Origin of the sequence: Hydrogenophaga sp. IBVHS1, assembly GCF_002127265.1 — a bacterium.
Lineage (GTDB): Bacteria > Pseudomonadota > Gammaproteobacteria > Burkholderiales > Burkholderiaceae_C > Hydrogenophaga.
The window spans coordinates 335,596-384,740 of record NZ_NFUU01000003.1; the positions used below are offsets into that span (position 1 = coordinate 335,596).

Below are 49,145 nucleotides of genomic sequence, written 5' to 3' on the forward strand. Positions count from 1 at the left end.
TCGTTAATTTTCTGATAATCATTCGCATTTAAGATATTCTCCTCGGGCATACGGACACCCGTTCGTGCCATCCCGCAGGAGAACCTATGCACCTCAAGACCACCCTGGCCACCGCCATTCTTGGCCTGGCCCTGACCGCCAACGCACAGGCGCAGTCCCCCGCCACGTACGCCTCCGTGGCCACCAACTACGCCGCTCTGGTGCACGCCAACTACAGCGACACCCTCGCTGGCGCGCAGGAAATGCAGGCCGCCATTGCCGCCTTCGTGGCCGCGCCATCGGCCGACGGCTTGGCCGCCGCGCGCAAGGCGTGGCTGTCTGCGCGCGAGTCCTATGGCCAGACCGAGGCTTTCCGCTTCTACGGCGGTCCGATCGACGACGACAAAGGACCGGAGGGCCAGATCAACGCCTGGCCGCTGGACGAGGCCTATGTGGACTACGTGCAGGGCAAGCCCAAGGCGGGCCTGGTCAACGACGCCAAGTTCAAGATCACGAAGGCCAACCTCGTGAAATTCAATGAGCGCGGTGGTGAGGAAAACATCAGCTCTGGCTGGCACGCTGTTGAATTCCTGCTCTGGGGCCAGGACCTCAGCGAAACCGGCCCGGGCAACCGCTCGTTTGAAGACTATGTGGACGGCAAGACGCCCAACGCCGACCGCCGCCGCCAGTTCCTGACCGTGGCCACCTCGCTGCTGGTGGACGATCTGGCGTCCGTCACCGAGGCCTGGGCGCCCGGCCAGAAAAACTACCGCGCGCGCTTCGAGAAGGGCGGCAAGGAGTCGGTGCGCAAGATCATCGTCGGCCTGGGCTCCCTCTCGCGCGGTGAACTGGCCGGCGAGCGCATGGAAGTGGCGTTGAATTCACAAGATCAGGAAGACGAACACTCCTGCTTCTCCGACAACACACACCGCGACATCGTGACCAACGCCACCGGCATCCAGAACGTCTGGCTCGGCCAGTACAAGAAGCGCGACGGCAGCTTGGTGCAAGGGCCGGGCGTGCGCGATCTGGTGGCGGCGAAGAAGGCCGATCTGGCCGAAAAAACCTCCGCGCTACTCGCCGCTTCCGTGGCGGCGGCGGAGTCGATACCCGCACCGTTCGATCGCGCCATCGGCAAGGGCACGGCGGGCCGCCCGGCGGTGGAGAAAACCATTGCCAGCCTGGTGGCGCAGTCCAAGTTGCTGGTGGAATCTGCAAGCGCGGTGGGCATTGCCAAACTCACACTCGTGGAACCCTGAACCGGCCGCCATGAAGCCCCTCACCCACGTGCGGCGGCATGTCGCTCTTGCGATGCTGCTCACGGGGTGCGCCGCCGCGTGGTGGTTGCACGCCGACGAAGCACCCGACCCACTCGGTGAAAAGACCGGGGGCGCCACCACCGTGTACGCCACCGGCAAGAACGCGTTCTCGTTCCCGCTTGCCAACCTGGACGATCCCGGGCGCACGCGCTTCGTGATCGGCAACTCCTTCTTCAAGCGAAACTGGGTCGAAGCGCCGGCTTCGACCACGGCGCGCGATGGGCTCGGCCCTCACTTCATCGCGCGTTCGTGCGCGGGTTGCCACGTGCTCGACGGACGAGGAGCGCCACCCGAATGGAAGAACACATTGGGCGCCGAGCCCGAAGGCACGGTGGCCTTGCTCATGCGCCTGTCGGTCGCGGGCACGCCCGACCCAAAGGCTGGCGTGCGGCCCGACCCGGTATATGGCGACCAGTTCAACAACGCGGCCATTCAAGGCGTGAAGCCCGAAGGCCGCGTAGAGATGCAGCAGCAACCGCTTCGTGGGCGCTTCGCCGACGGCACACGCTATGTGTTGCAGAAGCCCGTTTACAAGCTGACCGATCTGGCCTACGGTCCCTTCGCGCCGGGCCTGATGGTGAGTCCGCGCATTGCGCCTCAGATCGCCGGCATCGGGCTCCTGGAGGCCATTCCCGAAGACGAGATTTTGCGGAACGCACGAGAGCAGGCGGCCGCACCGGGCCCCATCAAGGGCCAACCCAACCGCGTTTGGGACGTGTTCGCGAAGGAAGTGCGCATCGGTCGCTTTGGCTGGAAGGCTAACGTCGCCACCATCGCACACCAGACCGCCGGCGCCTTCCACGGCGACATCGGCATCACCTCGACCGTTTCCCCGCAAGAGACCTGCACCCCGACGCAGAAGGATTGCCTGGCCGCGCCGCATGGCGCCGGCAAGGCCAGCGGACGCGACGGCATCGTGCCCGCATCCAGGGCGGGCAGCAGCGCGCCCGAGATCGATGACGAGACGCTGGGCCATGTGATCTTCTACCAGGCCACGCTGGCACCTGCCGCCCGGCGCCAGGTGAAGGACGCCCAGGTGCTGCGGGGCCAGTCGTTGTTCTCGCAGGCGCAGTGCGCCACCTGCCACCGCCCGAGCTACGTCACCGCCGAGGGGCCGTTCCCGCACCTCACCAGCCCCGCCCTCAAGGGCCAGCGTATCTGGCCGTACACCGATTTGCTGCTGCACGACATGGGCCCCGATCTGGCCGATGACCGTCCCGATTTTCAGGCCACCGGCAGCCAATGGAAAACGCCGCCACTCTGGGGCATCGGGCTGATCCGCGACGTGAACGGTCACCAGCGCCTGCTGCACGACGGGCGCGCCAACGGCGTGCTCGAAGCCATCCTCTGGCACGGTGGCGAAGCACAAGCGTCGAAAGAACAGGTGCTCAAGATGAAGCCCGCCGAACGCCAGGCACTGGTGAAGTTTGTGGAGTCGCTATGACCCAGCTCTTTCGAGCACTGTCCGCCGCCGCGCTGGCCTGTGGCCTGTCGGTGGCCACCGCGCAAGTGCCCGCGCCGGTGGTGGCCGCGCCCTACTACTCGGCCGAGCAGGCCATGCAAGGCCTCTACACCCACCACCTGCCACCGCTGGCACGAGCGTTCCGGGCCGAAGCGGATCGGCTCGTGGCCACCACCAGCCAGCATTGCCAGGGCAAGATCCCGCTGGCGGAACTGCGCGCTCAATGGCAGCGCACGCTGGTGAGCTGGGCGGCTTTGTCCACGCCCGCTGTGGGGCCGGTGGTGACGCGGCGCTCGCAGCGCCAGATCGACTTCTGGCCCACGCGCCCCGACCTGCTGCGCCGCTCGCTGGAGAAAGCCCCCACCACGCTGGCCGATATGGACCGCGTGGGCACGCCGGCCAAAGGTTTTCCCGCGATCGAGGTGTTGATGAACCAGTGGGCCGCCAGCCGTCAGCCCGCACCGGCTGCGGCCTGTCGTTATGCCGAGCTGGTGTCGCAAGGCATCGCGGCAGAAGCGGGCGAACTTCAGAAGGAGTTCAGCATTTGGTCCAGCAAGGACTGGGACGACGAACCCGAAGACACCAAGGCCGCGCTGGTCGAGTGGGTCAACCAGTGGCTTGCGGGTCTGGAGCGGTTGCGTTGGGCGCACATTGAGAAGCCCATCACCAGCCACCAGACCACCGGCAATGCGGTGAAAGGCGCGCCGGTGCCGTTCGCCCGGCAGGAGCGCGAAAGTGGCCTGAACGACTGGCGCTCGCAATGGCAGAGCCTGCTCGCGCAGGGCCGCCTGCCGCCGGGTGCGCCGCCACCCGCAGCGGGCGGCGCGCTGGTGCCCATGGAGGCGCTGCTGATGGGGCGCGGCCAGTTGGCGTTGGCCCAGAAGTGGGGCCAGGCGCTGGACCAGGTGACAGCCGGCATGGAGAAGCTCAGCCCGCGTTCGAGCGAACGCGAGTTGCTGGCCGTCACGAAGTCGATGAAGTCGGTCACCGTGCTGTTTCAGAACGAGGTAGCCGCCGCGCTCGACGTCCCTCTGGGCTTCTCCGATGCGGATGGAGATTGAGGGCACCCCGCTGCTGTCGCGTCGCCAATGGATGGCGGCGGCAGCAGCGCTATGCCTCGCACCCGCCTGGGCCGCAACGCGCACAAGCACCACGCGCCTGCTCGCCGCCTGGCAGGCCTCCAGCGAACAACGCATTGGCGTGATCGGTGTGGACGGCGTGCGCTGGTCGGTACAACGCGAGCTCATCGTGCCCACCCGCGCGCACGGCCTGCTGGTGGAGGCCGGCGGCAGCGTGCTCGCCACCGCCCGGCGCCCCGGCGACTGGCTGTTGCGCTGGCACCCTGCCAGCGGGCAGACCCAATGGCACTGGATCGAGGACGACCGCCGATTCAATGGCCACGCGGCCGCCAGTCCCGACGGCCAGACGATCTGGACCACCGAGACCGATCTGGACAACGCGCAAGGCTGCCTTGCGGTGCGAGACGCGAAGACGCTGGAAAAGCGCGATGAGTGGGCCACGCGTGGCATGGATCCGCACGAGTTCCTGGTGCTTCCCCGGCCAGTGGGCGATGTTCCCGCGGGCAGCCTGATCGTGGCCAATGGTGGCATTCCCACGCTGCCCGAAACCGGCCGCAGCAAACGCGCGCTCGACCGCATGGACGCTTCCCTGGTCGCGCTGAACCCGCGCGACGGCGCGCTGCAGGGTCAGTGGCGTCTGGACGATTCTTTCCTCAGCGTCCGCCACCTCGCCTGGGACCCGGTCTCGCGCACCGTGGGCATTGCCCTGCAGGCCGAACATCCCGATGCCGAGGCCAGGCGCCGCGCGCCGGTGCTTGCGGTGTGGAACGGCGAGCGCCTGCAGGCCGCCCGGGAACAACCGGCCATGCAGGGCTACGGCGGCGACATCTGCGCCAGGCCCGGCGGAGGCTTTGTGGTGAGTTGCCCGCGTGCAGACGCGCTGGCCTTGTTCAACGCCGATGCACTCTGGGCCCAGAGCCAGCCCCATCGCGAAGCGTATGCACTGACGGCGGATGGAGCCCACTGGTGGGCCAGTGGGTCAGAAGGTGTGTGGTGCGCGCCCGAAGCCATCGAGGCCCGCGCCGCCACCCGGATTCAATTCGACAACCACTGGGTGGCTATGTGAGCACGGCGGGTCCTTAGCCGTCGCCCTCAACCTGGCTGTACGCGCCACCCGTGCAACGCGCACAATGCGGCCCTGTTCAAAAGCAAACAAAGGAGTGCCCATGAAAGGCGACGCGAAGGCCATTGGCCACCTGCAGGCCCAGCTCAAGAACGAACTGACGGCCATCAATCAGTATTTCGTTCACTACCGCATGCTCAAGCACTGGGGCCTGGACAAACTGGCGCACAAGGAATACGAGGAGTCCATTGGCGAAATGAAGCACGCCGACAAACTGATGGACCGCATCTTCACGCTCGATGGCCTGCCCAACCTGCAGGACCTGGGCAAGCTGCACATCGGTGAGGACGTGCCCGAAATCCTGAAAAGCGATCTGGCGCTGGAGCAAGGTGCGCAGCACACCATCAAAGACGGCATCGCGCACTGCGAAACCGTCCGCGACTACGTGTCACGCGACCTGCTGCAAGGCATCCTGGACGACACCGAGGAACACATCGATTTCCTCGAAACGCAGATCGAACTGCTCGCCAAGGTCGGCCTGCAGAACTACCTTCAAAGCCAGATGGGTTCGGCGAGCTGACGTCTCACACACCGCCGGTCCGACTAAACCCCGCCACAGTGCGGGGTTTCTTTCATTTATTGAATACGATCAATTATCATTTGCAGGCGTTTCCACCTTTGAACCCTGCCTGTCTCCCACCATGATCGTTTGCGTTTGCCATCGCGTCAGTGACCAGACCATCGCACGTTGTGCGCGCTCCGGCATGGCGTTTGACGACATCCAGCTCGAGCTCGGCGTGGCCACCCAGTGCGGGCAATGCGAGTCCGGTGCCCGGTCGCTCTGGTCGGAATGCACGCCCCATCAGGCTGTGGCCCACATCAAGCTACACCCTGCCGCCCTGCCGGCCCAGGCTGCAACGGCCTGAGGACCAGGCGCATACTGCGCTTGGCTCTATTGCGTGCCTCGCCGGGCACATTCCCTCCTGATTCGTCACAAGCGTTGCGACGCTTTGCGCAGTTTTACGTACTAGGGTTTTCCCGGTCACCGCTTTAGAATGCGCGATTCCGTTCCGCATCGCAAGATAACAATCGCTGGAGACAAGAGCATGAGCATGGACAACAGCCCTGAGAACAAGCGCGCCGAATTGCGCCGCGCCGCACTCGAGTACCACGAGTTTCCGATCCCGGGCAAAGTGGCCATTGCCGCCACCAAGCAGCTCACCAACCAGCGCGACCTTGCGCTGGCCTACTCGCCCGGCGTTGCCGCACCGTGCGAGGAGATCGTGGCCGATCCGGCCAACGCCTTCAAGTACACCAGCCGCGGCAACCTCGTGGCGGTCATCACCAACGGCACCGCCGTGCTCGGCCTGGGCGACATCGGCCCACTCGCCGCCAAGCCCGTGATGGAAGGCAAGGGCGTGCTGTTCAAGAAGTTCTCGGGCATCGATGTGTTCGACATCGAGATTAACGAGAAAGACCCGGACAAGCTGGTCGAGATCATTGCTTCGCTCGAGCCCACGTTCGGCGGCATCAACCTCGAAGACATCAAGGCGCCTGACTGCTTCTACGTCGAGCGCAAGCTGCGCGAACGCATGAAGATTCCGGTCTTCCACGACGATCAGCACGGCACCGCCATCGTGGTCGGTGCCGCCATCCTCAACGGCCTGAAGGTGGTCAAGAAGGATCCGAAAAAGATCAAGCTCGTTACCTCGGGCGCTGGCGCCGCGGCCCTGGCCTGTCTGGGCCTGCTGGTCAAGCTGGGCATACCGCGCGAGAACATCTGGGTGACCGATCTGGCCGGTGTGGTTTATGAAGGCCGCACCGAACTGATGGACGAGGACAAGATCCAGTTTGCGCAGGCGACCGACCACCGGACCCTGCGCGATGTGATTGCCGGTGCCGACATTTTCCTGGGCCTGTCCGCCGGAGGCGTGCTGAAGCAGGACATGGTCAAGAGCATGGCCGCCAACCCGCTCATCCTGGCATTGGCCAATCCGAATCCCGAGATCTCGCCCGAGGATGTGAAGGCGGTGCGCGACGACGCCATCATGGCGACAGGCCGCACCGACTACCCGAACCAGGTCAACAACGTCCTGTGCTTTCCCTACATCTTCCGTGGCGCGCTCGACGCGGGCGCCTCCACCATCACCGACGAGATGGAGATCGCGGCGGTGCACGCCATCGCCGAACTGGCGCAGGCCGAGCAGAGCGAGGTGGTGGCAGCCGCCTACGCCGGTGAGAAGCTGGCCTTTGGCCCCGAGTACCTGATCCCCAAACCGTTCGACCCGCGCCTCATGATGAAGATCGCGCCGGCCGTGGCACAGGCGGCCGCCGACAGCGGCGTGGCGCTGCGTCCGGTGACCGACATGGCCGCCTACCGCGAACGGCTGCAGAGCTTCGTGTTTGCCTCCGGCACGATCATGAAACCGATTTTTGCCGCCGCGAAACTGGCCGAGCGCAAGCGGGTGGCCTACGCCGAGGGCGAAGAGGAGCGCGTGCTGCGCGCCTGCCAGATCGTGGTCGACGAAGGGCTTGCCCGGCCCACGTTGATCGGGCGCCCGCAGATCATTGCGCAGCGCATCGAGAAATTCGGCCTGCGGCTGCGCGAAGAGCTCGACTACGACATCGTCAACGTCGAGCAGGACAGCCGCTACCGCGACTTCTGGCAGACCTACCACCGCATGACCGAGCGCAAGGGCGTGACCGCGCAACTGGCCAAGATCGAGATGCGCCGCCGTCTCACATTGATTGGCTCCATGCTGCTGCACAAGGGCGAGGTCGACGGCATGATCTGCGGCACCTGGGGCTCGACCCACACGCACCTGAAGTACATCGACGAGGTGATCGGCAAGCGCGCGGGTGGCAGCCCCAGCACTGCGCAGGACGTGCGCATTTACGCCTGCATGAACGGATTGATGTTGCCAGGGCGCCAGCTGTTTCTGGTCGACACCCACGTCAACTACGACCCGACACCTGAGGAGCTCTGCGAGATCACGGTGATGGCGGCAGAGGAGATGCTGCGTTTTGGCCTGGTGCCCAAAGCCGCCCTGCTTTCGCATTCCAACTTTGGCTCCAGCGACGAACCGAGCGCCATCAAGATGCGCCGCACGCTGGCGCTCTTGCGCGAGCAGGCGCCCTGGCTGGAAGCGGACGGCGAAATGCACGGAGATGTGGCATTGGACCCGGCGGCCCGCCAGGCACTCATGCCGAACTCGACCCTCAAAGGTGCGGCCAACCTGCTGGTGCTGCCCAACATCGACGCCGCGAACATCGCCTACAACCTCCTGAAGACGGCAGCTGGCGGAAACATCGCCATCGGCCCTGTGCTGCTGGGCGCCGACAAGCCGGTGCACATCCTCACGGCAAGCGCCACCGTGCGCCGCATTGTCAACATGACCGCCCTCACCGTGGCCGACGCAAACGTTTCCCGTTGAAGCTTCTTGTAAAAGCAAGCACTAACTTTTGCACACAGTTTTGATGCCCTGAGTTTGCCCTCTTTTTCAGCAGGCCCTTGCATTTTCGGGCCGGCTCAGGCACACTAGCGAGCTTGGATTTCAGGGTTAACCCGGCCCAAGTCGCTCTGCAAAAGAATGCTTTTTCGCTCATTTTGTCCAGTGCCGGAGGCGGGTTGATCGCATCAGAAGGCAGGGCAATCTCATGGATCTGAAGCAGATCCGGACTCGCATCGGGAGCGTCAGGGGAGTGGCCATCGGGGTCATTGCGGCCACCGTATTGGTCACGATGAGCACCTTGGTGGTGCAAGCCCGATCCCCCGAAGCTGTGGCTCCGGCACTTGCCTCAGCACCCATGTCGATCTCCGGCTTGCCGGTACAAGGCCAGGAAGTATTGGGCCTGATCCGGCAAGGTGGGCCCTTCCGTTACGAGAAAGACGGCACGGTGTTCGGCAATCGCGAGCGCCTGTTGCCAGGCCAGAAGCGTGGGTACTACCGGGAATACACGGTACCCACCCCGGGCCTGAGTCACCGGGGAGCCCGGCGGATCGTGTGCGGCGGCTTCAAACCCCGTTGGCCTGACGCGTGTTATTACACCGAAGACCACTACAACAGCTTCCGGCTGGTGGTGCAGTAAGTCTTGGGTGATGTGAGCGGATTTTTAACTTTGACCTTAGAAAGAGACGCGGAGATGGACACGCCACTTCGTAACGTACGACCCAATATCGTTCAGTCGATTCGCGCCCATGGCGTGAAAGACCTGCAGGCCGCGGCCGAGCACTTGGGACATCACTTCCTGTACGCCAACCTGGCCAAAGCCCAGAGCAAGCAGGACGTGCTGGAATTGATCGCTGCGCAATACACCTTGCCTTCGCACTTCGGCAAGAACTTCGATGCGCTCTACGACTGCATGACCGACATGGTTCACAAGTCAGGGCCGCAGACCGGGTTCATCGTGGTGCTGGAGCACATTCCTGCGCACGCCAAATTCGACAAGGAAGCGCGCGAGCAGTTGCTGGACATCTTCCGCGATGCCGCCGACTACTGGTCCGATCGCAAGATTCCGTTCCGGTGCTTCTATTCGTTCTCGGTGGCGCGCTCGCCCAAGGGCGAAGAGCAGATCGAGGTGCACAGCGATGAGCCCATGCCCACGGACAAGATCCTGGACGTGAGCCCGATGGCGCTGCGCATGAGCAGCCCGTTCAACGCCGGTTACTGGCTCGCCGCAGCCTGAACAGGCGATCTCTTGAAAAAGCCGCTGTACTTGCAGCGGCTTTTTTCATTCCTGTGACTGCGTTCTTTGGGCCAGCTGAACGTATTCGCTCACAGGCACTTCTTCGGCCCGGCGTTGCAGGTCGAACTCACCCGTGAATCCTTTTTCTTCGAGCCAGCGGCCCAGCGTGTTGCGCAGGATCTTGCGGCGCTGGCTGAAGGCGGTCTGCACCAGCGCGCCGTAGTGCGCCACGTCGATGGCTGGCGGTTCGGCCAATGGCACCATGCGCACGATGGCGCTGTCCACGCGAGGTGGTGGATCGAAGCTCTCGGGTGGCACGAACAGCACGTTCTCCATCGCGTAACGCCACTGCAGCATGACCGAAAGCCGGCTGTAGTCTGACGTGCCGGGCCTGGCCACCATGCGGTCAATCACTTCTTTCTGAAGCATGAAGTGCTGGTCCTTCACCACGCTCACGTGATCAAGCAGGTGAAACAGGATCGGCGTCGAGATGTTGTACGGCAGGTTGCCGACCACTCGAACATGCGGCGTGCCCAGACGCTCGGCCAGCGCGGTGAAATCCACCTTCAGGACGTCCGACTCCACGACCTCCAGCTGGCCATGGCCCCGCAGGCGTTGCGCGAGATCACGATCCAGTTCAATCACCGTGAGACGCCCCAGGCGCTCGACCAAGGGCTGCGTCAGCGCGGCGAGCCCGGGTCCGATCTCGATCATGGCGTCGCTGCGTTGCGGCGCGATCAACCCGACGATCGCCTCAATGACGGCGCCATCGGTGAGGAAATGCTGGCCGAAGCGCTTGCGCGCAATGTGCTTCATGGCCAGCAAGTCGCCCGACCGCGCTTCACCGCTGGGGCGCTTCGCGGTATTCGATGAAGGCGCGCCCGCGCACGTCCTGCGCCCAGACCCGCAAGGCTTCCTCGGTCTTTTTCTCGCGCACCAGGCCACGGACGATCTCGCGTTGCTCGCGCGCTGAAAGCTTGGTCTGACGGCGCTCCTCGACCTTGATGAGGTGCACGCCAAAGCGCGAGACGAGCGGCGCCGACACTTCACCTGGCCGCAAGCTGTTCATGGCCTGCTCGAACTCGGGCACAAACTGGCCAGGGCCCGCCCAGCCCAGATCGCCGCCCTGGCTGGCTGAACCATCCTGGCTGTGCTCGCGGGCGAGCGCCTCGAAGCTCCCCTGCCCGCTGGCCAGTTGCTGCCGCCAGCCATTGAGGCGGCTCACCGCGTCTGCCTGACTGAGCTGGCCATCGGGTCGCAGCAGGATGTGACGTGCCCGGGTCTGGGTCACATTGACGTCGGGCATGCCGGCCTGCCGCTTGTCGAGCACTTTGAGAATGTGAAAACCTGCGGGGCTTCGCAGCGGTCCGGCGATGGCGCCCACGCTCAGCGAACGCGTGGCGTCCACGAACAGCGAAGGCAGACGCTCGGCTTGCCGCATGCCGAACTCGCCTCCATTGACGCGCTCCGGTGCGCTGGAGAACTCACGCGCGAGTTGCGCGAAGTCCGCGCCTGCGCGCGCACGATCTGCCACGCCTTGAGCCTTGTCCTGCAACTCCTTGATGCGCTCGGGGCTGGCGCCCTCGGGCACGATGAAGAGGATGTGCGCCAGGTTGAGTTCGAGGTTGGCGAGAACATCGCTGCCCTGTTGCTCGCGAATGAAGTCGTCGATGTCGGCTTCGGTCACGCGCACGCGCGAGTCGACCTGCCGCTCGCGCACGCGCTGCAGCAGGATCTGGCTGCGCAAGTCGTTGCGCAGGCGGTTGATGTCCACGCCTTCAGCAGCCAGGCGGCGGCGGAACTGCTCGGGGTTCAGCTGGTTCTGCGCGGCAATGGATTGCTCGGCCTGAGTCACATCGGCTTCACTCACCGTGATGCCCAGCTCGGTGGCTTGCTGGATCTGGATGCGCTCGTTGATGATCTGTTCGAGCACCTGGCGGGCCAGTTGATCGCGAGGGGGCATGGGCGCGCCCTGCTGAGCCAGCTGCTGCTCCACGCGCACGAGGCGTTGACGCACCTCGTTGTTGGTCACGGGCTCGGAGTTGACCAGGGCGACGATGTAGTCGGCGGTGCCTTGCACGTTGGCGGCGCCCACGGAGGCGGGCGCATTGCGCGGCAGGTCGAGCTGGCCCGAAGGGCGCAGGCCCTGCGCTTGAACAGACAGGGACCCCAACAGGGTGGCGCACGCCAGCCAGATGGCCGGGCGGATGCAGACGGGAAAGCGGTCAGTCATATTGTTGGAACCGGCTGGGCGGGTTGATTTCTTCACGCAGGTACTGATAGCGCGGCACATTTTCCTTGAGGGTTCGGAGCGGGTTGGAGCCCAATCGCGAGAACCCGGTGAACTCCAGCTGGAACAGGATACGCTGGTTGGCCGTGGCGCCGCTGCGCTGCAGGCGCTCGAGCACCACGCGTCCGACCCAGCATCCGGCATCGTACTCAAAGCCGGCCACCAGATCGACCACCTTCTTGTCCGGCACGCTGTAGTTGACGCGGCCCACGCTGTACCACTGACCCGGGCCGAGGCCTCGACCCGGCACTTTGGTGTAGGCCGGTTCGCCCCAGAGGTCGTTGAGCGGCCACTGCCAGCCGATGTCGAACTGTTCGCTGGTGCCGCGTTGCAGGCGGTAAGCCGCGCTGAACACGCGGTAGTTGCCCGGGGTGTAGCGGCCGCCCAGCGTGGTGCGCACCGACTCGCGGTTGCTCGGGTTGAACTGCACGTTGGTGTCGATCGACCAGCGTGGGCTCCACTGCACGCGCGTGGCCACCAGGATGTCGCTCAACTGCTCGGTGACCGGATCGCCGCCTGGCAGACCGCGGGCGTTGGGCAAAAAGACGTTCTGATCCTGAAACAGGTAGCGTTGGGCCACGCCCACACGCACCATTTCGGCACCGGTGCCGGGATCGAGCAGGCGCGAACTCACGCCGAGGGTGAGCGCCCGGGTGTCGGAGATGCGGTCGTTTCCACCAAACACGTTCTCCGAAAAGATGGAGGCAAAGTTGAAGTCGTTCGTCGCCGAGTCGTAGTTGGGCAACAGGCTCTGATCGCGGAATGGCGTCCAGGTGAAGAACGCGCGCGGCTCCAGCGTCTGAACGAAGGAACGACCAAAGTAACTGGCGTCGCGCTCGAAGACGAGCCCGCTGTCCAGGCTGACGGTGGGCACCACGCGCGTGGCGCTGCGTGCGCCGTTCGCCAGCGGGTTGTCAAAGTTGTAATGGGTGGCGTGCAGCTGCGCGCGCGGCTTGACGAACCAGCCCGGCGCGAGCCAGCGGCGGCTGATCTCGGCCACCGACATGGTGCGCGAGCCATTGGTCTGGCGCGTGAGCAGCGGGTTCGATTCAAAACGGGTGAAGTCGGTGAGCACCGACCAGTCCCAGCCGCCCAGCCCGGCGATACGGGTGTCGCCCTGGCTGTAGCGTGCGGCAATCGACGGCAGGCGGTCGTACGGCGGGGTGATCGGTGCGTCGATGTCCTGCAGCGTCTGCCAGCTGTAGGTGCCCGCGCTCACCGCCCAGGGGCCACGCCCCCAGCTCACCACCGCATCGCTGGCCAGCAAGCGCGTGGTCAGCGATGCGGTGGCGCGGGGAAAGTCGCGCCAGTAGTCGTCATCGCTCACGCGGTTGAGGTTCAGGTATAGGCCGGTGGACCCGTTGGCGCCCAGCCGGTCGGTCAGCTTGGTCAGGTTCTGCTGATGCTGCAACGTGTAGCCCCAGCGGTCGGCGTTGCGCAGCTGGTCCGACGGCATGAACGCGCCACGCACCTGCCCGGAATAGCTCGGCTGCAGGTAACGGAACTCGCCGCCCAGATCCACGCCGCGCTTGCTCATGAACGTGGGGTAGAGCGTGGCGTCGAAATTGGGTGCGAGGTTGAGGTAATACGGCTGCGTGAATTCCAGGCCACTGATGTTGTCGATGTTCAGCGTCGGCGGCAGCAGGCCCGACTTGCGTGCATCGGTCAGTGGGAAGGTGAAGTAAGGCGCGCCGAGGATGGGCACGCCCTTGAATTCCAGCACGCCGTTGGTGGCCTTGCCGATTTCCTCCACGTTGTCGAACTCGATGCGCGAGGCGCGCACCATCCAGTCGGGCATCCAGTCCGCGCCGGGGGTTCGCGGGCAGGTGGAGTAGCGCGCGTCATACGCGTTGGCATGGTCTTTGTCGATGAAATCGACCCGGCTGGCGTCGCCCTTGCCTTCGTTTTCGAGCAGCTCGAAGGTGGGCTGGGTGAACGTCCCCTGAAAGGTGTCCATGTTGAGCTGCAGGTCGGGCCCACGAAAGCGGTTGCCATCGCGGTTGACGAGCACGTTGCCGGTGGCCCGGGCGTCGTTGTTGCTCTGGTTGATCTGCAATCGATCGCCCCGGATCACGATGTCGTGCCGACGCAGCTCGGCCGAACCTTCCACCGCCGTCACCCCATCGGTCTGGCCTTCAATGCGGTCACCCGAGATGAAGGTGGGCGCCTGCTGGCGCGCGCCCTCCGGCAGGGTTTCCTGCAACATGCCGCTGGGCTTGAGGCCTGTGGCCGGGGTGGTTGGGGCGGCATCGTCGCCATCGCCAGACTGGGCACGCACCCAGCCCGGCGATGCCAGGGCGCCCAGCGCGAGCAAGGCGAGCAGCACGTGCACGCCCCGCGCAACGGGTGCGGCCACGAAGAGGGGAGCGCGCCTGCCGCGGTGGGCGAGGCCGGAGCGCTGCGGGTCGGTGCGACGGTTCAAGGAGAAGAGTTCGTTGGCCCGGCTACCTGGACACGCATGGGAGCCGGCTGCCTGCCCAGCAGGGGGGTTTGTAGAATCAGGTGGCATTATCCACTGCCCGTCGCGGGCTCAGACCGAGCAACGGCCGACCCGACACCCAACATCATCATGACCCTGCCCATCCCCGCTGTCGCGTGGCCCGATGCCTCGCGGGAGGCCGCGTTCCAACAGTGGCTGGCGCCGCTGCAGGAACGATTTGCCCTGTTGGCGCCTACCCTGCGCCCGGCGTCGGCCGACGCGAGTTTTCGCCGCTACCTGCGCATCGATGCGCAGGCGGGTCACAGCCTGATCGTGATGGACGCGCCCCCGGCGCATGAGAACTGCGAGCCGTTTGTAAAGGTGGCCCGCCTCATGCGCGAGGCCGGACTGCTGGTCCCCGAGGTGCTGGCCTGGGACGAGCCGCAGGGTTTCATGCTGCTTACAGATCTGGGCCACCAGACCATGCTGGACGGCATCGATGCCGGCAACGCGCAAGCCAACCATGCTCGCTACATGCAGGCCCTCGATGCGTTGCTGGTATGGCAACTGGCCTCGCGGCCCGGTGTGCTCCCCCCCTACAACGAAGCCCTGCTGCGGCGCGAGCTGCAGCTGTTCCCCGACTGGTACCTGCAGCAGCACAAGGCTTTCACGCTCACTGACTCTCAGTCGCGCACGCTGGAGAAAGCGTTCGATTCCATCGTGGCCCACAACCTGGCCTCGCCGCAGGTGTATGTGCACCGCGACTTCATGCCGCGAAATTTGATGCTGCCCTCGCAGCCTGGCGACACCCCCGCGCAGCAACTCGGCGTGCTCGACTTCCAGGATGCGGTGCACGGCCCCATCACCTACGACGTCGCGAGTCTGATGCGCGACGCCTTCCTGACGTGGGAGGAAGACTTCGTGATCGATGTGACCGTGCGCTACTGGGAGAAGGCGCGCGCAGCCGGCCTGATGGATTTTGAGGACTGGCACAGCGACTTCGGTGCCTTCTACCGAGGCGTGGAGTGGATGGGCCTGCAGCGGCATCTGAAGGTGGCCGGCATCTTCGCGCGCCTCACGCTGCGCGATGGCAAGCCCAAGTACCTCGCCGACACGCCACGTTTCATCGCTTACATCCGCCACACCGCCCACCGCTACCGGGCGCTGGGACCCTTGCTGCAGCTGATCGACGAGGTCGAAGGCCTGCAGGCGGCTTCGGGCTACGCCTTCGGGCGGGTCTGAGCATGCCCCGCTTCCATTGCCCCGTGCGACTGGTCCAGGGGCAGACCCTGGCACTGCCGGCCACCGCTGCGCGCCACGTCCAGGTGCTGCGCCTGCAACCCGGACAACACATCACCCTCTTCACTGGCAACGGCGGCGAGTGGGACGCCACCATCAGCCTCATGGGCCGAAGCGACGTGCACGTGACCGTGGGCCCCCATCACGCCATCGAACGCGAACCGGCTCGGCCCGTGCACCTGGCCCTGGGCATGCCAGCCAACGAACGCATGGACTGGCTGGTGGAAAAAGCGGCCGAGCTGGGCGCCGCCAGCCTTCAGCCATTGCACACCGCCCGCAGCGTGCTGCGCCTGGCCGGCGAACGCTCCATCAAGAAGCAGGCGCACTGGCAATCGGTGGCGGTGGCGTCGTGCGAACAATGCGGCGCAAACCGCATTCCCGAGGTGCACGCCGTGGGAGAACTGGCCGCGTGGCTCAAGTCCCTTCCACCGGTGGACTCAGCGTCGCCCGAGTTGCGTTGCCTGCTGTCGCTGGCCGAAGGCACCAGCTCGCTGCCGCAGCTGCTGCAGAGCGCCTCCGCGCTGTCACCGGTGCGCTTTCTGAGCGGACCAGAGGGCGGCCTGAATCCCCACGAGGAGTCCCTGGCCCTCGCCGCTGGCTTCACGCCCGTGACCTTGGGCCCGAGGGTGCTGCGCGCAGAAACAGCTGCGCTGGCGGCTCTGGTGATGTCGCTCGCCTCATGAACAAGAACCTCTGGCTGCTCGCCAGCGCGCAAGGCCTCTTCCTCACGAACAACGTGGTGTTCATCGCCATCAACGGGCTGGTGGGGCTGTCGCTGGCGCCGCTGGGCTGGATGGCCACGCTGCCGGTGATGGGCTATGTGGTGGGTGGGGCGCTGTCCACGCCGCTGGTGGCGCGCGCGCAGAGCGCGCTGGGCCGCAAGGCGTCGTTCCAGATCGGGCTGCTGGTGGCGCTGGCCTCGGCATTGCTGTGCGCCTGGGCGGTGATGGACCGCAACTTCTGGCTGCTGGTGGCCGCCACCGTGATCGCCGGTTACTACAGCGCCAACGGCCAGCTCTACCGCTTTGCCGCCGCTGAGTTGAGCACACCGGCGTTCCGCGAAAAGGCGGTTTCGCTGGTGCTGGCCGGTGGCCTGGCCGGTGCGGTGATCGGGCCCAATCTGGCCACCCGCACCAAGGACTGGATGGGCGTGCCTTTTGCCGGCGCTTACCTCGCGCTGGCGGTGGTGGCGCTGCTATCCATGGCGGTGATCGCCTTCATGCAGTTTCCACCCGTTCCCCCGAAAACCACAAAGGCCAATCAGGGACGCCCGCTGCGCGTGATCATGCGCCAGCCGATCTTCATCGTGGCCACCGCCGGCGCCGCTCTGGGCTACGGCGTGATGAATCTCTTGATGGCCGCCACGCCGCTGGCCATGCAGGTGTGCGGTTTTCCTTTTGAAGACGCCGCCCTGGTGCTGGAATGGCACGTGATCGGCATGTTCGCGCCGGGGTTCATCACGGGTCACCTCATCAAACGTTTCGGCGTGCTCACCATCATGGGTGTGGGGGTGGTGCTCAATGCCGCCTGCATCGCCGTCGCCCTCTCGGGGGTCGACCTGCACCAGTTCATCATTGCGCTCTTTCTTCTCGGCGTGGGCTGGAACTTCCTGTTCACCGGCAGCACCACGCTCTCGCTGCAGGCTTACCGGCCCGAGGAAAAAGACCGCGCCCAGGCCGCCATCAATTTCTGCGTGTTCGCCACCATGGCGCTCACCTCGTTCGCCTCGGGCGCACTGGTGACCACCCGGGGCTGGCAGTGGCTGAACGTGGGTTCGCTGGTGCCGGTGGCGTTGACTGGCCTGGCGCTGCTCTGGCTTGCCTGGGTGCGCCGACAGGCACAGAATCCTGCCTGACGCACGGCGCCACTCATCCACACGAAAGGGCAGGACCATGGGACTTCTGGACTCACTGATCGGCGCGGCCACCCAGGCCGGCATGGGCTCACCACAAGGGCAGACATCCACTTCAGGCAGTGGCCTGCCTGGCGGCATGGACCCGCAGATGCTGATGGCGCTGGTGGGCAGCGTGCTCGCCAGCTTGGGCGGTCTGCAGGGTTTGCTGGCGAAGCTGCAATCCGGAGGTCTCGGTGACGCGGTGCAGTCGTGGATTGGCACCGGTGCCAACCAGCCGGTTTCTGGCGATCAGCTCGGCGGCGCGCTCGGCCCGGACCTCATGGGCATGATCGCTTCTCAACTGGGCGGAAGCCCGCAGCAGGCCTCGGGCACTCTGGCCGAATTGCTGCCCGGGCTGATCGACCAGCTCACACCCAAGGGCCAGTTGCCCACCGAAAGCGACCTCGGTGGGTTGGGTGGATTGGGTGGGCTTTTGGGTGGCAATGGCGGCAACAGTGGCGACCTGATGGGCGCGCTCGGCGGGCTCCTGCAAGGCCGGCGCTGACCCTTCGCCGACGCTGCTCAGGCAGGCGGTGCCTGCAGGTCCAGCCAGGCCTTCAAGGTGCCGAACACGGCCGAAGGGTCGGCCTCGTTGAAGATCTCGTGGTACAGGCCCTCGAAGGGCTGCGTGTGCACCTTGTGGCCGGGCGCAGCCGCCGCAAATGCCTGGCTGCCCGCTGGCCGCACCAGGTGGTCGGCGCCGGCGTACATGAGCAGCGTGGGCACGGTCCAGCGCGGGGCAGCGGCCACCACCAGCGGTCCATTGCTGTTGATGAAATGCGCCAGCCGCGCGGTGATGCGGTCGTGCACCAGGGGGTCCTTTTTGTAGGCCTCCACGGTGGCCACGTTGTGCGATATCTTGCTGGCGTCCAGCCCGTTGGACAGAGCGAAGTTGGGCGCATGGCGGTAGAGCAGGTTGATGAGTTTCTGCTGCAGCCAGCCGATGCCCGCATCGAGCGCCGGCGATGACAGCACCAGGCCGTCGATCTGCGCCATGCCGCGCTGAACGAACGTGGCGGCCACCAGCCCCCCCATGCTGTGCCCCATCAGAATCAGGGGGCACGACCAGGGCTCTGCGATGTGCCGCCGAGTGTCTTCGAGCACTTCGGCCAGGTCGTCCAGCAAGGCATCGTCGTCCGGCAGCACACCCCGCGCGCCACCCGATTCACCGTGGCCACGCTGGTCGTAGGCGCGCACACAAAAGCCCCATTCGTTGAGGCGGTGCGCCACGGGGTCGTAACGCCAGGCGTGCTCTCCCAGGCCGTGCACAATGAGCACCACCGCGCGCGGTCGCCAGCGCATGGGCAGCGGCCAGTCGTACAGCGCCAGGTTCAGCCCGTCGCGCAGGGTGAAGGGAGCCTGGGTGGTTTCGGACATGGTCTCGCCCGTCGGCTCAGGGCATGCGGGCCATGACCTGTGCCACTGTCGCAGTGAGGCGTCGTGCGTATTCCAGGTGCAGAAATTCGTTGGGACCGTGGGCGTTGCTCTTGGGGCCCAGCACGCCGCAGACCATCATCTGTGCCTTGGGAAAGCCCTTGCTGAGCATGTTCATGAGCGGGATGGTGCCGCCCTGGCCGATGGTGCCGCAGCCAGCGCCGAAGTGCGCCTGCGAGGCCGCTTGCAGGGCTTGCTCGAACCATGGCGCCGTGGTCGGTGCATTCCAGCCGCTGGCAGCGCCCTCACCCTCGAAGGTCACGCGGGCCTGGTACGGCGCGTTGTCTTCCAGCAGCGCCTTGAGCTCCTGCACGGCAGCGGGTGCATCCACCAGCGGCGGCAGGCGCAGGCTGAGCTTGAATGCGGTGTAAGGCCGCAGCACATTGCCGGCGTTGCGCAGTTCAGGAAAGCCTTCCGCACCGGTGACCGAGAGCGTCGGTCGCCAGGTGCGATTGAGCAGGGCCTCGACCGGATCGGTGGTGGTGGGCAGCGCGAACATCGTGGCGCCACCGCAGTCGTAGTGGGCCCACGGAAAACGCTTGTAGAGTTCGTCGCCCAGGATCGCGGCGGTGGCTTTCGCCTGTGTCACGCGCTCCATGGGCACTTCGCAGTGAAAGCTGGCCGGCAGCAGGCGGCCGGTGGCGCTGTCTTCCAGGCGGTCGAGCACCTGGCGCATGATGCGAAAGCTCGAGGGCACCAGGCCCGAGGCATCGCCGGAGTGAATGCCTTCGGTGAGGATTTCCACCTTGAGCACACCACTGGCCATGCCGCGCAGGCTGGTGGTGAGCCAGAGCTGATCGTAGTTTCCAGCGCCGCTGTCCAGACAGATCACCAGGCCCACGTCGCCCAGGCGCGCGCGCAGCGCATCCACATAGGGCAGCAGGTCGCCGGACCCGCTTTCCTCGCAGGTTTCAATCAGGCCAACGATGCGCGGGTGGGCCACGCCCTGGGCCTTGAGCGCCTGCAGGGCGGCGATGCTGGCATAGACCGCGTAGCCGTCGTCCGCACCTCCGCGCCCGTAGAGCTTGCCGTCGTCGATCTTGGGCGTCCAGGGGCCCAGGTCGCTGCGCCAGCCGGTGAACTCGGGTTGTTTGTCGAGGTGGCCGTACATCAGCACGGTCTGCCCGGAAGCGGGCGCCGGCGTGCCATCGCGCCCGGCGGTGGCCGGCACTTCAAAGAACAGCACCGGCGTGCGCGGCTTGCCGTGCGCGTCGTCGAGCTGAATCACTTCCAGCGTCAGGCCTTCGACGTGTTGAGCGCGCACCCAGTCGGCGGCGCTGTGCAGCACGCGATCCAGCAATCCATGGCTGGCCCAATCGGTATCGAACGCGGGCGACTTGGCAGGCACCTCGATGTAGCGCACCAGCTCGGGCACGATGGTGTTCGACCAGCTCGATTCCACATGGGCCTGCAAGGCGGCCGGGTCGAGCGCGGTATGAGGCAGGCGGGCGTTCATGGTGGTGGTCTCCGAAAGCGTGGGGGGCCGCCACGCGCCGAGAGACATTTCGCCCGCCGCGGTGGCCAGGGAAACAAGTATAGGCAGGCGCGCTGATTTTGGGGGCGCAGGCAGCCCCTACCCAGAGACAGCTTGGGACGGCTCCGCCGGCCCAAGCTGCCGTCCCCCGTCCAAGCGCTGAAGGCGCGCCAGAGAGGGGGGAAGCTGCGCAGCGGCGCAGGGGGGTGTTTCGCTTCAGGCGACCCGAAAGACCCGGACCACCTCGGCCAGCCGCTGGGCCTGGTCGCGCAGGCTGTCCGCCGCCGCCGCACTTTCCTCCACCAGTGCCGCGTTTTGCTGGGTCATCTGGTCGAGCTGGTTCACCGCCGTGTTCACCTGCCCGATGCCCTGCGACTGCTCGGTGGCGGCTGTGGTGATGTCGCCAATGAAGGCCGAAACCTTCTGCGCGTTGGCCACGATCTCGCCGATGGTGCTGCCGGCCTGCGCCACCAGACGCGTGCCGTTTTCCACCTTGCCCACGCTGGCCTCGATCAGGCCCTTGATTTCCTTGGCCGCCTGCGCACTGCGCTGCGCGAGGCTGCGCACCTCGGCCGCCACCACGGCGAACCCCCGGCCCTGCTCGCCAGCCCGCGCCGCTTCCACCGCGGCGTTCAGCGCCAGGATGTTGGTCTGGAACGCAATGCCATCGATCACGCCGATGATGTCGCCGATCTTCTGGCTGCTCTGGTTGATCTCTTCCATGGTGGTGACCACCTGGCTCACCACCTGCCCACCGCGTGCCGCCACTTCGGCGTTGGCGGCCGCCATCTGCGTGGCCTGGCGCGCCGCATCGGCGCTCTGGCGCACCGTGCTGGTGAGCTGCTCCATGCTGGCCGCGGTCTGCTGCAGACTGCTGGCGGCCTGCTCGGTGCGGCTGGACAAATCCTGGTTGCCGCTGGCGATCTGGGCACTCGCGGTGCCGATGTTGTCGGTCGAGCTGCGCACCTGCCCCACGATGCCGGCCAGCGAGGTCTGCATCTCGCCCAGCGCCTTCATGAGCGCGGCCAGCTCGTCGCGCCCCTTTGATGGCACCGGCTGGGTGAGGTCGCCGCGTGCAATGGCGCCCGCCAGCCGCTGCGCGTCCTCCACCGGTCGGCAGATGCTTTGCATGTTGAGCAAGGTGCTGGGCACCACGACCACCGCCGCCAGGGCCACGGCGAGGCCAAACAGCGTCAGGGTCTGCCCCCGCGTTGCCTGGCCTTCCTGTTCGAGCTGGGCCGCTTCGGCAATCAGCACCGCCTCGACCTTTCCTAGGTTCTGGATCAGGCCGTCGTACTGTTCATGCGCCCTGGCCAGCACGCGGTTGGCCACCGTGGCGGTGTCGTAACCGCCGCTTTCCAGCTGTGCGCTCACCGGTTCGACAAAGGCCACGTACTTCGCCAGCTGGTCCTTCATCTCGCGCACCAGAGCGTTGTCTTCGTCTTCCTCGCCGACCAGCATCTGGTCGATCTGTTGCCGGGCGGTATCGCGCGCAGCCAGCCATTGCGCCTTGGCCTTGGCCACGGCCTCGGGTTTCTCGTAGCCGATGATCATGTCCTTTTCGTAGCGACCCAGATCGCCCAGCGACTCCTGCAGTTGCGACAGCGTCACCGTTTCCTTGAACGCGTGGTTCATGAATTCGTTGCTGAGCGCGTGCAGCCGCGACATGCCCCACAGGCCGGCGCCACCCACCAGCACGAGCAACAGCAGCACAACGCCGATGGCGCCCGCCATGCGGGTACGAATGGAAAACTGTCGCATGAGATCCTGCATGGTCGAAAAAGCTCGTTCTTGTGGGAGATCGGAAGGGTGTGGCTGACCGGCGAAGCGCTACAGGCGGAACACGCGCACGACCTGGTCGAGGCGGGCGGCCTGGTCCTTCAGGCTCTCGGCTGCGGCCGCACTCTGCTCGACCAGCGCGGCGTTCTGCTGCGTCATCTGATCGAGCTGCGTCACCGCCACGTTGACCTGGCCAATGCCGTCGCTCTGTTCGCCCGCGGCCGCCGTGATCTCGCCAATGATGTCGGAGACGCGCTGCACCGAGCCCACGATCTCGCTCATCGTCTGGCCCGCATCGGCCACCAGGCGTGAACCGGTTTCCACCTTGTCCACGCTCGCCCCGATCAGCCCCTTGATTTCCTTGGCCGCCTGCGCGCTGCGTTGCGCCAGATTGCGCACTTCACCCGCGACCACCGCAAAGCCCCGGCCCTGCTCGCCCGCGCGCGCCGCCTCCACCGCCGCATTGAGCGCCAGGATGTTGGTCTGGAACGCGATGCCGTCGATCACGCCGATGATGTCGCTGATCTTCTTGCTGCTGTGGTTGATCTCGTCCATGGTGGTGACCACCTGGCCCACCACCTGTCCACCGCGCACGGCAATCTCCGCCGCGCTGGCCGCAAGCTGGTTCGCCTGGCGTGCCGCATCGGCGCTCTGGCGCACCGTGCTGGTGAGCTGCTCCATGCTGGCCGCCGTCTCTTCCAGGCTGCTCGCCGCCTGCTCGGTGCGTGCACTCAGGTCCTGGTTGCCGGAGGCAATCTCCACCGACGCCGTGCTGATGCTGTCCGTCGCGCTGCGCACCTGGCCCACGGTTTGAACGAGCGATGTTTTCATGGCGCCCAGCGCACGCAGCAGATCACCCAGCTCGTCGTGGCGATCGGACTGCACTGGTCGCGTGAGGTCACCGGCTGCCACCGTGGTGGCGATGGCGACGGCTTCGTTCAAGGGCACGGTCACCGATCGGGTGATGCGCCAGGCCATCAGGCTGGCCAGCAAGACCGCAGCGGCGGCAAGCCCGACGAGCCACATCACAGCGTGGCGAATGGTCAATTCTGAAGTGGCCACCGCCTTGTCCACCAGACCCAGCTGGAAGGCCAGCAGCTCGCCCTGCGCATTGCCGTAGCTTTCGGCGGCAGGCATCAGACCTGTGGTGAGCTTCTGGTCAGCGGCCTGCAGGTCACCGGTCTTGAGCGTGTCGAAGTACACCTTGCGCACCGCAATGTAGGCCGTGCGCAGCTCGGAAATTTTCGTCAGCAACGCCTTGCCTTCGCTGCTGCTGATTTCGTTCTCCAGCGTCTTCTGCAATTCGTTGATGCGCGTCGTGGTGTCCGCGATCATGGGTTTGAAATAGGCGTCGACGTCGGCATTGGCCCGGGACTTGGCCACGGCGAGCACGCGGTTGATGTTGAGGCGGGTGCTGGCCGCCCATTCCGCCGTGACAGCCGCGCGGTGCTCGAGCACGACCACGCGCTCGGTGGCGGATTGCGCGTTGCGCAAGCCATTCCAGGCGAGCGCGGTCAGCACCAGCAGCAGCGCCAGGACACTGGCGAATCCGAGGGTCAGCCGCTGGCCGATCTTGAGCTTGTTGAAAAACACGTCTATTTCTCCAGAAGGAACGGGGGGCGATCAGAAACTTTCCCAGTCGCCTTCGGCACTGGCAGACGCCTTGACCGGTTCGGGACGGGGGGCTTGCACCACGGGACGCTGGGGCGCGGGCGCGGGAGCAACGGGTTTGGTCACCACAGCGCGCGGCGCAGCGACGGGTGAAGGTGCCGGGGTGGCTCGGGGTGCCGGAGCGACCACCGAAGCCGGCGCATCGCCGGTGCGGAACACGCGCACGACCTGGTCGAGGCGGGCGGCCTGGTCTTTCAGGCTCTCGGCCGCGGCCGCGCTCTGCTCGACCAGCGCTGCGTTCTGCTGCGTCATCTGATCGAGCTGCGTCACCGCCACGTTGACTTGGCCAATGCCGTCGCTCTGCTCGCCCGCGGCCGCCGTGATCTCGCCAATGATGTCGCTCACTCGCTGCACCGAGCCCACGATCTCGCTCATCGTCTGGCCCGCATCGGCCACCAGGCGTGAACCGGTTTCCACCTTGTCCACGCTCGCCCCGATCAGCCCCTTGATTTCCTTGGCCGCCTGCGCGCTGCGTTGCGCCAGATTGCGCACTTCACCCGCGACCACCGCAAAGCCCCGGCCCTGCTCGCCCGCGCGCGCCGCCTCCACCGCCGCATTGAGCGCCAGGATGTTGGTCTGGAACGCGATGCCGTCGATCACGCCGATGATGTCGCTGATCTTCTTGCTGCTGTGGTTGATCTCGTCCATGGTGGTGACCACCTGGCCCACCACCTGTCCACCGCGCACGGCAATCTCCGCCGCGCTGGCCGCAAGCTGGTTCGCCTGGCGTGCCGCATCGGCGCTCTGGCGCACCGTGCTGGTGAGCTGCTCCATGCTGGCCGCCGTCTCTTCCAGGCTGCTCGCCGCCTGCTCGGTGCGTGCACTCAGGTCCTGGTTGCCGGAGGCAATCTCCACCGACGCCGTGCTGATGCTGTCCGTCGCGCTGCGCAGCTCGCGCATCATCCCCAGAAAGCGCATGCGCATGCTTTCCACTTCGCGCACGAGACGGCCGATTTCGTCCTGACGGTTGCTCTGGAAGGCGTGACTCAGGTCGCCCTGGGCCACCGTGGTCACGGCCTCGGTGAGCTCACCCAGTGGCTGGCTCACGTTGCGGCGCACCAGCAGGTAGAGCCCGCCGCCGAGCAAGGCGGTGGCCACCAGCAGCAGGGCCCACAAGGCGTACATGCTGTTCCAGTGAGCGGCCATGGCTTCGGTGTCGGACACCTCGGCGACGATCCACCAACCGCCCGCGGCCGACTCGCGTTTGCTGACCCAGGGGTCGCGGATCTCGGCGTTGAAAAGCGGTGCCGCGCTGCGAACGAATGCCTGCGGCGTTTCGCGCAGGCTGGTGAGCATGGCATCGGCGCCGGGATTGACGTCGAGCACCTTCTTGCCGGCGGCGGTGGGGTGCGACACAAAGATGGCATCGGCGTTGCTCGCGCGCGGATCGACGATGTACGTGCCTCCGCTCTCGAAAAATCGTGCCTCGCTCACCAGCTTGTCGAGCGACGCCTGGAAGTCGGCGATGTCGAATCCGATGAACAGGATGCCGACCACCTTGCCGGCCTCGTCGCGCATCGCTTCGTAGTGCGTCATGTACGGCTTGCCGAACAGCACAGCGCGGCCGGTGTAGGCCTTGCCTTCGAGCATGAGCGGGTAGGCCGGGTGGTTGCGCGCGAGCAAGGTGCCCATGGCGCGTTCGCCGTTTTCCTTTTTCAGCGACGTGCTCACGCGCTCGAAGTCGTCACCCTTGCGCATGAAGATGGTGGCCACACCGCCATTGGTGCGGTTGAAAGTGTCCACCTCCGAGAAATCGCCATTGAGCAGCATGCCCCAGCTTTTGAGCATGCCGGCAGAGGCGTCCAGCTCGAATTTGTCGGCGAACTTCTGGCGGAACGGCCGGTATGCCCGGTCGGTCATCATGCGCGCGGTGGTATCGAAGGCGTCGACCGAGTTGGCCACCGAGGCGGCCTTGTCGCCGGCCCATTCGACCAGGCTCTCGCGCGAGCGGCTCTCGGCCACAACGGCCATCACGCCGCTGATGAGCACGAGCACGCCCGCGAGCATGGCTACCGAGAGCAGCGAGACCCGGCGGGCAACGGATTTGGTGGAGGTGGATGACGTGTTCATCGGAGCGTGTGTTCGTTGAAATGAGCCGGGTTCATTGCAGGACCTGGGTCGCGTCCATCAGCCCCATGTCCTGGCTGGACATCAGGGCTTCGATGTCCATCAGGATCAGCATGCGTTCGCCCACGCTGGCGATGCCGGTGATGAAGCTGGTGTCCACGCTGGTGTTCATTTCGGGCGCTGGCTTGACCAGATCGCCAGCCAGCTCCAGCACATCCGACACAGAATCGACCACCGCACCCACCACACGACCACGCACGTTGAGCACGATCACCACGGTGAAGCCGTTGTATTCCACCTTGTCGCAACCGAGCTTGATGCGCAGGTCCACCACCGGCACGATCACGCCGCGCAGATTCACCACGCCTTTGATGAACGATGGCGCGTTGGCGATTCGGGTCGGTTCTTCATACGAACGGATTTCCTGCACCCGCAGGATGTCGATGCCGTACTCCTCGCCACCCAGGCGGAAGGTGAGGAATTCGGCACTGGCTTTCAGGCTGGCGGCAGCGCGTGCGCTGTCCTGGCGGGCATTGGGGTGGGCTTCGCGGCGCATGTCCATGGAATCGGTCCTCGGTAATCGGGTTAGTCCATGGAATATCGGCCACCTGGAGCGGGGCTGAAGTCCGAAAAAACCAGACAAACCCTTCCCAATCGCCGGCCAGCGCGTCAGCGCCAGTACCAAAGTACACACCCGGTCAGGCGCGCAGCGTGGGGGCTTGTCGCTCCAGTGACCCCCTGCGCCCCGGCGTCTGCTAAGTTGATTGCATGAACGCATCTGCCTTGCCCGGCCCGCAACACTTGGCCGCCACCCGTTGTATCGACCACGACCACCCTGCGGTGAAGGCGTTTGTGGAAGAACATGCCCGAGGCATCACGCCACGCGATCGTGCGGCCGCGCTCTACCTGGCGGTTCGCGACCGCGTGCGCTACGACCCGTACCGCATTGATCTCTCGCCACACGGCATGTCCGCCAGCAAGGCCATCGAACAGGGGCACGGCTGGTGCGTGCCGAAGGCCGTGCTGCTGGCGGCGGTCTGCCGCGCCGACGGCATACCCGCGCGACTGGGTTTTGCCGATGTGCGCAACCACCTGTCCACCGAACGGCTGCGCAAGACGATGGGCACCGATGTGTTCGCCTGGCACGGCTATACCTCGATCTGGCTCGATGGCGGCTGGCGCAAGGCCACACCGGCGTTCAACATCGAGCTGTGCGAAAAGTTCGGCTTGCTGCCGCTGGAGTTCGACGGCACGCAGGATTCGCTCTACCACCCCTTCGACCGCGAAGGACGGCAGCACATGGAGTACGTGAACGAGCGTGGCGCTTTCGACGACCTGCCGCTGGCCCAGCTGAGCGAGGCCTTCAGGCAGATCTATCCGGACATGCCCAGTGCCGACGCGGTGCCTGAGGGTGACTTTGCGGCCGATGCAGCGCGCGAAGCCGCTCGATCAGCTTGAGAAGCGAAACACGGCCGTGCTGGCCATCAGGTTGGGCCAGGTGCGGATTTCGCGGCCTTCGTGCAGGCCAAAACTGTCTTCGATGGTGAGACCGTTGCGCCGGGCCAGCACCTCGAAGTCGGCGTGGGTGCCCACCCGGATGTTCGGGGTGTCGTACCACTCGTAAGGCAGCCGCTTGGTCACCGGCATGCGGCCACGCAGCACATGCAGGCGGTTGACCCAGTGCGCGAAGTTGGGAAACGCCACCACGCCCAGACGCCCCACGCGTGCGGTTTCGCGCAGCATGGTTTCGGCGTTCCGCAAGTGTTGCAGCGTGTCGATCTGCAGCACCACGTCGAACGCGTCGTCGCCAAACATGGTCAACCCGTCTTCCAGGTTGAGCTGCAGCACTTGAACGCCGCGCTTCATGCAGGCCAGCACCTTGGCATCGTCGATCTCCACGCCGTAGCCGGTGCAGGCGCGGGTGGATTGCAGCAGCGCGAGCAGCGCGCCGTCGCCACAGCCCAGGTCGAGCACGCGCGAACCCGGGGGCACCAGGCGCGCAATGGAATTGAGAATGGCCAGCTCGCTCATGCCGAGCCTCCCTTCAGCGTGCTCGCCAGCGCCTGATCGAAATAGGCGCGCACGGCGCCAAGGTAGCGCGGATCGTCGAGCAGGAAGGCGTCGTGACCGTGCGGCGCGTCGATCTCGGCATAGGTCACCTCGCGGCGGTTGTCGAGCAGGGCCTTGACGATTTCGCGGCTGCGCGCGGGCGAGAAGCGCCAGTCTGTGGTGAAGCTCACGAGGAAGAACCGCGCACGCGCGCGGGCCAGCGCAGCGGTGAGGTTGCCGTCGAACTCGCGCGCTGGGTCGAAGTAGTCCAGTGCGCGCGTGATCAGCAGGTAGGTATTGGCGTCGAAATACTCGCTGAACTTGTCGCCCTGGTAGCGCAGGTAGCTTTCGATCTGGAACTCCACGTCTTGTGTGCTGTATCGGTAGGCGTCGAGGAGAGCTGCGCGATCCGGCGCCGGGCCGCCCCAAGCCGCATCGGCCCCCTCGGGGGGCAGCGAACCACGCGCAGCGGGGAGCGTGGGGGCCAGGTTCCTGCCGAACTTCTCGTTCATCACGTCGTCGCTGAGGTAGGTGATGTGGCCGATCATGCGGGCGATGCGCAGGCCGCGCCGCGGCAGGGTGTCGTGGCGCAGGTAGTTGCCATCGTGAAAATCCGGGTCGGTCACGATGGCTCGACGTGCCACTTCGTTGAACGCAATGTTCTCGGCGGTCAGGTTGGGGGCACTCGCCACCACCACGGCGTGGCGCACCCGCTGCGGGTATTGCAGCGTCCATGACAAGGTCTGCATGCCGCCCAGGCTGCCGCCCATGACGGCGGCCAGCGTTTCGATGCCCATGACATCCAGCAGTCGCGCCTGGGCATCCACCCAGTCTTCCACGGTGACCACGGGGAAATCCGCGCCCCAGGGCGCGCCCGTGGCGGGGTTGGCGTGGGTGGGTCCGGTGGAGCCGAAGCAGGAGCCCAGGTTGTTGACGCCGATGACGAACCAGCGATCGGTGTCGACCGGTTTGCCGGGTCCGATCATGTTGTTCCACCAGCCCTCGCTGCGCGCCAGCGGCTGACCATTGGCGTCGGCGTGCCAGCCGGCCACGTGGTGCGAAGCGTTGAGCGCGTGACAGATAAGAACAGCATTGGAGCGATCGGCGTTGAGCGCTCCATAGGTCTCCACCACCAGCTCGTAGGCTGGCAGGACGGCACCGCTGCGAAGCGGCAGCGGTTCGGTGAATCGAAACGTTTGAGGCGTGGCGATCAAGGCAATGTCCAGACCGGGCGCCGGGCGCCCAAAAAAAACCCGATACCGCCAAGAGCGAGATCGGGAATCTCCCCTTTAGCGGCATTTCTAAAGCGCCCGCAATTCGGATCAAATCGGCGCTGAGGGCGGAGTATAAGTTCAAGCGGCCATTGCCGGGCGTCAGCACCAGTTTGGGGCCATGTTGTAACGGCGCATCGGCGCCAGCGGGGGCTTGCGCATCCTGAAAAATAGTTACTGTTTCCGGCGCATTCAGCGCATAATTGTCTGGCGAGTGCCCGAAACACTCGCTTTGACAAGTGATCGGTTGGTTTCGCGTGCTACAGGTTTTGTGTGCTAACGGGGCTCCATCGCTATTTTTATCAGTGTTATTAGGAGTCCCAACCATGGGCAACAAACTGTACGTGGGCAATCTGCCCTACACCGTGCGCGACGAAGACCTGCAACAAGCTTTCGGCGCCTACGGCTCCGTCAACAGCGCCAAGGTCATGATGGAACGCGATACCGGCCGCTCCAAGGGCTTTGGTTTCGTCGAAATGGGCAGCGATGCCGAAGCACAGTCCGCCATTGAAGGCATGAACGGCCAGTCCCTGGGCGGTCGCAGCCTGGTGGTCAACGAAGCCCGTCCGATGGAAGCCCGCCCCCCCCGCAGCGGTGGCGGCGGCTTCGGCGGTGGTGGTGGCGGCGGTGGCCGCAGTGGTGGCGGCGGCTTCGGTGGCGGCGGTGGTGGTGAAGGCGGCTTCCGCAGCCCCTACGGCGGCGGTGGCCGTCGTGAAGGTGGTGGCGGTGGTGGTGGCCGCGGCGGTTACTGATCGCCCACACCCGTCAGCCTGAACCAGCGCCCCGCGCTGGTCCTCCAGCAGACATGAAAAAAGCCCTGTGGTCCTGCCACAGGGCTTTTTTCATGTTTGCTTCTGCCGGTGCTTGCGCGGCCGCCCGGCCAGGAGGCGGTCGAACGCCGCGTTGGGCAGCAGGCGCAGCAACTTGGCCACCACACCCATCTGCCAGGGAATCACGCGGTAGCTGGTGCGCGAGCGAATGGCAGTGAAGGCGCGATCGGCGAAGGTTTGTGCGCTGAGCAGAAAAGGCATTGCGTATCGGTTCTGGCGCGTCAGGGGCGTGTCCACATAGCCAGGCAGCAACGTGACCACCGCCACCCCGGTCCCGCGCAGCTCACCGCGCAGGCTCTCGCAATAGGCCACCACCGCAGCCTTGCTGGCGCAGTAGGCGGCATGGCCCGGCAGGCCCCGGATGGCGGCCACGCTGGCGATGCCGACCAGCGCACCGCTGCCGCGCGCCACCATGCCAGCCACGAAGGGGTGAAACGTGGCGGCCAGGCCGATGTTGTTGGTGGCGAAGAGGCGAGCCATGACATCGATGTCTTCCCGCACCGCGGTGTCCATGCCGATGCTGACGCCCGCATTGGCAATCACCACATCGGGCAGGCCCTGGCTGGCGATACAGGCCTGGCCAGCCGTGACGATGCTGGCCGTGTCGGCCACGTCGGCGCCGTACACGCGGCACTTCGCCTCATCAAAACCCTGCGCGTCGGCCCAGGCCTGCATCTCTGCGGTGCGGCGGGCCACCAGCGCAAGGCGGTAGCCGTCTCGCGCGAACCGCGCGGCCATGGCCTGGCCGATGCCGCTGGAGGCGCCGGTGATGAAAACCAGCGGACCGGCAGTCGAGGACGACGGGGTGCTGTTCATCTCGGCTCCATGCGGACTTTGACGCGGCCCTTGAAGTTCGCCACCCGCTCGTCGCCAACGTAGTCTAGGTTGTCGGCCTGAAGGCGATCGGTGCCTCGCAACAACGTGACGGGTTGGTCCGACACGACGCGTTCGGGTGCGGTGTAGATGTGCAGGAACTCGCCGCGAAACTCCAGCCGGGGCACGGCCTCGCCCGTCGCGTTAACACCCGCTTCGCGCACAACCACAGCGTTGCCTTCGAGGATGAACTCCGTGTTGTCGCCGTTGGTGGTGATGAGGCGGGCACTGGCCAGTGTGGGCAGCCCGTTCAGGCCGACGTGACGGATCCGGCCGTTGTCGACCTCGACCGTGTCGTTGGCAGGGTAATGGCGGGCCTCCACACCGTTCAGCTCGGTTTTCAGGATGCCGGTGGCGTCGAACACCTTCACCGAGAAGCGGCGCATGAAGTAGTCGGGCTCGCTGCTGACGGGGCGATCCACCTCGGGCGATTCGGCCACAGGCGTGGCGCGCAGCAACCAGTAGGAGGCGAGCGCGAGCAGGCCCATGAGCAGCACCGGCAGGTAGATGGACAGGCTGTCGAGCCACTTGCGCTTTCGCCGGGGCGCGCGCGGCACGACGGCGGTCGTGTCGACGTCGTCGAAGAAATCCAGCGGATCGGTCGTGCTCACCGGGAAGCCGCTTCCAGCTCGCGGGCGTAAGCACCGCTGGCCACGAGCAGCAGGTCGCAGACATCGCGCACTGCGCCGGCGCCCGGCAGGCGTTGCGCAACGAAGTGCGCAATGGCCAGCACCTCGGCGTGTGCGGTGGAAGGCGCGCAGGCGAGCGCGGCGCGGCGCATCAGTGGCAGGTCGGGCCAGTCGTCGCCCATGGCGGCGGCAGCGCTCCAGTCGAGGCCGAGCTCGGCCAGGATGGCCTCGGCCGCTGGTGCCTTGTCTTCGGTACCCAGTCGCACATGCTCGACACCGAGCGCGCTCAGGCGCGCGCGCAACGCAGCAGAATCGCGCCCGCTGATCACGGCCGGCGTCACACCGGCGCGGCGCAGCAGCTTGATGCCGTGGCCATCGAGAGTGTGGAAACGTTTGAGCGTCTCGCCAGCCTCGCTGATGTAGAGGCCCCCATCGGTGAGCACACCGTCCACATCGAAAAAGGCCACGCGCACCGGTTGGGCCCGCAGCAACAGGGTCGGAGGAAATTCGAGCACTGGGCGCAGGGGCGTCATATGACTTTGGCGCGCATGAGGTCGTTGGTGTTGAGTGCGCCGAGCAGACGCCCGTTTTCGTCCACCACGAGCACGCTGGTGATGCGGCTGGTTTCCATCAGGCCCGCCGCTTCCACCGCCAGCGCGCTGGCGCGCACGGTGCGCGGGTTGGCATGCATCACATCTTGCGCACGCAACGAACGAAGGTCGACACCGCTGCCGGTCTTTTCGATCAGGCGGCGCAGGTCGCCGTCGGTGAAGACGCCTCGCACCCGGCCATCGTCATCGACCACCGCGCTCAGGCCCAGACCCTTGGCGCTGATCTCGCGCATGAGGTCCATGAGGGTGGTGTCCAACCCCACCTGCGGTGCGTCGGCGCCGCCGCGCATCACATCGCTCACGTGGGTGAGCAGCTTGCGACCGAGGGAGCCGCCCGGGTGTGAACGGGCAAAGTCGTCGGCCTTGAAGCCGCGCGCGTCGAGCAGGGCCACAGCCAGTGCATCGCCCAACGCGAGCTGGGCGGTGGTGCTGGCCGTGGGGGCGAGGTTGTGCGGGCACGCCTCTTTCTCCACCGAGGTGTCAAGCACCACATCGGCATGGCGACCCAGGGTGGACTCGGGCCGGCCGGTCAGCGCCACCAGGGGCACGCCCATGCGCTTGATCAGCGGCAGGATGGCGGTAAGTTCTTCGCTCTCGCCGCTGTTGCTGATGCCCAGCACGAGATCGACGCCAGTGATCATGCCCAGGTCGCCGTGACTGGCCTCTGCCGGGTGGACAAAAAGGGCCGGCGTGCCGGTCGAGGCCAGGGTGGCGGCGATCTTGCGACCGATGTGCCCGCTCTTGCCCATGCCCATGACCACCACGCGGCCGGTCACGGCGAGCATGCGTTCGACCGCCATGGCAAACGACGCGTCCATGCGCAACGCCAGCGTGCCGACCGCTTGCGCCTCGATCTCGAGCGTTTCGCGGCCCAATGCCAGCACGCGGTCGGTGTCGAAGGTGGGGGGTAGCGACATGCGGAGGATTATCGCTGCCGCCAGGGAGCGCCATGCCGTGGGTGCCAAGTAACATCACGACCAGATGAATTCTCTGGACATCGCCCTGCTGTACCTCCTGGCCGCCGTGATCGGGGTCGTGGTCTGCCGCACGCTGCGATTGCCGCCCATGCTGGGCTATCTGCTGGTGGGCGTGCTGATCGGGCCCAATGCGTTGGCGCTGGCACAGGATTCCGGTGGTGTGCGCTACCTGGCCGAATTCGGCGTGGTGTTCTTGATGTTCGTGATCGGGCTTGAGTTCAGCCTGCCCAAACTGCGCGCCATGCGCCGCCATGTGTTTGGGTTGGGCCTTTCGCAGGTGGTGCTCACGGTGCTGCTGACCACGCTGGCCTCACTCGCCCTCGCGCTCGTGCTGCCGACCTGGTGGGACATCAGCTGGCAGACGGCGCTGGCGCTGGGCGGAGTGATGGCCATGAGCAGCACGGCCATTGTCATCAAGATGGTGGCCGAGCGACTGGAACTGGAGTCCGAGCATGGCAAGCGCGTGCTGGGCATTCTGCTGTTTCAGGATCTGGCCGTGGTGCCCTTGCTGGTGCTGATTCCTGCGCTTGCAGCAGACCCGGACGATCTGCTGATCGCGCTCGGCTGGGCCTCCCTGAAAGCGGTGCTGCTGCTGGGATTGCTGCTCACCGGCGGGCAAAAGCTCATGCGCTGGTGGCTCACGCTGGTGGCGCGGCGCAAGAGCGACGAGCTCTTCATGCTCAACCTGCTGCTGATCACGCTCGGCCTGGCCTGGCTCACCGAGCACGCCGGCCTTTCGCTGGCGCTGGGTGCGTTCGTGGCCGGCATGCTGATTTCGGAGACCGAGTTCAAGCACCAGGTGGAAACCGACATCCGCCCGTTTCACGATGTCCTGCTGGGCCTGTTCTTCATCACCATCGGCATGATGCTGGACTGGCGCCTGGTGCTCGACCGCTGGCCCCTGGTGCTGTTGCTGTTTTCGGTGTCGGTGGGCTTCAAGCTGCTGCTCATCACCGGGCTGACGCGAGCCCTGGGGGCGCCCATGGGTGTGGCGCTGCGCACCGGGCTGTACCTGGCGCAGGCGGGCGAATTCGGCCTGGTGCTGCTCACGCTCGCGGGCAAGAACAACCTGGTGCCACCGCAACTGTTCAACCCCATTCTGGCCAGCATGGTCATATCCATGCTGCTCACGCCGTTCGCGATCATGTACGCCAACGCCATCGTGATCCGGCTGGTGGGCAGCGACTGGCTGATGCAATCGGTGCAGATGACCAGCATTGCGCGCAAGGCGATCAATGCCGACAAGCACGTGATCATTTGCGGCTACGGGCGCTGCGGCCAGAACCTGGCGCGGCTGCTGGAAGCCGAAGGCATTCCCTACATGGCGCTGGACCTCGACCCCGACCGCGTGCGCCAGGCCGCCGCCGCCGGACACTCGGTGGTGTTCGGCGACGCGGCGCGCCTGCAGGCCTTGATGGCCGCCGGCCTTCACCGCGCCAGCGCCCTGGTGGTGACGTACCTCGACACCGCCAGTGCGCTCAAGGTGCTGCGCCACACCCACGAGCAGGCCGCGCACGTCCCGGTGGTGGTGCGCACGGTGGACGATGTGGACCTGGAAAAGCTGCGCGCGGCCGGCGCCACCGAGGTGGTGCCCGAAGCGATCGAGGCCAGTCTCATGCTGGCCAGCCATGCGCTCGCGCTGGTGGGCGTGCCGATGCGGCGCGTGATCCGCGTGGTGCAGGACCAGCGCGACGCGCGCTACAACCTGTTGCGCGGCTATTTCCATGGTGCCGATGACGACGGCGCAGACGAGATCGACCACGAACGCCTCAACACCGTGACCCTGCCCGCTGGTGGACGCAACGTGGGCAAGACACTGGATTCGCTGACGCTGCACGCGATGGGCGTGCGGGTGGTGAGCTTGCGTCGCGCCAGCGGGCGCGCCCAGGCTGTCGAGGGTGATGCTGTTCTTGAGGGTGGCGACACGGTGGTCATCAGCGGCAAGGCCCCCGCACTGGCACTGGCCGAAGAAAAATTGCTCTCGGGCTGAGCCGCGCAGCCATCAAACCCCGTACTGGTCAGGGGACATTCAGAACATTCGGTTCTTTTGAATACTGATCAGTCTGTATGCTCTCGGGTTTTTAACCGCTCAGGAGCCACGCCATGATGGATCGCCGACTGTTTCTGGGGGCCGGCTTTGCCGGCGCTTCCGCGCTGACCTTCTCCTCCGTTTTCTCGCAGACCACCCCGAACTTCGGAGCGCCGGTGCTGCCTGCGCCCGGGTTCCGCCGCATGAAACTCGGCGCCATGGAGATCATTGCCTTGAACGATGGCGCGCTGCGCCGTCCACTGGGCGAGGAGTTCGTGCGCAACGCCCCGCTGGAGCAGGTCAAGGCCATGCTGGCCTCACAGAGCCTGCCCACCGACTATGTGGACATTCCCTTCACGGCCTTCCTGGTGGTCAGCGGCGACAACAAATTCCTGATCGACACCGGTTTCGCCGACAACGGCCCACCCACCACCGGACGCCTGCGCGCCAACCTGGCCGCAGCGGGCTACAAGCCGGAAGACATCAACCATGTCATCCTGAGCCACTACCACGGCGACCACATCAACGGCTTGCGGGCGAAGGACGGCTCGCTGGTGTTTCCGCGCGCCAAGGTGCACGTGCCCGCGCCGGAACACGCTTTCTGGATGGACGACGCGCGCATGAACGCCGCTCCCCCAGCGATGCAGGGCGGCTTCCAGGCGGTGCGCCGTGTGTTCGGCAATCTGCCGGCGGACCAGCTGGTGCGCTTCGAACCGGGCGCCGAACTGGCCCCGGGCATCACTTCGTCGGCTGCATTCGGCCACACGCCGGGAATGAGCGTGTTCACGATCCGCTCGGAAGGACAATCGTTCATGTATGTGGCCGACGTGACGAACGTGCCCTCGTTGTTCGCCCGCAGCCCCGACTGGGCGGTGGCGTTCGACATGGACGCCGAGATGGCACGACAGACGCGCCGACGCGTGTTCGACATGCTGGTGAAGGAAAAAACGGTGGCCGGTGGCTTCCACTTCCCTTTCCCCGCGTTCGGCACGATGGAAGCGGCCGGCAACGGTTACCAGTTCAAACCCATGGCCTGAACAGGGTCGCCATGGTCTCCCACCCCGGCCTTCGCGCCGGGGTTTTTTTTGCGCCTCGGGTGCCCGCCGATAATGGCCGCTGCTTCACGGACACCCCCCATGAACCCCTCCGAATACCTCAAAGCCCACATCCGCACCGTGCCCGACTGGCCCGCGCCTGGCGTGCAGTTCCGCGACATCACGCCCCTGCTGCAGGATCCGACGGTGTTCCGCACGTTGATCGACACCTTTGTGAACCGCTACAAGGACACGGCGCTCAGGCCCACGGTGGTGGCGGGGCTCGATGCGCGGGGTTTCATCATCGGTTCGGTGGTGGCCTACCAGCTGGGCGTGGGCTTCGTGCCCATCCGCAAAAAGGGCAAGCTGCCCTTCACCACGGTGGAAGAAACCTATGAGCTGGAGTACGGCAGCGCCACGGTGGAACTGCACACCGATGCTGTGCAGTCGGGTGACCGCGTGGTGCTGATCGACGACCTGATAGCCACCGGCGGCACCATGATGGCGGGTCGCCGCTTGCTGGAAAAACTCGGAGCCGAAGTCATCGAAGGCGCGGCCATCGTGGACCTGCCTGAACTCGGTGGTTCGGAAAAGCTGCGAGCCTCAGGCTTGAAGCTATTCACCCTGGTGGATTTCGCAGGCCACTGATGGGCCGGCGCGGGCGGCTCAAAGCTTGCCGTGCTGCGTTTCGCTCAAGGCAGCGAAGTCGCTGTGCGACTCAGGCACCGGCAACTGCGCCTCGGTCGCCGTGCGATAGGGTGGTGTGGCCACGCTTTGCAGCGCGCGGCGAAAGGCCGCCACCTCGTCATCGCCCACCACCTGCGCGGGCTCGCGTGAGGGCGGCGTGATCTCCGGCCGCGGGATCGCAGTGGGACTGGGAATCGGCATCGGCCGCGAGGGCGGGGGCACCGCGCCCGGCGTCATCAACACCGTCTCGCGTCGCGTCTGTGCAGACACCGCAGACTTGAGCGCCAGGCCGACCTGGTCGTGCACCGCCTTGCGCCGCCAGTAAACCGAGCGGACATCCATCTCGTGCCGCGTCTTGCCACTCTGCTGGATCCAGCGCTCGATTTCGAGCAGGTACTCGTCGGGCATGGCCTGCGCCGGAAGCGCCAGATCGATCAGCACCAGGAACGTGTCGCCGGTGGCGTCGAGCGTGAGCACCTTGAATTCGTAGCTGGTGGACAGCACACCGGCGCGAATGAGCGACTCGCGCACCACCGAGAACAGCTGCTCGCGGCGCAGGATGCGACGGCCCCGGCGCGGCGAAATCAGGGGCAAGGTGGTCTGGCTGAATTTGTTGCGGGCGCGGGTAAAGCTCCCCTTGCCGGACAGTTCGGTTTTACGGGCTTGCCACCAACTCATCAAGGACATGAACAGCGTTTGCGCAGCGGACACGCGCATAAAAGGTTGATAGGAAGGCATGAAAAAGTCTTGGTCGGAATGGGGCGGACACCGCGACTCAGGTCACCGCGACCCGCTTCGGCCGGTTGTACATGCGCCGCGCCAGCACGGCCGACATGGCCACCGACAGCTCGAGGGCGATTTCGGGATGGCGCGCCGAGAGTTCGCGAAAGCGCAGCGGCGTGAGGCACCACAGGCGACAGTCGCTGCCGGCATGCACTGTGGCGCTGCGCGGCAGGTGGCTGTAGAACGCGCCCTCGCCCAGCAGCGAACCCGCACCCACCACGGCGATGCGCACGCGCTCGCGCGAATCCTCGTAGTGCACCGTGAGTGAGCCGCTCTCCACAAAGTAGACGGTGCGGTCCTTCACGCCCTGCTCGATCAACACCTGCCCCTGCTGCAGCGCCACCGGCTGCAGGTAGTTGGCGAGCATCGGCCACTGGCTGTCGTTGAGATTCAGGGGCACGGCATCCAGCGCGCTGCTGAGGCGCATGGAATTGGCCAGGCCTTGAATGTCAAAGCGCACGGAGGCGGGAAGCTGGGCGTTCATGCGGTCACGTTAACCGCGCAGCGGGCCTGCACGCAAGCGCCCTCTTACCCCTGCTTACAGTTGCACTCCGGGCGGTGCGTGAGCCACCGTGAACGGTGTCCCGCGCTCACTTGCCGATGCAAAAACGCGAAAAGATTTCGCCCAGCAGGTCGTCGGCGGTGAACTCGCCCGTGATTTCACCGAGCGCCTGCTGCGCCAGGCGCAACTCTTCGGCCAGCAGATCAAGGTGCTCACCACGAGCGGCAAGCAGCCCGTGCGCCGCCTGCAGGTGTTCGTGTACCCGCCGCAATGCCTGCAGGTGGCGCTCGCGCGCCATGAAGAGGCCGTCGCCCGGCTGCTCCCAGCCCGCAATCTCCAGCAGGCGGCGGCGCAGGGCTTCCAGGCCCGCGCCATGTTTCGCCGAAATGCCCAGCGCGTCTTCGGGCTGGTCCCGCAACACGGCGGCCAGCGTGGCCTCGTCGCACTGGTCCTGCTTGTTCCACACCTGCAGCACCGGCACGCCGGTGGGCAGCTGCCCGGCAATGGTGTCGTCGGCTGCGCGGTAAACCACGTCTGCGTGGCGGCTCAGGTCGTGCACGAACAGCACCGCATCGGCGCGCTGGATGCGCTCCCAGGCACGCTCGATGCCGATCTTTTCCACCTCGTCCACGTCGGCGCTGTCGCGCAGGCCGGCGGTGTCGATGACGTGCAGCGGAACGCCTTCGATCTGGATGGTCTGCTGCACCACGTCGCGCGTGGTGCCAGCCACCGGGGTCACGATGGCCAGTTCAGCACCAGCCAGCGCATTCAGCAGCGAGCTTTTGCCCGCGTTGGGCTGACCCGCGATCACCACCTGCAAACCATCGCGCAACAACGCGCCCTGGCGCGCCTGTGCCTGCACACCCGCCAGAGACTGCTGCAGGCGTTCCAGCTGCCCGCTGGCATCGGCCTTCTGCAGAAAATCAATCTCTTCCTCGGGAAAATCCAGCGTGGCCTCGACCAGCATGCGCAGGTTCACCAGCGCGTCGCGCAGCGCATGCACACGGCTGGAGAACACGCCCGCCAGCGATCGCGAAGCGCTGCGTGCCGCCGCCTCGGTGCTCGCATCGATCAGATCGGCCACGGCTTCAGCCTGCGCCAGATCGAGCTTGTCGTTCAGGAACGCGCGCTCAGTGAACTCACCCGCGCGCGCCACACGCAAATCGGGCAACACCTCACGACCCACCTCCAGACAACGCGCCAGCAACAACTGCAACACCACCGGACCACCGTGCCCCTGCAGCTCCAGCACGTCTTCACCGGTGTAGGAATGCGGCCCGGGAAACCACAAGGCCAGACCCTGGTCGATGGCCTGGCCCGATGCATCCAGAAACGGCAGGTAGGTCGCTTCACGCGGCCGCAAGGTGCGCCCCACCAAGGCCTGCACGAACGGCCCCAGCCCCCGCCCCGACACCCGCACGATCCCCACCCCACCCCGACCGGGCGCCGTGGCAATGGCAACGATGGCATCACGCGAAGCGGCAAGCATAGAAGGCGAGCATAAAAGACGAAGGGCCTGCAATGCAGGCCCGGATCGGAGAACGACGACTCCACCAGAGATGGCAAGGGTCCGGCTCCGCCGGCCCAAGCCATCGTCCCCCCCTTCAGGGGGGAAGCCGCGTCAGCGGCGCAGGGGGGTCCTCAAGTGAACTTCGGCATGCTGAATTTCAGCGGCACACCCATGCTCTTGTTGATCACCGCCTGCTGCGCAATCGTCAGCACGTTGTTGGTGATCCAGTACAGCACCAGGCCGGACGGGAAGAAGAAGAACATGACCGAGAACATCAGCGGCATCAGCCACATCAGCTTGGCCTGCAGCGGATCGGGCGGCAGCGGGTTGAGCGCGGTCTGGATCATGGTCGTCACGGCCATCACCAGCGGCAGGATGTAGTACGGATCGGGCGAGGACAGGTCGGTGATCCAGAGCTGCCAAGGGGCGTTGCGCATCTCCACGCTGGAGAGCAGCACCCAGTAGAGCGCAATGAACACCGGAATCTGGACCAGGATCGGGAAGCAGCCACCCAGCGGATTGACCTTTTCCTCGCGGTACATCTTCATCATCTCCTGCTGCATGGCCTGCGGGTTGCCTTTTAGGCGCTCGCGCATTTCCATGATGCGGGGGTTGATCTTCTTCATCTTGGCCATGCTGCGGTAGGCGCTGGCGTTGAGCCAGTAGAACGCCGCCTTGATCAGCACCACCAGCAACACGATGGCCCAGCCCCAGTTCGCCACGTAGCCGTGGATTTTTTCCAGCAACCAGTAGAGCGGCTTGGCCAGAATGGTCAGCCAGCCGTAGTCCTTGACCAGTTCGAGGCCAGGAGCAATGGTCTCCAGCACCTTCTCTTCCTGGGGGCCGACGAACAGCCGCGATTCCACAGCCTGGCTCTGGCCCGGAGCGATGGAGGGCAGGCTGCTGATGCTGCCCACGGCGTACAGGTTCTTGTCGACCTGGCGCACGAAGTTTTCACGGGCCAGGCCATCGGCCAGCACCCAGGCTGAAGCGAAGTAGTGCTGCACCATGGCGACGTAGCCATCGCTGGTGTTCTTGATGAACTCGGCCTTGTTTTTCTCGATGTCGGCGAACTCGACCTTCTGGTACTTTTTCTCGGTGGTGTAAACCGCCGGACCGGTGAAGGTGGAATAGAAAGGTGTCTCGCTGCTGAGCTTGCTGCCGTCGCGCACGAGCTGCAGATACAGCTGCGGGCTCACGGGCTGGCCACCGACGTTCTGCACCTCGTGCTTCACAGCGATGTCGTAGCGACCGCGCTGCAAGGTGTAGGTTTTGACCAGCTTCACACCGCCCACCTCGGCCGATTCAAAACGCACCTGCAGTTCGTTGCGGCCGTCGGCCAGCGTGGAATCGCCAGGCAGCAGCGTCATGGGCGTCTTGTGCGTGGGGAAGCTGCCGCCGATCAGGCCGGTCTGGGCCACGTAGATGCGGTCTGCGCCCTGCGTGAGCAGCGTGAAAGGCTGTTCGGTCTGGTCCTTGCTCTGACGCGTGGCCTCGGCGTGTTTGAGCAGTTGCGCGCCGATCAGCGACCCGCCTTCGCTGTTGAACACGAGCTTGAGCACGTCGGTGCTGACTTCATGGCGCTGCGCCACCGCACCGGGCGCCCCGCCCGGGGCCGCATCAGCGGTGACCGCCGATGCGGGACTGGTCGCCTGCGTCGCGGAGGGCAGGCTGGCGTCGACCGCAGGGGCTGTGCCGGTGGCTGAGGCCGGCGCGCTCACCGGCGCAGATCCCGGAAAGAAGGTGGGCTTGTGGCCATTGTGGATCTGCCACTTGTCCCAGATCAGCACCATGGAAAGACCAAAAACCACCCACAGGATGGACCGACGGATGTCATTCATGACGGGTTCTTCTTTTCGCAGGAAGGAGAGATCAGGCTGGTGAACAGGGTGCCCATCGATTCAGGCACTGGGTCGTGGCCGCCCTCGCACCAGGGATGGCAACGCACCAGGCGCTTGACCGTGAGGACGCTACCGCCCAGAGCACCATGGCGCTCGAGCGCATGGATTGCATAGACAGAGCAAGAAGGTTCGAACCTGCAACCACTGCCCAGCCAGGGACTCAGCAGCAGCCGGTAACCCTTGACCAGACCCAGCAGGCCCAGGCGCGGCCAGTCAGACACCATGGCGCGCCTCCGCCGGCACCAGCACGCGTGCCAGCAATTGCTCCAGCTCGGCACGCACAGCCCGCTTCAAGGGCTCGGACGTGGCGCTCACGAACTGCTGCCGGCTGAACTCGCTGCGCAGGCGCACGACCAGCGCCGCATGGGGCAGCGTGTCGGTGCGCTGCCGGGCGGCTTCGTAGATCTGGCGGCGGATGGCATTGCGGGTGACGGCGCGGCGCGCCCAGCGCTTGGGCAGCAACACACCCAGCCAGGCATCGGCCACGGGAAACAGCGCCCGGCCTTCGTGCGCACTGGAAAGTGCAGCACGGTGCAAGGCGAAGTGAGGGGTCTTGGCCACGGGGGCTCCCGCCATGACGGCCTGGAACTGTTGCCGGGATCGCAGCCGCTGGATCACCGCTGTACCACCTGAACCGCAAAGACATGCGGCCGGGCGAGACGGCGCCGGCACAGCATGCGCGGTCTCAGACAGCCAGGCGCTTGCGGCCTTTGGCGCGGCGGGCGTTGATCACGGCACGGCCGCCACGCGTTTTCATGCGGACGAGGAAGCCGTGGGTGCGTGCGCGGCGAATCTTGGAAGGCTGGTAGGTGCGTTTCATGGTGGTCAGTACAAATCGGGGAAACCCGCAATTATCGCAAAGAAAACCAAAGTACGGCAAGCACTTGGCTGCACGTGCCCGCGCAGCACCTCAACTTCGGGCTTCGCGACCGGCGGTTCAAGAAAATCCACCCGCCATCTTGTGGATAAGTGCCAGCCCCCCCTACAATGCCCAGCCGTCCTCGGGTCAATTGTCCACAACCATAATTCTCCAGACTCACCCAGCATGATCGAGGGCACCCAACGCGACGCGTCCCTGGCCGATACCCGGTCGCTCTGGTCCACCTGCATGGACCTGCTGTCCCAGGACATCCCCGAACAACAGTTCAACACCTGGATCCGACCACTGTCGGCCACCGTGGTGCCGGACGGTTCGCGCGTGGTCGTGTCGGTGGCCAACCGCTTCAAGCTGGACTGGATCCGCGCCCAGTACGCGAGCCGCATTTCGGCTTTGCTGGAATCCGTGCAAGGAGCGCCTGTTGTACTGGAGTTAGTGCTTGCTCCTCGTGAAGGCCCGAGTCGAACAGCACCCGCGCCACGAACCGTTCAGGATCAGGTGCTGTCTGAACTGCCCGACCTGGCGCCGGCCGAGCTGGTCGCTCCCAGTGGACCCAAGACCCGCCTGAATCCCGCGCTCGCGTTTTCCACCCTGGTGGAGGGCTCCGCCAACCGCATGGCGCGCGCTGCCGCCATGCATGTGGCGGGCAGCCTGGGGCAGCTCTACAACCCGCTGTTCATTTATGGTGGCGTCGGCCTGGGCAAGACCCACCTGGTGCACGCCATCGGCAACCACCTGCTGGCCGACCGTCCACAGGCCAAAGTTCTCTACATCCACGCCGAGCAGTTCGTCTCCGATGTGGTCAAGGCCTACCAGCGCAAGACCTTCGACGAGTTCAAGGAGCGCTACCACTCGCTCGACCTGCTGCTGATCGACGATGTGCAGTTCTTCGCCAACAAGGAACGCACGCAGGAGGAATTCTTCAATGCCTTCGAGGCGCTGCTGGCCAAGAAGAGCCACATCGTGCTGACCAGCGACACCTACCCCAAGGGCCTTGCCGACATCCACGAACGTCTGGTTTCGCGCTTCGATTCCGGACTCACGGTGGCCATTGAGCCGCCGGAGCTGGAGATGCGGGTGGCGATTCTGATCAACAAGGCGGCGGTGGAAAACGCGGTGATGCCCGAGGAAGTGGCGTTCTTCGTGGCCAAGAACGTGCGCTCCAACGTGCGCGAACTCGAAGGCGCGCTGCGCAAGATCCTGGCCTACTCGCGCTTCAACCAGAAGGACATTTCGATCGCGCTCGCGCGTGAGGCGCTGAAAGACCTGCTGTCGATCCAGAACCGGCAGATCAGCGTGGAAAACATCCAGAAGACCGTCGCCGATTTCTACAAGATCAAGGTGGCCGACATGTACAGCAAGAAGCGCCCGGCCAGCATTGCCCGGCCGCGCCAGATTGCCATGTTCATCGCCAAGGAGCTGACCCAGAAAAGCCTGCCCGAGATCGGCGAGCTTTTCGGTGGGCGCGACCACACCACGGTGCTGCATGCGGTGCGCAAGATCGGCGCCGAGCGGCTGCAGAACACCGAACTCAACCAGCAGCTTCATGTGCTGGAACAGACGCTCAAGGGGTGAGCCTCCAAAAAGGCGAAAATAGCGGGGATTTGGCTCCGACAATGACAGGGCCCAGGGGGGAGACAACCTCGGGTCCACAAGCAACCAGAGACGAAAGAGTCTGAAATGATCGTTTTGAAATCGACCCAGGACAAGGTTTTGGCCGCGCTGCAATCGGTGGCCGGCATTGTGGAGCGGCGCCACACCCTGCCGATCCTGGCCAACGTGCTGCTGCGCAAGACCGGCTCGCAGGTGCAACTGACCACCAGCGATCTGGAGATCCAGATCCGCACCACGGCCGCGCTCGATGGCGACGACGGCAATTTCGCCACCACGCTGGGTGCTCGCAAGCTGATCGACATCCTGCGCACCATGCCGGGCGACCAGACCGTGAGCCTCGAATCCAGCGCGGGCAAACTGATTCTGAAGGGTGGCAAAAGCCGTTTCACGCTGCAGAGCATGCCGCCGGAAGACTTTCCGCTGGTGCAGGAATCGGCCAGTTTCGGCCCGGTGTTCTCGGTGCCGCAGAAAACGCTCAAGAGCCTGCTGGGTCAGGTGTCTTTCTCCATGGCGGTGCACGACATCCGCTATTACCTGAACGGCATTCTGTTCGTGGCCGAAGGCAAGCAATTGAGCCTGGTGGCCACCGATGGCCACCGCCTGGCTTTCGCCTCCAGCACGCTGGATGTGGAAGTGCCCAAACAAGAGGTCATCCTGCCGCGCAAGACGGTGCTGGAGCTGCAGCGCCTGCTGTCCGACAAAGAGGGGGCGATCGAGATGCAGTTCGCCGCCAACCAGGCCAAGTTCAGCTTTGACGGCATGGAGTTCGTCACCAAGCTGGTCGAAGGCAAGTTCCCCGATTACAACCGCGTGATCCCCAAGAACCACAAGAACATCGTCACCCTGGGCCGCGTGCCACTGCTGGCCTCGCTGCAGCGCACCGCCATCATGACGAGCGAGAAGTTCAAGGGCGTGCGCCTGAATGTGGAGCCGGGCTCACTGCGGGTGGCTTCCAGCAACGCAGAGCAGGAAGAGGCGGTGGACGAGCTCGACATCGACTACAGCGGCGACACCATCGAGATCGGCTTCAACGTCACCTACCTGATCGACGCGCTGCAGAACATGTCGCAAGAGATGGTGCGCGTTGAACTCTCCGACGGCAACAGCTCCGCGCTGGTGACCAACCCCGACGACAACGCTTTCAAATACGTCGTCATGCCGATGCGCATCTGACGCCAGAACCCTGGTTGCCCCCGCATTCCAAACCCGCGCACACCGCGGGTTTGGCGCTTACTGAGATCGAGAAACTTCACCATGTCCGAAGCCAACAAGCCCGCCGATTCCGTCAACACCGGTTCGGCCAGCGCCGCCAGCTCCAATTTCCAGCCTGTCATTGACGCCCACCAGGCGGGTGCCAGCGAAGGCTATGGCGAGGGCTCGATCCAGATCCTGGAAGGCCTGGAGGCCGTGCGCAAGCGCCCGGGCATGTACATCGGCGACACCTCCGACGGCACCGGCCTGCACCACCTGGTGTTCGAGGTGGTCGACAACTCCATCGACGAGGCACTGGCCGGCCACTGCGACGACATCGTGGTGACCATCCACACCGACAACTCCATCAGCGTGGTGGACAACGGCCGCGGCATTCCCACCGGCGTGAAGATGGACGACAAGCACGAGCCCAAGCGCTCGGCGTCCGAGATCGCGCTGACCGAACTGCACGCCGGCGGCAAGTTCAACCAGAACAGCTACAAGGTTTCGGGCGGCCTGCACGGCGTGGGCGTGAGCTGCGTGAACGCGCTCTCTCAATGGCTGCGCCTCACGGTGCGCCGTGAAGGCCATGTGCATCAGCTCGAATTCGCGCGCGGCTTCGTGCAGAACCGCATCATCGAAGCCACCCCCACCGGCGTCGAAATCTCGCCCATGCGCATCACCGGCGCGACCGAAAAACGCGGCACCGAAGTGCACTTCCTGCCCGATTACGAAATCTTCCGCGAGAACGCCGACTTCCACTACGAGATTCTGTCCAAGCGCCTGCGCGAGCTGAGTTTCCTGAACAACGGCGTGCGCATCCGCCTGAAGGACGAACGCAGCGGCAAGGAAGACGACTTCTCCGGAGCCGGCGGCGTCAAGGGTTTCGTGGACTTCATCAACAAGGGCAAGACGGTTCTGCACCCCAACGTGTTCCACGCGCTCGGCGACCGCCAGAGCGACCAGGGCACCAACATCGGCGTGGAAGTGGCGATGCAGTGGAACAGCGGCTACAACGAGCAAGTGCTGTGCTTCACCAACAACATCCCGCAGCGCGATGGCGGCACCCACCTCACCGGCCTGCGCGCGGCCATGACGCGCGTCATCAACAAATACATCGAAGAGACCGAGCTCGCCAAGAAGGCCAAGGTGGAAGTGACGGGTGACGACATGCGCGAAGGCCTGTGCTGCGTGCTGAGCGTGAAGGTGCCCGAGCCCAAATTCAGCAGCCAGACCAAGGACAAGCTGGTTTCCAGCGAAGTGCGCGGCCCGGTGGAAGACATCGTGAGCCGCCTGCTCACCGACTACCTGCAGGAGCGTCCGAACGACGCCAAGATCATCTGCGGCAAGATCGTGGAAGCCGCGCGTGCCCGCGAGGCCGCGCGCAAGGCGCGCGAGATGACGCGCCGCAAGGGCGTGCTCGACGGCATGGGCCTGCCGGGCAAGCTGGCCGACTGCCAGGAGAAAGACCCCGCGCTGTGCGAGATCTACATCGTGGAGGGCGACTCCGCCGGTGGCTCCGCCAAGCAGGGCCGCGACCGCAAGTTCCAGGCGATCCTGCCGCTGCGCGGCAAGATTCTGAACGTGGAGAAAGCGCGCTACGAGAAGCTGCTCACCTCCAATGAAATCCTCACACTCATCACCGCCCTGGGCACCGGCATCGGCAAGGCCACCGGCGTGGGCGGCACGGCTGGCGTGGACGACTTCAATGTGGCGAAGCTGCGCTACCACCGCATCATCATCATGACCGACGCCGACGTGGACGGCGCGCACATCCGCACCCTGCTGCTGACGTTTTTCTACCGGCAGATGCCCGAGCTGGTGGAGCGCGGCCACATCTACATTGCACAGCCCCCGCTGTACAAGGTGAAGGCCGGCAAGGAAGAGCTGTACCTGAAGGACGCGTCGGCGCTTGATGGTTTCCTGCTGCGCATTGCGCTCAAGGATGCGTCGGTGTTCACCGGCGGCGTCACGCAGACCACCCTGAGTGGCGACACCCTGGGCGAGCTGGCGCGCAAGCACCAGATCGCCGAGAACGTGATCGCACGCCTTTCCAGCTTCATGGACGCCGAGGCCCTGCGCGCGATTGCCGATGGCGTCTCGCTCAACCTCGACAGCGTGGAGCAGGCCGAGGCCAGCGCCATCGCACTGCAGGCCAAGCTGCGCGAACTCAGCACCACCGGCGTGCCCGCCGAAGTGGCCGCCGAGTTCGACGTGCGCACCGACAAGCCCATCCTGCGCATCAGCCGCCGGCACCACGGCAACATCAAGAGCAGCGTGCTCACGCAGGACTTCGTCCACGGTGCCGACTACGCGGCTCTCGCCACCGCTGCAGAAACCTTCCGCGGCCTGTTGGGCGACGGCGCCAAGGTCATGCGTGGCGAAGGCGAAAAGCAGCGCGAAGAAAAAGTGGCCGACTTCCGCGTGGCCATGCGCTGGCTTATCACCGAAGCCGAGCGCACCACCAGCCGCCAGCGCTACAAAGGCCTGGGCGAGATGAACCCCGCGCAACTCTGGGAAACCACCATGGACCCGACCGTGCGCCGCCTGCTGCGCGTGCAGATCGACGACGCCATCGAGGCCGACCGCGTGTTCACCATGCTGATGGGCGACGAAGTGGAACCCCGCCGGGATTTCATCGAGGCGAATGCGTTGCGGGCGGGGAATATCGACGTTTGAGGCCGCTGTAGGCAGCCCCACAAGGCAATAAACCGAGCCCCATAAGTTGAGAAACCTATGGGGCTCTTGCTTTGGTAAGCCCCGTTCTATCGAGTACGTTCTACTGGTTAATATCCAGAGGATTCTCGTAGGGTGTCATCCGCGCCCTGGGTAAAAAGACAGTTAAGGGACGCAAGCATGCTCACAGGCGAAATTCGCTCGCAAGTAGATTCGATTTGGAATGCGTTCTGGTCAGGAGGCATCGCCAACCCTTTAGAGGTGATGGAGCAAATCACCTACCTCCTCTTCATCCGCCGACTGGATGACGCGCACACCCTGGAAGAGAGCAAGTCCCTCCTGCTAAAAATTCCTATGACCAGCCGAGTTTTCCCGGCGGGCATGAATGAAAAGGGCCGCCCCTACGACGACCTGCGCTGGTCCCGTTTCAAAAACTTCGCTCCCTCCGAAATGCACACAGTGGTGGGCGAGCATGTGTTCCCCTTCCTGCGGACAATGGGGGGCGATGGGTCCACCTACGCCCACCACATGAGGGATGCGCGCTTCACCATCCCCACACCCTCACTGCTGGCGAAGGTGGTAGACATGCTGGACAAGGTGCCTATGGAGGACCGGGACACCAAGGGAGACCTCTACGAGTACATCCTGGGCAAAATTGCCAGTGCCGGCCAAAACGGCCAATTCCGCACGCCGCGCCACCTCATCCAGCTAATTGTTGATTTCCACGCAGAAGTGACCCACTAACCCCCGGGATTTCCATCCAAACCTGACCCACGTACTAACCCTAACCTGCTGCTTTGCTGAGCAGCAGGAGACCAGGAGTGATAGACGTGGCAACACTGAGTGTCATCAGGCGCTGGGCCCTGCGAGAGCAGCTGTCCATCCGGGAGATAGCCCGCCGCACGGGCCTCTCGCGCAACACCATCCGCAAGTACCTGCGCGTAGGCGAGGCCGAGCCGCACTATGCCAAGCGGGTCAGTCCATCCAAGCTCGATCCCTTCGCCTTGAAGCTCGCCGGCTGGCTCAAGACGGAAGCTGGCCGATCCCGCAAGCAGCGGCGCACCGTCAAGCAGATGTACGCCGATCTGCGGGGTCTGGGCTATACCGGCTCCTACAACCGCGTAGCGGCCTTTGCCCGCCTCTGGCACGAGCAGCGCCTTGTGGCCCAGCAGACCACCGGCCGCGG

Annotated in this window: 43 protein-coding genes and 2 pseudogenes; 23 read left to right on the plus strand and 22 right to left on the minus strand. The window is 65.3% G+C overall.

Annotated features, from left to right (window positions below; genetic code table 11):
* Window positions 1–86: 86 nt before the first annotated feature.
* From CAP37_RS19410 to CAP37_RS19450, 9 genes and pseudogenes are all read left to right on the plus strand, one after another.
* Complete coding sequence (locus tag CAP37_RS19410) at window positions 87–1,238, plus strand: imelysin family protein (RefSeq protein WP_086126090.1); 1,152 nt, start codon at window positions 87–89, stop codon at window positions 1,236–1,238.
* Between the two features lie 52 nt (window positions 1,239–1,290).
* Window positions 1,291–2,742 (plus strand): di-heme oxidoredictase family protein, encoded by a 1,452-nt coding sequence (locus CAP37_RS19415; RefSeq protein WP_256927082.1) that lies wholly within the window; start codon window positions 1,291–1,293, stop codon window positions 2,740–2,742.
* Window positions 2,739–3,821 carry an imelysin family protein gene (locus CAP37_RS19420; RefSeq protein WP_086126095.1) on the plus strand — a complete coding sequence of 361 codons (1,083 nt, stop codon included), beginning with the start codon at window positions 2,739–2,741 and terminating at the stop codon, window positions 3,819–3,821. Before CAP37_RS19415 ends, CAP37_RS19420 begins: the two co-directional genes overlap by 4 nt.
* The gene (locus CAP37_RS19425) at window positions 3,805–4,905 is read left to right on the plus strand and encodes a DUF1513 domain-containing protein (RefSeq protein WP_086126098.1); all 1,101 of its coding nucleotides are present in this window, start codon (window positions 3,805–3,807) and stop codon (window positions 4,903–4,905) included. Before CAP37_RS19420 ends, CAP37_RS19425 begins: the two co-directional genes overlap by 17 nt.
* A 100-nt stretch (window positions 4,906–5,005) precedes the next feature.
* Window positions 5,006–5,482: a bacterioferritin gene (gene bfr, locus CAP37_RS19430; protein WP_086126101.1), complete on the plus strand. Its 477-nt coding sequence runs from the start codon at window positions 5,006–5,008 to the stop codon at window positions 5,480–5,482.
* Between the two features lie 121 nt (window positions 5,483–5,603).
* A complete protein-coding gene (locus tag CAP37_RS19435) occupies window positions 5,604–5,828 on the plus strand; it encodes a bacterioferritin-associated ferredoxin (RefSeq protein ID WP_086126104.1) in 225 nt (74 codons plus the stop codon).
* A gap of 180 nt (window positions 5,829–6,008) precedes the next feature.
* Complete coding sequence (locus tag CAP37_RS19440) at window positions 6,009–8,336, plus strand: NADP-dependent malic enzyme (protein WP_086126106.1); 2,328 nt, start codon at window positions 6,009–6,011, stop codon at window positions 8,334–8,336.
* Between the two features lie 307 nt (window positions 8,337–8,643).
* Window positions 8,644–8,991, plus strand: coding sequence for a ribonuclease domain-containing protein (locus CAP37_RS19445; RefSeq protein ID WP_256927059.1), 348 nt, complete (start codon window positions 8,644–8,646; stop codon window positions 8,989–8,991).
* 54 nt (window positions 8,992–9,045) lie between these two features.
* A pseudogene (locus CAP37_RS19450) lies at window positions 9,046–9,441 on the plus strand (barstar family protein); the annotation flags it as partial.
* A 192-nt stretch (window positions 9,442–9,633) separates the two neighbouring features.
* On the opposite strand, the gene rsmA reads toward CAP37_RS19450, so the two are convergent.
* The 3 genes from rsmA to CAP37_RS19465 are packed head-to-tail and all read right to left on the minus strand — an operon-like array spanning window position 9,634 to window position 14,300.
* Window positions 9,634–10,404 (minus strand): 16S rRNA (adenine(1518)-N(6)/adenine(1519)-N(6))-dimethyltransferase RsmA, encoded by a 771-nt coding sequence (rsmA, locus tag CAP37_RS19455; RefSeq protein WP_086127131.1) that lies wholly within the window; start codon window positions 10,402–10,404, stop codon window positions 9,634–9,636.
* Between the two features lie 25 nt (window positions 10,405–10,429).
* Window positions 10,430–11,821, minus strand: coding sequence for a peptidylprolyl isomerase (locus CAP37_RS19460; RefSeq protein ID WP_086126116.1), 1,392 nt, complete (start codon window positions 11,819–11,821; stop codon window positions 10,430–10,432).
* The gene (locus tag CAP37_RS19465) at window positions 11,814–14,300 is read right to left on the minus strand and encodes an LPS-assembly protein LptD (protein WP_256927060.1); all 2,487 of its coding nucleotides are present in this window, start codon (window positions 14,298–14,300) and stop codon (window positions 11,814–11,816) included. The genes CAP37_RS19460 and CAP37_RS19465 overlap by 8 nt, the downstream gene beginning before the upstream one ends.
* 147 nt (window positions 14,301–14,447) lie before the next feature.
* On the opposite strand from CAP37_RS19465, the gene CAP37_RS19470 reads away from it, so the two are divergent.
* From CAP37_RS19470 to CAP37_RS19485, 4 genes are read left to right on the plus strand one after another with little or no spacing between them, the layout of a single operon-like run.
* On the plus strand, window positions 14,448–15,539 hold the full coding sequence (locus CAP37_RS19470) for an aminoglycoside phosphotransferase family protein (protein WP_086126122.1): 1,092 nt from the start codon (window positions 14,448–14,450) through the stop codon (window positions 15,537–15,539).
* Window positions 15,540–15,541: 2 nt separating this feature from the next.
* Complete coding sequence (locus CAP37_RS19475; protein ID WP_086126125.1) at window positions 15,542–16,279, plus strand: 16S rRNA (uracil(1498)-N(3))-methyltransferase; 738 nt, start codon at window positions 15,542–15,544, stop codon at window positions 16,277–16,279.
* Window positions 16,276–17,451, plus strand: coding sequence for an MFS transporter (locus CAP37_RS19480; protein WP_086126127.1), 1,176 nt, complete (start codon window positions 16,276–16,278; stop codon window positions 17,449–17,451). Before CAP37_RS19475 ends, CAP37_RS19480 begins: the two co-directional genes overlap by 4 nt.
* A gap of 37 nt (window positions 17,452–17,488) precedes the next feature.
* Window positions 17,489–17,995 carry a YidB family protein gene (locus CAP37_RS19485; RefSeq protein WP_086126129.1) on the plus strand — a complete coding sequence of 169 codons (507 nt, stop codon included), beginning with the start codon at window positions 17,489–17,491 and terminating at the stop codon, window positions 17,993–17,995.
* A 17-nt stretch (window positions 17,996–18,012) separates the two neighbouring features.
* On the opposite strand, the gene CAP37_RS19490 is transcribed toward CAP37_RS19485, so the two are convergent.
* The 6 genes from CAP37_RS19490 to CAP37_RS19515 form a co-directional block, all read right to left on the minus strand.
* Window positions 18,013–18,867 carry an alpha/beta hydrolase gene (locus CAP37_RS19490; protein ID WP_086126131.1) on the minus strand — a complete coding sequence of 285 codons (855 nt, stop codon included), beginning with the start codon at window positions 18,865–18,867 and terminating at the stop codon, window positions 18,013–18,015.
* A 16-nt stretch (window positions 18,868–18,883) separates the two neighbouring features.
* Window positions 18,884–20,380, minus strand: coding sequence for a M20 family metallopeptidase (locus tag CAP37_RS19495; protein ID WP_086126133.1), 1,497 nt, complete (start codon window positions 20,378–20,380; stop codon window positions 18,884–18,886).
* Window positions 20,381–20,614: 234 nt separating this feature from the next.
* The gene (locus tag CAP37_RS19500; RefSeq protein ID WP_256927062.1) at window positions 20,615–22,159 is read right to left on the minus strand and encodes a methyl-accepting chemotaxis protein; all 1,545 of its coding nucleotides are present in this window, start codon (window positions 22,157–22,159) and stop codon (window positions 20,615–20,617) included.
* Window positions 22,160–22,228: 69 nt separating this feature from the next.
* Window positions 22,229–23,770, minus strand: coding sequence for a methyl-accepting chemotaxis protein (locus CAP37_RS19505; protein ID WP_086126137.1), 1,542 nt, complete (start codon window positions 23,768–23,770; stop codon window positions 22,229–22,231).
* Between the two features lie 30 nt (window positions 23,771–23,800).
* Window positions 23,801–25,918 (minus strand): methyl-accepting chemotaxis protein, encoded by a 2,118-nt coding sequence (locus CAP37_RS19510; protein WP_086126139.1) that lies wholly within the window; start codon window positions 25,916–25,918, stop codon window positions 23,801–23,803.
* A gap of 31 nt (window positions 25,919–25,949) precedes the next feature.
* Window positions 25,950–26,477 carry a chemotaxis protein CheW gene (locus CAP37_RS19515; protein ID WP_086126141.1) on the minus strand — a complete coding sequence of 176 codons (528 nt, stop codon included), beginning with the start codon at window positions 26,475–26,477 and terminating at the stop codon, window positions 25,950–25,952.
* 206 nt (window positions 26,478–26,683) lie between these two features.
* Here CAP37_RS19515 and CAP37_RS19520 point away from each other — a divergent pair, with 206 nt between their 5' ends.
* Window positions 26,684–27,373 (plus strand): transglutaminase family protein, encoded by a 690-nt coding sequence (locus CAP37_RS19520; protein WP_086126144.1) that lies wholly within the window; start codon window positions 26,684–26,686, stop codon window positions 27,371–27,373.
* Here CAP37_RS19520 and metW read toward each other — a convergent pair.
* Both metW and CAP37_RS19530 read right to left on the minus strand, forming a co-directional pair.
* Entirely contained in the window at window positions 27,365–27,946 is a 582-nt protein-coding gene (gene metW / locus CAP37_RS19525; protein ID WP_086126145.1) for a methionine biosynthesis protein MetW, read from the minus strand. The two genes, CAP37_RS19520 and metW, sit on opposite strands and share 9 nt — an antisense overlap.
* On the minus strand, window positions 27,943–29,184 hold the full coding sequence (locus CAP37_RS19530; protein WP_086126147.1) for a homoserine O-acetyltransferase: 1,242 nt from the start codon (window positions 29,182–29,184) through the stop codon (window positions 27,943–27,945). Before CAP37_RS19530 ends, metW begins: the two co-directional genes overlap by 4 nt.
* 377 nt (window positions 29,185–29,561) lie before the next feature.
* On the opposite strand from CAP37_RS19530, the gene CAP37_RS19535 reads away from it, so the two are divergent.
* Window positions 29,562–29,987 (plus strand): RNA-binding protein, encoded by a 426-nt coding sequence (locus tag CAP37_RS19535; protein ID WP_086126148.1) that lies wholly within the window; start codon window positions 29,562–29,564, stop codon window positions 29,985–29,987.
* 90 nt (window positions 29,988–30,077) lie between these two features.
* On the opposite strand, the gene CAP37_RS19540 is transcribed toward CAP37_RS19535, so the two are convergent.
* From CAP37_RS19540 to CAP37_RS19555, 4 genes are read right to left on the minus strand one after another with little or no spacing between them, the layout of a single operon-like run.
* Complete coding sequence (locus CAP37_RS19540; protein ID WP_086126151.1) at window positions 30,078–30,881, minus strand: SDR family oxidoreductase; 804 nt, start codon at window positions 30,879–30,881, stop codon at window positions 30,078–30,080.
* Complete coding sequence (lptC, locus tag CAP37_RS19545; RefSeq protein WP_256927063.1) at window positions 30,878–31,549, minus strand: LPS export ABC transporter periplasmic protein LptC; 672 nt, start codon at window positions 31,547–31,549, stop codon at window positions 30,878–30,880. The genes CAP37_RS19540 and lptC overlap by 4 nt, the downstream gene beginning before the upstream one ends.
* Window positions 31,546–32,100: an HAD family hydrolase gene (locus CAP37_RS19550; protein ID WP_086126154.1), complete on the minus strand. Its 555-nt coding sequence runs from the start codon at window positions 32,098–32,100 to the stop codon at window positions 31,546–31,548. The genes lptC and CAP37_RS19550 overlap by 4 nt, the downstream gene beginning before the upstream one ends.
* Window positions 32,097–33,095, minus strand: a complete 999-nt coding sequence (locus CAP37_RS19555) for an SIS domain-containing protein (RefSeq protein WP_086126157.1) — start codon at window positions 33,093–33,095, stop codon at window positions 32,097–32,099. Before CAP37_RS19555 ends, CAP37_RS19550 begins: the two co-directional genes overlap by 4 nt.
* Before the next feature lie 64 nt (window positions 33,096–33,159).
* Here CAP37_RS19555 and CAP37_RS19560 point away from each other — a divergent pair, with 64 nt between their 5' ends.
* From CAP37_RS19560 to CAP37_RS19570, 3 genes are all read left to right on the plus strand, one after another.
* Complete coding sequence (locus tag CAP37_RS19560; RefSeq protein WP_086126160.1) at window positions 33,160–35,145, plus strand: monovalent cation:proton antiporter family protein; 1,986 nt, start codon at window positions 33,160–33,162, stop codon at window positions 35,143–35,145.
* A gap of 113 nt (window positions 35,146–35,258) precedes the next feature.
* Entirely contained in the window at window positions 35,259–36,221 is a 963-nt protein-coding gene (locus CAP37_RS19565) for an MBL fold metallo-hydrolase (RefSeq protein WP_086126164.1), read from the plus strand.
* 99 nt (window positions 36,222–36,320) lie between these two features.
* Complete coding sequence (locus tag CAP37_RS19570; protein ID WP_179190294.1) at window positions 36,321–36,866, plus strand: adenine phosphoribosyltransferase; 546 nt, start codon at window positions 36,321–36,323, stop codon at window positions 36,864–36,866.
* 18 nt (window positions 36,867–36,884) lie between these two features.
* Here CAP37_RS19570 and CAP37_RS19575 read toward each other — a convergent pair whose 3' ends face one another.
* The 7 genes from CAP37_RS19575 to rpmH all read right to left on the minus strand — a co-directional run bounded on the left by CAP37_RS19575 (window position 36,885) and on the right by rpmH (window position 42,421).
* On the minus strand, window positions 36,885–37,643 hold the full coding sequence (locus tag CAP37_RS19575) for a hypothetical protein (protein WP_179190295.1): 759 nt from the start codon (window positions 37,641–37,643) through the stop codon (window positions 36,885–36,887).
* A 37-nt stretch (window positions 37,644–37,680) separates the two neighbouring features.
* Window positions 37,681–38,172 (minus strand): Crp/Fnr family transcriptional regulator, encoded by a 492-nt coding sequence (locus tag CAP37_RS19580; RefSeq protein WP_086126173.1) that lies wholly within the window; start codon window positions 38,170–38,172, stop codon window positions 37,681–37,683.
* A 106-nt stretch (window positions 38,173–38,278) separates the two neighbouring features.
* Window positions 38,279–39,679 carry a tRNA uridine-5-carboxymethylaminomethyl(34) synthesis GTPase MnmE gene (gene mnmE / locus CAP37_RS19585; protein WP_086126176.1) on the minus strand — a complete coding sequence of 467 codons (1,401 nt, stop codon included), beginning with the start codon at window positions 39,677–39,679 and terminating at the stop codon, window positions 38,279–38,281.
* 152 nt (window positions 39,680–39,831) lie between these two features.
* On the minus strand, window positions 39,832–41,541 hold the full coding sequence (gene yidC, locus CAP37_RS19590) for a membrane protein insertase YidC (protein ID WP_086126179.1): 1,710 nt from the start codon (window positions 41,539–41,541) through the stop codon (window positions 39,832–39,834).
* On the minus strand, window positions 41,538–41,825 hold the full coding sequence (yidD, locus tag CAP37_RS19595) for a membrane protein insertion efficiency factor YidD (RefSeq protein WP_086126183.1): 288 nt from the start codon (window positions 41,823–41,825) through the stop codon (window positions 41,538–41,540). Before yidD ends, yidC begins: the two co-directional genes overlap by 4 nt.
* Window positions 41,815–42,216 carry a ribonuclease P protein component gene (locus CAP37_RS19600; RefSeq protein ID WP_086127137.1) on the minus strand — a complete coding sequence of 134 codons (402 nt, stop codon included), beginning with the start codon at window positions 42,214–42,216 and terminating at the stop codon, window positions 41,815–41,817. Before CAP37_RS19600 ends, yidD begins: the two co-directional genes overlap by 11 nt.
* A gap of 70 nt (window positions 42,217–42,286) precedes the next feature.
* Complete coding sequence (gene rpmH, locus CAP37_RS19605) at window positions 42,287–42,421, minus strand: 50S ribosomal protein L34 (protein ID WP_006299042.1); 135 nt, start codon at window positions 42,419–42,421, stop codon at window positions 42,287–42,289.
* Between the two features lie 225 nt (window positions 42,422–42,646).
* Here rpmH and dnaA point away from each other — a divergent pair, with 225 nt between their 5' ends.
* The 5 genes and pseudogenes from dnaA to CAP37_RS19630 form a co-directional block, all read left to right on the plus strand.
* Window positions 42,647–44,053 carry a chromosomal replication initiator protein DnaA gene (gene dnaA, locus CAP37_RS19610; protein ID WP_086126187.1) on the plus strand — a complete coding sequence of 469 codons (1,407 nt, stop codon included), beginning with the start codon at window positions 42,647–42,649 and terminating at the stop codon, window positions 44,051–44,053.
* A gap of 105 nt (window positions 44,054–44,158) precedes the next feature.
* Window positions 44,159–45,265 carry a DNA polymerase III subunit beta gene (gene dnaN, locus CAP37_RS19615; RefSeq protein WP_086126190.1) on the plus strand — a complete coding sequence of 369 codons (1,107 nt, stop codon included), beginning with the start codon at window positions 44,159–44,161 and terminating at the stop codon, window positions 45,263–45,265.
* Between the two features lie 81 nt (window positions 45,266–45,346).
* Window positions 45,347–47,962, plus strand: a complete 2,616-nt coding sequence (gene gyrB / locus CAP37_RS19620; RefSeq protein ID WP_179190296.1) for a DNA topoisomerase (ATP-hydrolyzing) subunit B — start codon at window positions 45,347–45,349, stop codon at window positions 47,960–47,962.
* A gap of 177 nt (window positions 47,963–48,139) precedes the next feature.
* Window positions 48,140–48,703 carry a type I restriction-modification system subunit M gene (locus CAP37_RS19625; RefSeq protein WP_256927064.1) on the plus strand — a complete coding sequence of 188 codons (564 nt, stop codon included), beginning with the start codon at window positions 48,140–48,142 and terminating at the stop codon, window positions 48,701–48,703.
* Window positions 48,704–48,780: 77 nt separating this feature from the next.
* Window positions 48,781–49,145: pseudogene (locus tag CAP37_RS19630) on the plus strand (IS21 family transposase); the annotation flags it as partial.

Coding starts and splice junctions, on each gene's coding strand:
- CAP37_RS19410 (WP_086126090.1), top strand. CDS start 87: ATGCACCTCAAGACCACCCTGGCCACCGCCATTCTTGGCCTGGCCCTG.
- CAP37_RS19415 (WP_256927082.1), top strand. CDS start 1,291: ATGCTGCTCACGGGGTGCGCCGCCGCGTGGTGGTTGCACGCCGACGAA.
- CAP37_RS19420 (WP_086126095.1), top strand. CDS start 2,739: ATGACCCAGCTCTTTCGAGCACTGTCCGCCGCCGCGCTGGCCTGTGGC.
- CAP37_RS19425 (WP_086126098.1), top strand. CDS start 3,805: ATGCGGATGGAGATTGAGGGCACCCCGCTGCTGTCGCGTCGCCAATGG.
- bfr (WP_086126101.1), top strand. CDS start 5,006: ATGAAAGGCGACGCGAAGGCCATTGGCCACCTGCAGGCCCAGCTCAAG.
- CAP37_RS19435 (WP_086126104.1), top strand. CDS start 5,604: ATGATCGTTTGCGTTTGCCATCGCGTCAGTGACCAGACCATCGCACGT.
- CAP37_RS19440 (WP_086126106.1), top strand. CDS start 6,009: ATGAGCATGGACAACAGCCCTGAGAACAAGCGCGCCGAATTGCGCCGC.
- CAP37_RS19445 (WP_256927059.1), top strand. CDS start 8,644: ATGAGCACCTTGGTGGTGCAAGCCCGATCCCCCGAAGCTGTGGCTCCG.
- rsmA (WP_086127131.1), bottom strand. CDS start 10,404: ATGAAGCACATTGCGCGCAAGCGCTTCGGCCAGCATTTCCTCACCGAT.
- CAP37_RS19460 (WP_086126116.1), bottom strand. CDS start 11,821: ATGACTGACCGCTTTCCCGTCTGCATCCGCCCGGCCATCTGGCTGGCG.
- CAP37_RS19470 (WP_086126122.1), top strand. CDS start 14,448: ATGACCCTGCCCATCCCCGCTGTCGCGTGGCCCGATGCCTCGCGGGAG.
- CAP37_RS19475 (WP_086126125.1), top strand. CDS start 15,542: ATGCCCCGCTTCCATTGCCCCGTGCGACTGGTCCAGGGGCAGACCCTG.
- CAP37_RS19480 (WP_086126127.1), top strand. CDS start 16,276: ATGAACAAGAACCTCTGGCTGCTCGCCAGCGCGCAAGGCCTCTTCCTC.
- CAP37_RS19485 (WP_086126129.1), top strand. CDS start 17,489: ATGGGACTTCTGGACTCACTGATCGGCGCGGCCACCCAGGCCGGCATG.
- CAP37_RS19490 (WP_086126131.1), bottom strand. CDS start 18,867: ATGTCCGAAACCACCCAGGCTCCCTTCACCCTGCGCGACGGGCTGAAC.
- CAP37_RS19495 (WP_086126133.1), bottom strand. CDS start 20,380: ATGAACGCCCGCCTGCCTCATACCGCGCTCGACCCGGCCGCCTTGCAG.
- CAP37_RS19500 (WP_256927062.1), bottom strand. CDS start 22,159: ATGCGACAGTTTTCCATTCGTACCCGCATGGCGGGCGCCATCGGCGTT.
- CAP37_RS19510 (WP_086126139.1), bottom strand. CDS start 25,918: ATGAACACGTCATCCACCTCCACCAAATCCGTTGCCCGCCGGGTCTCG.
- CAP37_RS19515 (WP_086126141.1), bottom strand. CDS start 26,477: ATGGACATGCGCCGCGAAGCCCACCCCAATGCCCGCCAGGACAGCGCA.
- CAP37_RS19520 (WP_086126144.1), top strand. CDS start 26,684: ATGAACGCATCTGCCTTGCCCGGCCCGCAACACTTGGCCGCCACCCGT.
- metW (WP_086126145.1), bottom strand. CDS start 27,946: ATGAGCGAGCTGGCCATTCTCAATTCCATTGCGCGCCTGGTGCCCCCG.
- CAP37_RS19535 (WP_086126148.1), top strand. CDS start 29,562: ATGGGCAACAAACTGTACGTGGGCAATCTGCCCTACACCGTGCGCGAC.
- CAP37_RS19540 (WP_086126151.1), bottom strand. CDS start 30,881: ATGAACAGCACCCCGTCGTCCTCGACTGCCGGTCCGCTGGTTTTCATC.
- CAP37_RS19550 (WP_086126154.1), bottom strand. CDS start 32,100: ATGACGCCCCTGCGCCCAGTGCTCGAATTTCCTCCGACCCTGTTGCTG.
- CAP37_RS19555 (WP_086126157.1), bottom strand. CDS start 33,095: ATGTCGCTACCCCCCACCTTCGACACCGACCGCGTGCTGGCATTGGGC.
- CAP37_RS19560 (WP_086126160.1), top strand. CDS start 33,160: ATGAATTCTCTGGACATCGCCCTGCTGTACCTCCTGGCCGCCGTGATC.
- CAP37_RS19565 (WP_086126164.1), top strand. CDS start 35,259: ATGATGGATCGCCGACTGTTTCTGGGGGCCGGCTTTGCCGGCGCTTCC.
- CAP37_RS19570 (WP_179190294.1), top strand. CDS start 36,321: ATGAACCCCTCCGAATACCTCAAAGCCCACATCCGCACCGTGCCCGAC.
- CAP37_RS19575 (WP_179190295.1), bottom strand. CDS start 37,643: ATGCCTTCCTATCAACCTTTTATGCGCGTGTCCGCTGCGCAAACGCTG.
- CAP37_RS19580 (WP_086126173.1), bottom strand. CDS start 38,172: ATGAACGCCCAGCTTCCCGCCTCCGTGCGCTTTGACATTCAAGGCCTG.
- mnmE (WP_086126176.1), bottom strand. CDS start 39,679: ATGCTTGCCGCTTCGCGTGATGCCATCGTTGCCATTGCCACGGCGCCC.
- yidC (WP_086126179.1), bottom strand. CDS start 41,541: ATGAATGACATCCGTCGGTCCATCCTGTGGGTGGTTTTTGGTCTTTCC.
- yidD (WP_086126183.1), bottom strand. CDS start 41,825: ATGGTGTCTGACTGGCCGCGCCTGGGCCTGCTGGGTCTGGTCAAGGGT.
- rpmH (WP_006299042.1), bottom strand. CDS start 42,421: ATGAAACGCACCTACCAGCCTTCCAAGATTCGCCGCGCACGCACCCAC.
- dnaA (WP_086126187.1), top strand. CDS start 42,647: ATGATCGAGGGCACCCAACGCGACGCGTCCCTGGCCGATACCCGGTCG.
- dnaN (WP_086126190.1), top strand. CDS start 44,159: ATGATCGTTTTGAAATCGACCCAGGACAAGGTTTTGGCCGCGCTGCAA.
- gyrB (WP_179190296.1), top strand. CDS start 45,347: ATGTCCGAAGCCAACAAGCCCGCCGATTCCGTCAACACCGGTTCGGCC.
- CAP37_RS19625 (WP_256927064.1), top strand. CDS start 48,140: ATGCTCACAGGCGAAATTCGCTCGCAAGTAGATTCGATTTGGAATGCG.